This window comes from Ensifer sp. ENS08, from assembly GCF_014852195.1.
GTDB lineage: Bacteria > Pseudomonadota > Alphaproteobacteria > Rhizobiales > Rhizobiaceae > Ensifer > Ensifer adhaerens.
The window spans coordinates 1-56892 of record NZ_JACVBF010000015.1; the positions used below are offsets into that span (position 1 = coordinate 1).

Genomic DNA, 56892 nt, shown 5'->3' on the forward strand with positions numbered 1-56892 from the left:
TCCGAACACGGCCGTGAAACGCCCCAGCGCCGATGGTACTTCGTCTTAAGACGCGGGAGAGTAGGTCGCTGCCAGGTCTGCAAAGCGCAAGATAAAATCCGGAAAACAAAGATCACCTTCTCTTCATGCCTCGGCCCAGCCGAAACACGGGCCGCCACCAAGCGGCCCTTTTGTTTTGCTAGACCGAAGTCATCAGTGCGTCCCTTACACGAGACAAATCGCTTCGCAATTTGCTCGGCACAGACCATAAATCCCTTCGGGATTTACGTTACCGCGATAAATCCCATCGGGATTTACGCTTGGCGCGGGGTGGAGCAGCCCGGTAGCTCGTCAGGCTCATAACCTGAAGGCCGCAGGTTCAAATCCTGCCCCCGCAACCAAATCAAAAAAAGCCCGCATGGAGAAATCCAGCGGGCTTTTTGACGTTTGAACCGCAGGGAAAAGACCCAGACGGGCGCAAGCGGGCAGATCAGGCAACGTTCCTGAGACCTGATCGCGCCCCGCAAGTCCGAGAGCAAGACGCCGTAACGCAGTGAGCGAGCTTCGCCGGGCGCTTACGTAGTCGCCACCAAAGCCGCGACATGCCATCACATGATCGCAGCCACGCCCGTTTCGTGGTCAAGCCCGTCCCTCAACGCACTCTCGCCCGACGCCTGCCGTCGTCGGCCCACGTGGCTTTCCACGGGGTCGAGCCATCTCCTCGACTTCCGCTGCAATCTTCGCGCGGAAAGACCGAACCGAGTGATCCTTTTAGTTGCTAAATTTCTTTATTTGCTTTTTCAAATAGCCGCCCCTCGTCATGCTGGCGCCTGGGGCTTGGACCCGAATTCAGCACGACAGAGTTTGATGAAGCACATCACCATCCCCACCGACAGTTTCCTGGACGGCAACCGGTTTCGCGTCGTGACCCTGCGGCTGGCACTGATCTACGCGGCGGCCGAATTCCTGATCAGCAGTCCCATCTGGCTCACGATCGGGGACAATCCGCTGAAGCCCCTTCTCGGCAAGCTGGCGCTCGAAGCGGTCTTTGTCTTCGTCGCCATCCTCCTGGCGCAGCTTCTCAGCCGGATGCGGCGGCAGAGCTATGGCCGGCAAATCGCGGCGTGTCTGTTGCTGTCGCTGGTCAGCTCTCTCGGCATGTCGCTGCTGGACGCCTATCTCTATAGCCTGATCATGCTGCCCGTGGTCGTGCCGTTCAACATCATGGATTACGCCTATGCGGTCTGCTATCGCATGTCGATCTTCTTCGGCTGGTCGTTTCTCTTCGTCGCGTTGCTCAATCACATGGACGTGCGCGACCGCGACCTGAAGCTGATCGCCTCACGCGAAGAGGCGCTCGCGGCGCAAATGCGCGCCTTGCAGTACCAGATCAACCCGCATTTCCTTTTCAACACGCTTAATTCCATCACCGGCCTTGTCGAGGAGGGGGCCTCCGAGCGGGCCGAACGGATGATCATGTCGCTTTCGGCGTTCCTGCGCTCGACGCTGCAGCTCGACCCCATGCGTGAGCTCAGGCTTGCCGACGAGATGGCGCTGCAGAAGGAATATCTCGATATCGAAAAGGAGCGGTTTTCGGACCGGATGCGCGTTCGAATCGACATTCCCGGCGAACTCGAGGATGCGAAAGTTCCAAGTCTCATCCTGCAGCCTTTGGTCGAGAACGCGGTCAAACACGGCGTCGGTCGTTCCAGCAGCACAGTCGAAATCCTGATCCGCGCGGCAAGGCGCGGGGACAGGCTCAATCTGATCGTCGAAAACGATGTTGCCGCAGCGACTGCGGCGGGGATGACGCACGGGCTCGGCATCGGTCTTGCCAATGTGGCCCACCGCGTCAGCACCCATTTCCCGGAGGGAGCTTCGCTGACAGCGGGCCCGATCGAGCCGCGCAAATTCCGGGCCTCGCTCGATATGCCCTTGATACTTGTTTGAGGCAAAGGAAGAGGCTGGCGGACGGGCCGGCGAGGTTATTGTCTGACGCCGCCCGATTGGGCGGCGTTATCGTTCATGCCGATGGTAGCATCCCCGTCAATCGTCGACGACGGACCACTTTTCGTCGGGATCGAAGCGGTCGATGAAGGGCACAATTGCTTCCGTGCTCGGCCCGAGGTCGCGCTCGTAGACGATGCCCTGCTGGTTGACGAGGAAGGTCTTCACGCCCGTCTCCGCATAGGTGACCGGCCAGGCGATCAGCGCAAAGCCGCCGATCATGTTGCCGTTGATCACATAGTCGTAGCGACCGCCGGCAATGTTGTCGCCCTGCGAGGTCAGGATGCGGAAGCGGTAGCCGAAGTATCCTTCGCCAGCTTTTGCCTTTTCCAGGGCCGCTTCGCTGATCGAGTCTCCGACGGGGCTTTCGCCATCCCCCTGGTCGGCCGGCCAATAGAGACCGTCGGTCTGGCCGGGCGTGCTGATCAGCTTCTGGGCATATTCGAGCACGCCGTCGGAGTCGCGATCCTCAGAGGCGTATTCCTTCTGGGCATCGACATAGGCTTCGACCGTGTCGATCGCCTGCAACTCGTTCTCGCCGACGCGACGATTGACGATCTCTTCGAGTCCGACATAGGTATCGAAGGCCCATTTGCCGTCATCGCCCTTGGTGAGCGGGAAGGGCAAGGGCCAGAGCCGGTCGCCGATCTGCAGGATCTTGCGGCCCTCCAGATCGCGAACGACGACATTGCGGGCTGCCCCTTCGCGGATAAGAGCGAACGTATCCTTCACCCCTTCGCTGTCTTTCAGCTTCTCCGCATTCAGCCCCAAAAGTTTTGCCAGGCCGTCGAAATCATCGGCGGCCAGCCTGGCCTTGAATTCGCCGATGGCTTTGTCCGGATCGTCGAAGACCGGCGGGTCTTCTGCGGCGGCATAGGCATCCAGCCCACCCACCATCTGGTCCGCCGGCGGCTGATCGGCCGACGGTTGGTCTCCTGCAGGCTGATCGCCGGCAGCTTGATCGCCAGCAGGTTTATCGGCAGGCGGTTTGTCCTGCGAATAGGCGGAGCCGATCGGCGTCGCTACCAGAACCAGCGCCATCGCTGATCCCAGGAGAAGGGAATTGAAGAGCTTTGTCATGGTCGTTCTCCTGTGATCCGATCAACGTCTGCGGCCGCCGCCGCCGCGTCCGCCACCGCCACGGTGCATCGGCGGCCGGCCGCCACCACGGCTCATCTGTGGCCGCCCACCGCCGCGATGACCACCGCCAAGGCTTTGCCCGCCGCGGCGTGACGAAGCGACCTCACGCCGTCCGGAATTGACATTGCCAAGGCCCGATGGCTTCTTCGGCCGGTTCTGCGCCTTTGCCGCCATCTTCTTCTTGCCACCGCTGCGGTTGACCTGCGACGGCTTGTTGCCCGGGCGATTGATGCTCGGCTTTCCGTCCCCAGCGCGGGCCTTGGCGATCGCCTGACCGCCACCGCCGCCGCCGGGCCGAGCCGCCGGTCTCTGCTGCGCTTTCAGCCCGTCGAGCGTGCTCTTGCGCACATCCCTGATCTGGCCGCCGCCACCTCCGCCGGGCCGTGCGTTCGGCCGGTCGCGATTGATCTCGGCGGCGCGGTTGCGCAGGTTGTTGTTGCCGTTCGCCTTGATGTTGTTCTTGATGCTGTTTCGGTCGAAATGCTGAAGCTGGTCACGATTGAAGTTGATCTTGCTGCGGTCGACATTCTTCCAGTCGACGTCGTTCCACTTCACCTTGCCGTTGATGTTGTTGAAGCAGTTGTTGCAGTCGATGTCCATGTCGCCGCCGTTCCAGCGGCCACCCCAGACGCCCCAATCGTCCCAGTCGACGATCGCGGCGAAGGCCGCACCCGTGACCGCGCCGGCGAAGAAGGCCGCACCCGGATACCAGTAGGCGGGATAGGGCTCGTCGTAGTAGCCGATCGGCGCCGGCGCATAGTTCGGCTCGTAGAGCATCTCCGGCGGATACTGCGGCACGTAGATCGTTTCCGGGTTGGCCGCCTGGATGACGACGTTGTCGCCTTCCTGGACCACCTTTACCTTGTCGTCGGTCTTGATGATGTTCTTGGCGACCGCCTCGTCACGCAGTTGCTGGATGGCCATCAGCACGTCTTTCTGCTGATTGGCGATCGCATCGCCGAAAGACTGCGTCCACTCGAGATCCTCGCTCATCATCTTGACGATCTGGGGGTAGTTCAGCAGCGATATGATGCTGCCGTCCCAGTCGTCTTTCGGCTTCATGTCGGGTTTCTTCTCGCGAGCCTCAAGAAACCGTTCTGCCTCGACGATCTGCAAAGGATAGAGTGCGGCGGCGGAAATGAGCGCCACCAACTCGTCCGGGTAGAGCGCGATGCGCGCCACCAGCACCTCGAGCTCATCGTCGCTGAGCGGCTCGGGTGCTGTCTGCTGTTCCTGAGCAGCCGGTGCGGCTGCCGTCTGCTGTGCAAGAACCGCCGTGACGGGTGTTGTTATCAAAACCGCGATTGCGCTGCCGAGCGCGATGATCGTCTTTTTGATCATCTATCCAGCCTCCCTCGTGTATTGGGCAATGGCACGGGCGCTTGAACTGGCGCGCGGGACAGCCCCCTGTCGACGCTTCTTGTTCTGCAATTTCAAGCTGATCGCGCAGCAGTCTCTGACCACAGCCGTCATCAGTCAATGGAATCTCTAGAGGAGGCCGGCGGATCGGGAAGCCCGGCAGGCGTATTCTACTGTATGTTACTGCCTCACGGTTGCCGTGGGCGTGCCATCCACGTGACGGTAGAGCTTGCAAGGTGCCGGCGAGCATAGAGCTGCGGGTGTCGGCTGTTTCGCGTCAGGGGGAAGGGGCTAGCATGGACGAGGATCCTTCCCGATCGAATGTGGTCCGCAACGGAACGAACGGGTCGCCTTCCATCGAGGCGAAGATCACGGATATCGCCCGGATCGGCATCGTCGGGCTTCTGGCCTACTGGTCTCTGACGCTGATCGCACCCTTCGCGATCATTCTGATATGGGCGGCAATCCTCGCGGTGGCGCTCTTTCCAGCCTATGCCAGGCTGGGACGCCTGCTCGGTTCGCGGCGCCTTGCCTCATTCCTGATCACGCTGATATGCCTCGCCGTCATCGTCGCCCCGCTGACTGCGATCGCGGTCAGTTTTGCCGAGGGGTTGCAGGCGCTGCTTGCCAGGCTTGCCGACGGTTCTCTGAGCGTACCGGTCCCGCCGGAATATATCCGCACGTGGCCTGTCGTCGGCGAGCGCATACATGCGGTCTGGAGCATGGCGTCGGGCAATATCGAAGCACTGCTGAGCAAGATCGAACCGGCGCTGATGCAAGCCGGGACCAAGGTTCTCGGCAAGGTCGCGAGCGTCGGCGCCGAGGTCTTAAGTTTCGTGGTCTCGGTGTTGATCGCAGGTTTTCTCTTCGGTTCGGCGGAGCGGCTGGCGGAAATGGCACAGCGCTTTGCCGGCAGGATCGGCGGCCAGCGGGGCATCGGTTTCCTCAAGCTGGCGACGGCGACGATCCGCAACGTGGCGCGCGGCGTCATCGGCGTGGCGCTGCTACAGGCATTTCTGTGCGGACTGGTGCTCAGCCTGTTCGATGTTCCGGCGCCTGGCGCGATTGCCTTCGTCGTGCTGATCCTCTGCATTATCCAGATCGGCCCCGCGCTGATATTGTTGCCCGTCATGATCTGGGCCTGGTTCACCATGGATTTCGGTCCGGCGCTGTTGCTGACGATTCTGTTGATCCCGCTGTTCGTCATCGACAATGTGATGAAGCCGATCCTGGTGGCACGCGGGCTGTCGACGCCGACGCTGGTGATCCTGCTGGGGGTGCTTGGCGGCACGCTGTCCTACGGCCTGATCGGTCTTTTTCTCGGGCCGATCGTGCTGAGTGTCGCGCATGATCTGCTGATGGTCTGGGCGCGCTCTGATGCGGCGCCAGAGAAGGCGGCTGAACCGGCCGTCCGCGACGGCGAGCTTGAACCCGGCAATATCTGATCAGCGTATCGCGCTGGTGGTACCTGCCTGCTGATACTCCGCTTCGGGCACAGCAACGCCGGCGGCGCGCAGGCCGTCGAACAGGCGGTGCTGATCCTCGGGACGGTGAAACTGAAGGGCAATCGCTTGCCCGAGGTTACCGAAGAGAGCCGGGGCGTTGGTCTCGAACCACTTTCGCTCCTCACGCGCCTGGTCCGTCTTGCCGAGCTTTCCGAGAATCGCAAGCAGCAGGACCCGGTCGGCCGGGTTGGCGCCCGGATTGGCGAGGCGCGCCCACCGTTCGGCGGCGACGTAGTCGCCGGCGAAATAGGCGCAGCTTGCCAACCCCCTTTCGAAAACGCCAGTTTGGCCGAGGTTGCGTTCGATTGCGTCCGACAGGAGCTTGCAGCCCGCATCCCATTGGCCCGACTGCGCGAGCCGGAGGCCGTATGCGCCGGCAAGTTCGGTGTCGTTGGGATTGATGGCAAGCGCGCGGGCGCCGACGGCCAGGGCAGCATCGACTTCGCCGCGAGCGAAGAGGACGAGCATCTGTGCTTCGAGGGCGCGAACGTCGAAGGGGGCAAGATCGACGGCGTGCGCCGCCGCTTCGCCAGCCTGTTCCAGCAGCCCTGCTGAGGCCGAGGGATCGAGGCCATTGCTCAGCGCATCTATATAGCTCATCGACAGAAGCGCCCAGGCGGTGGCGTAGGTCGGGAATTGCCGGGTCGCGCGCTGCAGGCACTCCTCGGCGGAGCGACGGGATTGCGGATCGATGTCGCCGCGATGGTCGTAGTAGGTGAGGGAGCAGGCATAGGCCTGCCAGCCCTCGGGAACCGAACGCCTGAGTTCGGCTGCGCTTGCCTGGAAGATGGCGCCATAGGGTTCTGCCACCGCGCTCGAGACCGCGGCCGCCGTCCTTGCCTGCTGATCGATGACGTCGCCGGACTGCAGTCGTTCGTCGTAGGTGTTCGCCCAGACGACCGCCCCGTCGGATCGCTGGATGAGCCTCACGACCAGCCGCAGCCGCTCTGCCTCGAGCCTTACCCGTCCTTCAAGCGCATAGGTTTGATCGGCCGATGTCCGTAATGGATCGCTGACCGTGACCGGTACGATCTCCTTGAATTTGGCGAGGTTGCTCACGACTTCGTCCGTCAGCCCCTGCGCCATCATCGCCGATTGCCGCGTCCCCGAGATGTCCTCGAAAGGCGTGACGATCACCTTCGGAATATTTGGCCGACCGGCCGCCGTACTGTTGTCACCGGAAAGAAGCAGCAAGCCGGCCGACAGACCGGCGAGGCCACAGACAAGCGCCGCAGCGCCAAGCAGGATGCGGCGGAGATGACGCCAGCCGACCGGCGCGGCCTCGGACGGGGGCATTCCGCTTTCTCTAACGGCTGCTGGCTGCTTTTCGGCTCGTCTTTCGAAGGTCGGCACATAGGCGCCCTTCGGCATCCGGATCACGATCGGGTCGCTGCGTCCGGCGACGAGGTAATAGCGTTCGAGTGCCCGACGAATGCGGCCCGCCTCGATCCGAACGGCGGGATCCGTTTGCGGGTCGAAGGAGGAATCCCGGCCGAAAACCTCGGTGGCAATGGAATAGGCCTTGATGCGGTCCCCGCGCCCGGCCAGCGTTTCCTCGATGACATAGGCCAGGAATTTACGGTCGCGGTCTGGAGCATCGAATTCGGCGCTCAGGCGAATGCGCTCAAGCTGTGCCAGAACCTCCACGCTGCTGGGCGGAGATATGGTCGGTTCGACGCCGACGTCCTGCTGGTCCCCGATGGCCATCACGCGCCTCCATGGGCACAATGTGAGATTGTATCCGGCGGCAGTGTAGTCTCCCGTATCCTACGCACCGGTTCGGTCGGAGCGCAACATTTATTCGCGTCGGGCTTCACGTTCCCTGCCGAGGTTGCGTGGGCGTGCGCTGACGATGCCGAGGACGCGGCCGGGCGTTTCGCTCGCTGATGTCATTGATCAGCGCCGAACGGGAAGCGGCAGCGGCATTCCCGTCCGCCGATACCGGTTTGCCTTCCTTCGACCGCAAATCGTGGCAAATGAAGTCGACAAGGCTTCTAGGTACGGACGCCGTTTCGAAGCGGGAGGCGCGGCTTGTCGGTGGGCGTGCGGAACATGTCCGCTGGCGCCGGGCGTCCGACGTGGAAACCCTGGACATGGTCGATCCGAAAGCGCCGCATCAGGGCCAGTTGCTCGTCGGTTTCCACGCCCTCGATCAGGATCTTGTGGCCGCGGTTGCGCACGAGCCCGATGATGTCCTGCAGCATCGCGCGGCCCTTCGGCGTGGCGCAATCGTGCAGGAACGACCGGTCGATCTTCACCGTGTCGAAATCGATCAGGCGCAGCCAGGAGAGGCCGGCGAAGCCGGTTCCAAAATCGTCCAGCCAGATGCGGATGCCAAGGGTCTCCAGGTCGCTGATGCAGCGCAGGATGCCCGAGTGCATCTCCATCTCCAGCCCTTCGGTGATTTCGAAGGCGAGCCGGCTTCCGGCAACCCCGGTTTCTCCCAGGATCGCCGCGACCGAGGTCGCAAAGCCCGGCGTCTTCAGCTGGATCGGCGAGACATTGACGCTGACCAAGGGAACGTGATTGTCGACAAGCAGTTCGCGGCACACGGTCTTTATCGCCCAGCGGCCGAGATCGAGAATGGCGCCGGTCCGCTCGGCGACCGGGATGAAGAGGCTTGGCGGAACCGAGGTGCCGTCCAGCATCGTCAGGCGCATCAGCGCCTCGACGGCATCGACCTCGCCAGTCGTCACGTTCGTGATCGGCTGGTAGACGAGGGATACCAGGTTCTGGTCGACGGCGATCTTCAGGAGGGCCGCGATGTTCTCGCTCTCGTCGCTGCTCTGCGGATCGTTCGGATCGAACAGCTTCGAGCAGTTTCGCCCGCTCGCCTTGGCGGCGTAAAGCGCGCGGTCGGCCTCGTGGATGATTTTCTCGAGCTTGGCGCCGGTGTGATTGCGGGTGAAGGCGGCGCCGACGCTGACGGTGACGATGGACACGCCGTCGCGTCGCTGCTCGTGGATCAGCCCCATGCTTTCAACCGTGCGGCAGATGACCTCCGCAAGCTCGGCCGCCTGCTCGCGCGTATCCAGGCGAGCAAGGACGATGAACTCCTCGCCGCCGTAGCGGCCGATCGAGCCGTGATAGTTCCTGATCGCTTCGCCGAGCGCATTGGCCACGAGAATGAGGCAGCGGTCGCCCTCCTGGTGGCCGTAGCAGTCGTTGTATTTCTTGAAGAAATCGACATCGATCAGCATGGCGGTGAAGTTCTTGCCGAGCTTCTGCCAATCGTTCCAGTAGTCGCGCAGCTGCTGATCGATGGCGCGGCGGTTGTCGAGACCGGTCAGCGGATCGGTGTTGGACAGCCGCAGAAGCGCCATTCCCCGCTCGGAAGCTTCGTTCTGCTGGATCTTCGCCTCGAAGGCGTTGAGGAAAACCTTGTAGCGTTCGCGGTTGAGCTTCCAGTTCACATAGGAGGTGAAGACGAAGCAGGAGACGTAGAACGTTCCGAAGGCGATCAGGTAGGCCGGATCGTGCTCGGAGAAGAACGACAGCGCGATGAAAAACGTCACCAGCACGATGCTGGAGGCGACCACCGAGAGGCGGAACCGTAAGCTGAAAAAGAGATTGGCGCCCATCATGAAGATGGCGCCGAAGATCATGTAGTAGGACATGCTGCTCGTATCGGCCGTCATCATCGCCGGAACGAGCCAGCCTATGTAGCCGAAGACGAGGGCTGCGGCGCAGGTGCCGTCGAGCCATTTGGTCTGGGCCTTCAGCCGAAACAGGATCTCGAAGGTCAGAAGCGAGCCGATGCCGACAAAGAGGCGCGAGACGATCGTGTAGAAGGCGACGTCGGGGACGAGCAGGATGTCCGGGATGAAGAAGAGCAGGTAGACGACGACGGCAACCCACAGCCCCTGCCGGGTCGAGGCGCGCCGGCCAGCCTCGCCCTCCATGCGATAGAGGGTCTGAAGCTCAGCCAGGTGCGGCCTGTGCGGCTGCTTGTGTAGGTCGATGTCAACTACGTCGGCCAACGTGTGCTTCATGCACTGATCCATCGCGCTACGTCACGGTCAACGGAAATCTGTCGTCGCTTTTCCATCAATGGACGTTGTTTCGGACACTCCCTGCGTGTTCGCCGCAGCCCATCTGCAACAAGGGCGGGAAACGCTGCGAGGCATGATAGGAGGTGTCCATTAAGTTTTGTTAAATTAATGGGTCAGGGCATCTGCGAATCGGTATCACCCAAAGGGGTGAGCTCCGAGTATTTACCTTATTATATACAAAAACTTGCATTCCGAGCCGTAATGCGCGCATCTTCGCGACTATTGTTAACAAAGCTTTAACGGATGGTCTCGCGTGCGCCAATTTCAGACTGTTTTCGACGGTCAGAGCCTCATTACTCCCAAGGCAATGGCTGATGAGTTCGTTTCGCCCCGCGGCGAACGACATGACGAACAGCTCTCGACCGCCAAGGCCGAGCTCGCATTGATTCTCAGGGTCGCTCAGGAACAATTCATTCAAGGAACGGATGCGTCGAAAATTATCGACCGGCTCGCGGGCTCCCTCCACCAGACCCGTGCCAAATACCACCCGAGCGTGTGGCAGGAGTTAATCCCGATTGCCCAGGATCACCCGGTTTCGGAGTACTTCCTGCAGGATCCGTTCACCCGGTGGTCGTTCGACAAGCCCAGGGGATATTCGGGTGACGCGCAGTTGCTCGACTTCATCTACGGCCATGCGAGCGTTGCCGGCGAAATTGAGCAGGCGTCGCCGGTCGGGCGCGCCCTCTACGACTACACGAAGGACGCTTCGTCCTCGGTGGCGGTGCGCGAGCGCCGCGATATCCTCACGCGCCACGTCGACGAGATCGCGGCGAGCCGGGGTTCCGAGGCGGAGATCCTGACGATTGCCGCGGGTCATCTGCGGGAAGCCAACCGCTCGAAAGCACTCGAGGAACGCCGCATCAAGCGTTGGGTGGCGCTCGATCAGGATCCTCTCAGTGTCGGATCGATCAGCCGCGATTTCTCCGGCACGGCGATCGAAGCGGTCGACGGTTCCGTTCGCAGCCTGCTCGGCCGCGACCAGAAGCTCGGCACGTTCGACTTCATCTATGCGGCTGGTCTCTACGACTATCTCGCCGACAAGGTGGCCATCAAGCTGACGCATCGCTGCCTGCAGATGCTGAAGCCGAACGGCGTCTTCCTTTTTGCCAACTTCGCCCAGGACATCGGTGTCGACGGTTACATGGAGACCTTCATGAACTGGGCCTTGCTGCTGCGTTCCGAAGTGGACATGTGGAACATCATCCACAAGAGTGCCGGGAAGTCTGCAATCGACGCGCGCGTCTTCTTCGGTGCCAACCGCAACATCGTCTACGGCGTCATCCAGAAGCATTCCTGAGATTGCTTCGACGAACTGCCTCGGCTTCAAGCCGAGGCGGGCCGGCAACCGGAGACCGCAGGGTGCCGAAGGGCCGCTGCGGTTTCGTATTTCTCACGCTCAGTCTTGCGTGCGCAGAAAGCGGCTCAACAGGCGGTGTAGCAGCACGCCTTCCTCCTTCGGCTTGAAGCCGGGATCGACCGCGACCCTGCTGAAGATGCCGTCGATGATCGCGGCGATCCAGCGGGCAGCACCTTGCGCGTCGAGGGTCCTGTCGATCTGGTTTCGGCTGGCGGCGTTGCGCAGGAGTGCCACGAGCGCCGACTGGAGTTCCGCGTCGTTCGTCGCCGCGAGCGTCCCGATGCGCTCGTCACGCATCGCTTCGGCGGCGATTTCGAGCGCGAGGCTCGAATAGGCAGGATCGCCCGCGAGTTCGAGAACGCTATCCATAAAGCCCAGCAAGGCGGCGAACAGATCCTCCTCTTCGCCCAGCTTTCGGAAAATCTCCGCCGTTTCTTGACGTTCCTCTTCCACGATCGCCGCGATGATGGTGTGCTTGGTCGGAAAATAATGGAAAAGATTTCCCGGGCTCATGCCTGCCTCGGCGCAGATCTCGGCCGTCGACGTGCCGTGAAAACCCTTGCGCGAAAAGCAGGCGATTGCCGCATCGAGAATCAGCCGACGCCTGGCCGCATGTTTTTCGGGGTCGATCTTGCGCATCGCCGGTTCTCCTTGCATGCCGTTCAATTATTAGATCAATCACTCTGATTTCGGTGGGCAGACGATCGGTGTCAAGGCCGCCGGCCGTTTGCATGATCTCCGCCATCTTCCCGCAATGCTCGTGTGTGATCTGCCTTACAATTGTCGCGTTTGATGAATTCTATTGTTAGATTGAATGATCTAATAAATTATCGACGCCCTTTGCCCGACCCGGGATCCGGTATCGCAGGCGCATCACGCCGCCGGCCCCGCCAATGGAAAGCCAATGAAATGAGACGTACAATTGAGTTGAACGTCGCTCTTGCAGCGTTGCTTGTGATTGCGGCGGCTGCTGGTCCGGCGCGCGCCTCGGGGGAGGCCGCCGCCTCCGTTCCCGCCCCGTCTGCCACCCGCACGGTAACGACGCTCGTTGCCGACAGCCGCCCACAGCAATGGACACGCTCCTTTGCCGGCATCTTCGTTGCCCGCGAGGAGATTGCCGTCGGCACCACCTTGACTGACCAGCGTATCGCCAGTGTCGAGGTCGAGATCGGCGATCGGGTAGCCGCGGGGCAGGTGCTCGCCCGGCTGGAAACCGACATGCTGGAGAACCTTCTGCGCGAGGCCAAGGGCCGCGTCGCGCGCGCCAGTGCAGCGATGGCGCGGGAGGAAGAGACGGTCACGCAGGAACAGCGAAAACTCGCGCGCGCCCGCCAGTTGAGCCACCTTCAGGCCGCGACCATTCTCGAGGAACGCGTCTCCGCGCTCGCCCTTGCCGAACAGGCTGTCGAGGTCGCGCGGGCCGATTACGACCAGGCGGAAGCGCTTGAGGCCGAGGCGCGCCGGAGGCTCGATCGTGCCGTGATCGTGGCACCTGCCGACGGGATCGTTTCGGAACGGCTGGCGCGCGCCGGTGCGCTTGCGGGCTCGGACCCGCTGCTCAAGCTCATTCGCGGTGGCGAAATCGAGTTTGCGGCCGACGTGCCGGAAACCGAACTGCCGTTGCTCGCGGTTGGCCAGACCGTGAAGGTCAAGCTTTCGGGCCGAGCCGACTGGCTCCAGGGGCACGTGCGGGTAATCAACCCGAAGATCGACCGCGAGACCCGCCTTGGCACCGCGCAAGTCACGCTGTCCACCGGGCGCCCGCCTTTCGCGGGCACGTTCGGCCGGGCGGAGATCGTGGTGGGCGAGCGCAAGGCGATCATGGTCGACGATTCCGCCCTGCTTTTCGGTGCGCCGGATGGCGCCGTCTCGGTCTTCGTCGTCGATGGGGGCCAGGTCGTGCGCAAGTCGGTCAAGCCGGGCATGCGCCAGGGCGGCAAGGTGGAGATTACCTCGGGCCTTTCGACCGGCGAACGGGTCGTCCTTAAATCCGGGGCGTCGCTGCGCGAAGGCGAAGCGGTCGCAACGAAAGACGTCCAGCCGACGCAGACGGGCGACCAGCAATGACGAGCAACATCTCCGCCTGGGCGATCCGCAAGCCGGTTCCGACGATCGTTCTCTTCGTCGTGCTGACGCTGATGGGGATCGCCTCGTTTCTGAGGCTGCCGGTCAACGCCAATCCGAGCGTATCCTTCCCGATCGTCACGGTGACGATCACGCAACCGAGCGCGCAGCCGGGCGAAATGGAAACGCAGGTGACGCGCCGCGTCGAAGGGGTCGCCTCCGGCCTTGTCGGGGTCAGTCACATCCGCTCGACCATTACCGACGGCGTCTCCACGACCACGGTCGAATTCAAGATCGGCACGGATCCGGACCGGGCGGCAAACGACGTGCGCGAGGCCGTGGCGCAGATCCGCGCCGACCTGCCGCAATCCATTCAGGAGCCGATCGTCTCGCGCCTCGACGTCGACGGTAGCGCCATCGTCTACTACGCCGTGCGGGCGCCCCACATGTCGGAAGTGGAGCTGTCCTGGTTCGTCGATGACACGATCACCAGCGAACTGCTGACACTGCCCGGCGTGCAGAAGGTGCAACGCCTCGGCGGCGTCAGCCGCGAAGTGCGCGTTTCGCTCGATCCCGAACGGCTGCTGGCGCTTGGCGTAACGGCCGACCAGGTGAACACGGCGCTCAGGGAAATCAACATCAACATCCCGAGCGGTCGCGGCGAAATCGGCGGGCGCGAGCAGTCGATCCGCACCGTCGGCAGTGCCGGCTCGGTGGACGAGCTCCGGCAGCTTTCGATCCCGCTTGCAGGCGGCCGCTGGCTGCAGCTCTCCGACATCGCGACGATCGAGGACACTTCGTCCGAGCCGCGCAGCTTTGCCCATTTCGATGGCGAACCGATCGTGAGCTTCTCGGTTTCGCGCAGCAAGGGAGCGAGCGACACGGTCGTTGCCGAGCGCGTCATCGAGCGGCTGAAGGAAATCCAGGCGCGCACTCCCGGCGTCGAGATGACCGAGCTGATCTCTCTCGTCGAGTATACGCAGGAGAGCTACGATGCGGCCGTCACGGCCCTGATCGAAGGCGCACTTTTGACCATCGTCGTCGTCTTCGCCTTCCTGCGAAACTGGCGGGCGACGCTGATCTCGGCGCTTGCCATGCCGCTTTCCATCCTGCCGACCTTCGCGGTGATGGACCTGCTCGGCTTCACGCTCAACGGCATCAGCCTTCTGGCCCTGACGCTGGTCATCGGCATTCTTGTCGACGATGCGATCGTCGAAATCGAGAATATCGAGCGGCATGTCGACATGGGCAAGCGGCCGTTCATCGCGGCAATCGATGCGGCCGATGCGATCGGCCTTGCGATCGTCGCAACGACGCTGACGATCGTCGCCGTCTTTGCGCCGGTGAGCTTCATCGGTGGTGCGGTCGGGCAATATTTCAAGCAGTTCGGCCTGACCGTCGCGATCGCCGTTCTGTTCTCGTTGCTGGTGGCACGCCTGCTGACGCCGCTGATGGCGGCCTATCTGTTGCGGCCGAAACCTGGTCACGGCCATGCCGTCAAGCCGTCGCGCATCAGCGACGCCTATCGCAGCATGCTCGGCTGGACCCTCGATCACCGCAAGACCGCGCTTTCGATGGTCGCGCTGATCTTCGTCGGCTCGATCGCGCTTTTGAGCATGCTGCCGACGGGTTTCATGCCGACGAGCGACAGCAACGTCTCGCAGCTCAAGATCACGCTGCCGCCCGGCACGAGGCTCCAGGAAACCGCGCGCATTTCCGACGATCTGGTGGCCAAGCTCAAGGAACGCAAGGAAGTCGAGAACGTTCTGGCGACGACCGACAGTCTCAACGAGGTATCGCTGCGCATCAAGCTCAAGCCGCGCAAGGAGCGTGAACTCGACCGCAAGTCCTTCGAACTTTCGTTGCGGCCCCTGCTGGCGGAGACCCCCGACATCCAGGCAACCTTCTCCTCGACCGAAGGCGCGAAGGACCTCTCCATCTACCTGACGGGCGATGACCCGGAAACGTTGATGGCTTCGGTGCGGCGTCTGGAAAACGAGATGCGTGCACTCCCCGGGCTGGTCAGCGTTCGGTCGACCGAGCCGCTGCTTTCGCCCGAGCTTCTGGTCAAGCCGCGCTTCGACGAGGCGGCAAGGCTCGGCGTGTCGGTGACCTCGATCGGCACCGTCGCCCGTATCGCGACGATGGGCGACAGCGAGAGCAACTCCGCGCGGTTCAACCTCGGTAACCGCCAGGTGCCGATCCGGGTGATGCTCGACCGGTCGGCCCGCGGCGATTTCGACACCTTGCGCAATCTGCGGGTGGGCACGAATGCGGGTGCCCTGGTGCCGTTGACGTCCGTCGCCGACGTCTCCTTCGGTGCCGAGGAAAGCAGCGTCGAGCGTCTCGATCGCAAGCGACTGATCGCCGTCGAGGCAAACCTCAACGGCATGACGCTCGGCACGGCCTTCGAGGCGATTTCGGCATTGCCGGCCATGAAGGAACTGCCCGCGGGCGTGACGCAGGCCAACTATGGCGACGCGGAATACATGTCGGAGATGTTCCGCAACTTCGCCCTGGCGCTGCTTGCCGGCATCCTGATGGTCGTGGCGGTTCTGATCCTGCTGTTCAAGGATTTCCTGCAGCCGGTGACCATCCTCGTTGCCCTGCCGTTGTCGATCGGCGGCGCGGCGCTGGCTTTGATCCTGTTCGGTGCGGCACTCGACCTTTCGTCGATGATCGGGATCCTGATGCTGATGGGGATCGTCTGCAAGAACTCGATCCTGCTGGTCGACTATGCGATCGAGTGCCGCAACGACGGTGCCGACCGGCGCACGGCGCTGCTGACGGCGGGCGTCACCCGCGCGCGGCCGATCATCATGACGACGATCGCCATGGTGGCGGGCATGGTCCCGGCAGTCATCGGCGTCGGCGCCGGTGCCGCCTTCCGCGCGCCGATGGCGGTTGCGGTGATCGGCGGCCTGATCACCTCGACGATGCTGAGCCTTGTCTTCGTGCCGGTGATGTTCACCGTGATGGACGACATCAACACGAAGATGGGCCGCTGGCTGAAGCGCTTCTCCTCCGTGACGGACGAGGACCACGCGGCGGATGCGGCCCGGATCGGCAAGGAGGGCGCACCCGGCGCGGCCGGATAGCGTCCGCGCTGTTCCCGGCATGATCATTGTCGAAGCGCGCTGCATGGGTGTCCGTGCAGCGCGCTTCGCGCATTCGGGCCAAGGCGTATGTCTGCGTTCTAGTCGAAATAGTTGACGAGGCGCGTGTCGCCGACGGCATGGACGCGGCAGTCGACATCGAAGATCGCCTGCAACCGCGACGGCACGATCATGTCTTGCGGCGGTCCCTCGAAGGCGAGGCGGCCGCCCTGCATGGCGACGATGCGGTCGGAATAGGCGGAGGCGAAGTTGATGTCGTGCAGCACGACGACCACCGTCTTGGCGAAATCGTCGGCCAGCCGGCGCAGGAGCTTCATCGTCTCGACCGCATGCTTGATGTCGAGATTGTTGAGCGGCTCGTCGAACAGCATGTAGTCGGTGTCCTGGCACAGCACCATGGCGATGAAGGCGCGCTGGCGCTGGCCGCCGGAGAGTTCGTCGAGAAAGCGGTTCTGGTAGGGTTCGAGCCCGAGATAGGCGATCGATCGGTCGATATGCTCCGCATCGGCCGCGGTCACCCGTCCCTTGGAATAGGGATAGCGGCCGAAGGCGACGAGGTCGCGCACGCTCAAGCGCGCGCTGATGTGGTTGTCCTGGCGCATGATCGACAGTCGCCGGGCTAGCACGTCGCCGGCGGCGCGGCTGACGTCGAGGCCGTCGACCAGCACCTTGCCCGTATCCATCGGCATCAGCCGGCTGACGATCGACAAAAGCGTCGACTTGCCGGCACCATTTGGGCCGATGATCGAGGTCAGGCCGCCTGCGGGTAGCGTCAGCGACACCCGGTCGACGACCGCGGTGCCGCCATAGGATTTCGTTACCTCTTGGATCTCGATCATCGCGCGGAGCCTCGGACGAGCAGGAAGATGAAGACTAGGCCACCGAAGAATTCGATGACGATGCTGAGCGCCGTGTTGAAGGAAAACAGCCGCTCGAGGATGACCTGGCCGCCGACGAGCGTCGCGACCGCGATAAAGACTGCGACCGGCAGGACGAAGCGGTGGCTGGCGGTGGGTGACAGCTGCCAGGCGAGACTTGCAACGAGCAGACCGAAGAAGGTGACCGGCCCGACGAGCGCGGTGGAGACCGAGACCAGCACGGCGATCAGCACCAGGAGAAGCGTCACCACGCGCTGATGGTCGACGCCAAGCCCGATCGCCGCCTCGCGCCCGAGCGAGAGCACGTCGAATGTGGGCGACAACCGCCACAGGACGAAGGTCACGGCGAGGGTGGCTGCGGCGGCAATGCCGAGCAGGTTGGCATCGATACTGTTGAAGCTTGCAAACAGCCTGTCCTGCAGGACGATGAAGTCGTTGGGGTCGAGAATGCGCTGCAGGAACGAGGAGAGGCTGCGGAACAGGCCCCCGAGAATGACGCCGACCAGCATCAGGAGATGCAGGCTACGGCTGCCGCCGGAAAAGAGGGCGCGGAACAGGAGCAGCGACAGGCCGACCATCACGGTCGTTTCGAGCGTGAACTGCATCTGCGGGTTTATGCTTGCCGCGCCGGCGGCGCCGAGGAAGAACACCATGACCGTCTGCAGCAGCGTGTACATGGCGTCGAAACCGATGATCGACGGCGTCAGGACGCGGTTACCGGAAATTGTCTGGAACAGCACCGTCGAGACGGCGATCGCGTAGGCGACCAGCACCATGCCGAGAAGCTTTGTGCCGCGGAAAGAGAGGATGAAGCTCCAGCTTCCCTTCGCGCCGATGGTCATGAAGGCGATCATCGACAGTAGCGCCAGCGCAGCGGACGCAAGAAGGACGGTCGACGGAGAGATCCGCTTGGCATCAGCCTGCATGGGACCGCCTCGAAAGCAGGAGATAAAGGAAGACGAGGCTGCCGATCACGCCCATGACCGTGCCCACCGGCACCTCGTAGGGCGCAATCACCATCCGCCCAACGATGTCGCAGGCGAGAACCAGCCCAGCGCCGGAGATGGCGACCACTGGCAATGTGCGCCTGAGATTGTCGCCAAGGGTCAGGCTGACGATATTGGGAACGACGAGGCCGAGGAACGGGATCATACCGACGGTCGCAACCACCGTCGCCGTGACCATGGAGACGATGGCAAGTCCGAGGGTGACCACCTTGTCGTAGTCGAGCCCGACATTGCGGGCGATCGCCTCGCCCATGCCAATGACGGTGAAGCGCGCGGCGGTCGCGTAAGCGACCAGCGTCAGCGCTAAACCGATCCATAGCAGCTCGTAGCGTCCGCGAAGGACGACCGAGAAATCGCCGGACATCCAGGCGCCCATCGACTGCATCAGGTCGTAGCGATAGGCGATGAAGGTGGTAACGGCGTTGACCACGCCGCCGAGCATGAGGCCGATCAGCGGCACCATCAGCGCCGAGCGCAGCGGAACGCGGCGCAGGATCTGCAGGAACAGGGCGGTTCCGGCAAGCGCGGTCAGGGTGGCGAAGGCCATCTTGCCTGCCACCGGCAGGCCCGGCGCGATCAGCATGGCCAGAAGCATTCCGAGGGCGGCGGACTCGGCGGTGCCGGCGGTCGACGGCTCGACGAAGCGGTTGCGCGCCAGCATCTGCATGATCGTGCCGGACACGGCGAGGCCGGCGCCTGCGAGCATCAGCGCCAGTGTGCGTGGCAGGCGGCTTTCGACGACCAGAAGCCAGCCGCGGCCGTCGTCGCTGGCCGCAAGACTGCCGACACCGGTAAAGACGCTGACGGCGGCAAGCAACAGGACGACCGGGATGGCGAACAGGACCGGCCTCATGGTTGCGTCACGCTCCAGCTGCTTTTCGTTCTGATCACCGCTCTCGTATCCGTGGCTGCATTTTTCCATCGACCGCCGCAACGAAACCCCTGAGGCTTGCGGCCGTGAGGAGGTGCTCGATCGAAGGCTCGCCTTAGTCATATATATGATCGGCTTCGTCAAGTTTTGTGAGGCGGGAATGACGCGGAATGCGCGCATTGCTCTCCCGGGAAAATCGCGCTAGGGAGGAGGAGAAAACATGAGGTAAATAGTCATGAATATATCTCCCTTCTCTAATGGTTTGCGCGGACTGCTCGTCGCGGCCGTGATGACGGTTGGCGGCGCATCGGTGGCGATGGCCGAAACACTGAAGATCGAACACAGCAGCGGCGTCACCGAGGTGGAGAAAAACCCGAAGACCGTGCTGGTCTATGATTTCGGCATGTTGGAAACGCTGGATATGCTCGGCGTCGCCGTCGCCGGCGTCCCCGGATCGGCCGTCCCGCCGTCGCTCGAAAAGTACAAGGCCGACACCTATGCGAAGATCGGCACGCTGTTTGAACCCGACTTCGAGGCGATCAATGCGGCGGAGCCCAACCTCGTCATCGTCGGCGGGCGGTCGCAGGCGAAATATGCTGAAGTCGCCAAACTGGCACCGACGATCGACCTGACCTCGGACGACAAGGATCTGATCGGCAGCGTCAAGAAGAATGCAGAGATCCTCGGCGAGATCTTCGGCAAAGAAGCCGAGATCAAGGCAAGCATCGCCAAGCTCGATTCCTCGATCGAGGCGCTGCGTGGCCTTGCTGCGGAACGTGGAACGGGTCTCATCCTGCTGACGACCGGCGGAAAGATCAGCGCCTATGGCAAGGGATCGCGCTTCGGCGCGTTGCATGACGTCTTCGGGATCAAGCCGGCCGATCCCGAGCTGCAGGTCGCGACCCACGGCCAGGCGGTTTCCTACGAATACATTCTCGAAACCAACCCCGATTGGATCTTCGTCGTCGATCGCGATGCAGCCATCGGCCAGCAGGCACAGCCGGCAGCGGCCCTGCTCGACAACGAACTCGTGCGGCAGACCAAGGCCTGGAAGGACGGTCACGTCGTTTATCTCGACTCCGCCAAGCTTTACCTCACGGCATCGGGCCTGAAGTCGCAACAGGACATTGTCGATCAGCTGGCGCAGGCGCTGAGCAAGAAGTGATCGCAGCGGCGAGCCGCCTTGCGGTGTCGCCGCGTGGTGCCCGATTGCATCATTGAGTGACAGGCAGCGCGCCGCTTTCCAGGCGCGCTGATCATGGCTGCCTCTTTCGGCGTTGCCTGACGTCGCCGGGCGCGGTTTTTGTTGCTGGAGCGGATTTCGGAAAAAGGGGAGGCCAACACCAAATACCCTTAACTCTTACGGTATTTTTCCGGTGTTGGCTCCGTTTGGAAGAACGATAATATCTTGATTTAGAGATTTTCGCTTTTTTGCTAAATTTATTTAGTTTTTACTTTTTTATATAATTTATGCCCGGATTTAGGTCCGGTCTTTATGTTGACTTGCTTTACGCTTACTCGGTGGAACGCTGACGCTACTCTCCGGAGGTCGAGGCTTCTCACGGCTGGAAGCGCTTGGTGGCGCTCAGCCGGTCCCTTTTGATCTTCCGGAACGAACGCTCAATTTGACACCAAATGGCGTGGCGCGGAAGATACCAATTCTAGTTAGTGGTTTGTAATTACTGACACTTTCTCGCCTAGCCATCGACCGCAAGCCATTGGCGCAGCGAGGAAATCCCCTGCTTTTTCAGGGGCATCTGCCGACCGGTACCTCCGCGCTTTCCACGCTTTGCGCTTGGCTTCGGGCTATCGTTCGACAGCAGCGGACGGGCCTCCTAGTACCAACTAAGTATTCCTGCGTATATCGGAGCGGAAGAGGGGGGTTAAGCGCGGCTGCACGAGGCCGCTTAACTAATCCATTTATCGCGTGCCGTCGGGTCCGTCTTGGCAGAAATGCATAGGACGCTCGCTCTGCTGGGGGTATCCTAGAGGCTTGTTTTTGAGAGCGTTCCGCGTCTTGGTAAACAGAACGTTAGCAATATAACCCAAAGATGGTTCGATTTATAACGATTTAAGTGCCCTTCCGGCGCTTCTCTAATCCTTTTGGGCTGTTTCGTTGCGGAGATCTTTACGTTACATTAGCTATCGCGAATTTTATCGCACAGGAATAATCGTGACGCATAAGTGGTTCCGAATAAATTTTTTGAAAGTGGGGCGTGCCCACGGCCAGACCGGGGCACCCATAAAAATAAATGGAAAAATCCTAGGAGGGCGTAATGTATCCTGGAAGCTCCAAAGTGGGTGATTTTGAAGATAACAACAAGGCTTTGTCACAAAAGAAAAAAATCGTAATGCTCGCCAAGATCGACCTGTTCGCCGAATGCCTGATGCAGGCCGTCGGGTCCAGGTTTCAAGGGCACGATATCGTCAGCTTCTCCGATCCCGACAATCTGCTTGACGGTAGTCTCGTCGATGTCACGCTGATCATGCTGTACCGGATGCCTCCCAAGTCCTTTCCGGCTATCTTGCGGACCATTCACGAGTTCCACCCGCGGGCATCGATTGGCCTGGTGGTGGAGAATGCCGAGGAACTCGATCCGTCGATTGCCGGCTTCGTCGAAGAGCGCCTCATCCATGGCGTCCTGCCGTTGAACCTCAATCTGGATGTCTGCCTTGCTGCCATCGACTTACTGATGAAGGGCGGCGAACATTTCCCGGCGGCTCTGCTGCGGCGGCTTTCTCCCGAGCCTTTCGCGGCGAACAGCCTTTATGGCCGGCGCGGGGAGGCCCCGGGCCAGACGACCGTTTCGGGAACAGGACGGCGCAAGCGCGATGCTGGCCCCGATGGCCTGACGACACGCGAGGTCCAGATCCTCGATCTGATCTGCAAGGGCACGCAGAACAAGATCATCGCGGACCGGCTCGGGCTGTCGGAAAATACCGTCAAGGTTCACGTCCGCAACATCTATAAGAAGATGAACGTTCGCAACCGTACGGAAGCGGCGTCTCGATACTTCACCAACGATGCGGCGACGGAGCGCAACGGCGACGTTCTCCTGTCGCGTTGGAAGAACTAGACGCGACGTAAGGCAGACATTTGTCTGCTTGAGGGCTTGGCCGTCGTCGAAGGCGTGCCAAGTTCAACTCGGCCCCAGGTGCGTTCTCCTGGGGCTGATTCCCGAAATCAAATGCTACTTTGAACCTGCCCCGGCGAATGGCCGGGCGGTCCCGCTGTGGCATGTCTCCTCGACAGGTGCGTGAAAGCTCGAAAGATCACACCGAAAATTACCCTAGAATATACTGGTAAATATTTCGTTACTTTTGGCCTGGATTGGCTGAAATGTAATCACTTATGATTATGTCAATAGTAATTTGTTGTAATTTCGGATTATTTACTGGAAATAAATTCCATACATATTGACTGGACGGTTCGTATTTGATAATTAGCTAATATTGAAATTGAGAATCTAAAAAATATTGATTGAAATTGAATAGTTTATTTTTTGTCGGGTTGTGCGTGTCGTTGTAATAAAGAGAATATTTTTATTATCTATTGCGCTCGCATCCCGTCTCCAAATCACCAACGAAAATGGTGAGTTTAATAATTGGAGGTGCGCATGCGAAAGGTCGTCACGGGACCGCTGTCCGTGGTCGGACAGCGGGAGTTTCTTAAGAAGATCGCAGGAATACCGAAGAGAATACTAATAACGGGTGGAAGTGGTTTTCTCGGATCTCATATTTGCGAAAGACTTATTTCCCTGGGTCATACGGTCATCTGTCTTGACAACTTTTCGACCGGCCGGCGCGAAAATCTCTCTCATCTGGCGCAGGACCCCCATCTCCACATCATCGATCACGACGTTCGAAAGCCCTACCTGATCGATGCCGATGTCATCTTCAACTTTGCCTCCCCCGCGTCACCACCGGACTATCAGGCGGACCCGGTCGGGACATTGATGACGAACGTTCTCGGCGCGCTGCATGCGCTCGAAAACGCCAAGGCCACTGGCGCCACCGTCATCCAGTCCTCGACTTCGGAAGTCTATGGCGATCCGCTGACCAGTCCGCAGCGGGAAACCTATTTCGGCAACGTCAACACGATCGGGCCGCGAGCCTGCTATGACGAAGGCAAACGGTCGGCCGAGACGCTGTTCTTCGACTACCACCGGACTTACGGCGTGAAGATCAAGGTCGCGCGTATCTTCAACACCTACGGTCCGCGCATGCGTCCCGACGACGGGCGGGTGATATCCAACTTCGTCGTCCAGGCCCTGCAGGGCAAGGACCTGACGATCTATGGTGACGGGCACCAGACCCGTTCCTTCTGCTATGTCGACGACCTGATCGACGGTTTCCTCCGCCTTTTGGTCTCGGCCGACCCGTGCACCGGGCCGATCAATCTCGGCAATCCCGGAGAGTTCACGGTTCTCGAGCTCGCGCGAATGGTGCTTTCGATGACGGGCTCGCGCTCGCGCATCGTGCATCTGGCGGCGGCCACCGACGATCCTCGCCAGCGGCGACCCGATATCACCCAGGCGCGTGGTGAGCTCGCATGGGAGCCGAAGGTGATGCTGCGCGAAGGCCTCGAGCGCACGATCGCCCATTTCGACGAGCGCCTCAGTGCGGCCGGTCGCGCAGTGGCCGGAGAGGCGGTATGACATGTCTCGCGTCGCACTGGTCACCGGCGGAGCCGGCTTCATAGGCAGCCACACCTGCAAGCGTCTGGCTGAGCAGGGCATCGTTCCCGTCGTCTACGACAATCTCTCGACGGGGCATCGAGCCAACGTGAAATGGGGCCCCCTCGTGGAGGGGGCGATCGAGGACAAGGAACGACTGGCGGCGGCAATCCGGACCCATTCGCCCGAATGCCTCATCCACTTTGCCGCATCCGCCTATGTCGGGGAATCGGTCGAGGATCCGGGAAAATACTACACAAACAATGTCGCCGGCAGCATCGCGCTTTTGGAAGCCTGCCGGGCGACCGGACTTGGACGCATCGTCTTTTCCAGCTCGTGCGCCACCTACGGTATCCCGCCGCAGCTGCCGATTACCGAGGACATGGTTCAGCTGCCGATCAATCCCTATGGCCGCACCAAGCTGATGATCGAACTGATGCTTGGCGACTATGCCCGTGCCTACGGCATCCGCTCAGTGGCGCTGCGCTACTTCAATGCGGCCGGCGCCGATCCGGAAGGGCAGCTGACCGAAAAACACGATCCGGAAACGCATCTCATTCCCCGTGCGCTGATGGCGGCGGCCGGGTGGATCGACAGGCTCGATGTCTTCGGCGACGACTATGCGACACCGGATGGCACCTGCATCCGCGACTACATCCACGTGACCGATCTTGCCGACGCGCATGTGGCGGCGGTGAACTATCTGCGCGACGGCGGCGAGGTGCTGCACGCCAATCTCGGTTCTGGCCATGGGACGTCGGTCCGGCAGGTGCTGTCGGCCATCGACCGGGTCACCGGTCGGCCGGTTCCGGTGCAGATGCTGCCGCGCCGGCCCGGCGACCCGCCGGTTCTCTATGCCGACACGAACTGGGCGTGCCAGAGGCTGGGTTTCCGTCCGCAGCTTTCGGACATCGACACGATCATCGCGACGGCCGCGCCGAGCTTCGGCCTGGAGGTGCGCTCATGAACTGGTCGCTGGAAACCGCGAAACCGGATGAGACGATCGCCTTCGGGCAGAGCCGGAAGGCCGCTTCGGCGCCCGCCGCCCTGTTCTCGGGCCGGCTGCGACGGCTCCATGTCCTCGGCATTGCCGCATGGTTTGGCGCTCTCCTGTATTTCTGGCAGTGGTGGCTTGATCCCGCCCACGTCGTCGACTGGCCGTCCTATGTGCTGATCACGGTGGTCGTCGGATGGATCACCCTGCTGCCGGTCTATTTCATCGTGATCTTTTCCGGCGCGAAGGTTATGGCGGCAAGCGCCGGCCGGGTACCGCAGGGGCGGGTCGCGATGGTGGTAACCAAGGCGCCTTCGGAACCCTTTTCGGTGGTGCGCAAGACGCTGTTCGCCATGCTCGACCAGACCGGCTGCGAATTCGACGTGTGGCTCGCCGACGAAGATCCGTCGCCGGACACGATTGCCTGGTGCGCGGCGCGCGGGGTGATGATCTCCACGCGAAAGGGCGTCGCAGACTACCATCGCTCTTCCTGGCCGCGCCGGACCCGGTGCAAGGAGGGAAACCTCGCCTATTTCTACGATCACTATGGCTACGAGCGCTACGATTTCGTCGCCCAGTTCGATGCCGATCATGTGCCGGAAACCACCTATCTCGTCGAGGTGCTGCGCCCGTTCAACGACCCGTCGGTCGGTTATGTCTCGGCGCCGAGCATCTGCGATGCCAACGCCGCCACCAGCTGGGCAGCGCGCGGGAGGCTCCACGCGGAAGCCAGCATGCACGGCTCGCTGCAGGCCGGCTACAACAACGGCTGGGCGCCGCTGTGCATCGGTTCGCACTATGCCGTTCGGACCAAGGCCCTGAAGCAGATTGGCGGGCTTGGGCCCGAACTTGCCGAAGACCATTCGACAACGCTGATCATGAATGCTCATGGCTGGCGCGGCGTGCATGCGCTGAACGCGATCGCCCATGGCGACGGACCGGCCAATTTCGCCGATCTCGTGGTTCAGGAGTTCCAATGGTCGCGAAGCCTCGTCACGATCCTGTTGAAATACTCGCCGGTCTACGTGCCGAAGCTGTCGCCGCGGCTGAAGTTCCAGTTCCTGTTCTCGCAGCTCTGGTATCCGCTGTTTTCGTCGTTCATGGCGCTGATGTTCCTGATGCCGATCGTGGCGCTCGTCTCCGGTCGGACCTTCGTCGCCGTCACCTATCCGGAATTTCTGCTGCATTTCGCGCCGCTCTCGTTGGTGCTGATCGCGCTTGCCTATTTCTGGCGCTCGACGGGCACGTTCCGGCCCTATGACGCACGCGTCCTGAGCTGGGAAGGCACGCTGTTCCTGTTTGCACGCTGGCCCTGGTCGCTGCTCGGTTGCCTTGCGGCGGTGCGCGATCATCTGACGGGCTCCTTCGTCGACTTCCGCATCACGCCGAAGGGCGGCGGTGCTGCCGCGCCTTTGCCGCTGCGGGTGCTGATGCCCTATCTGGTGCTCGCCTTGGCATCGGCTCTGGTCGCCTGGGGTATCTCCGATGCCGGCACGGCGCGGGGGTTTTATGTCTTCGCCGGTATCAACGCGCTCATCTATGCGGGGCTGGTGGCGGTGATCCTCATTTGCCACGCACGCGAAAATCGGTTGGCCCTGATCCCGCGGTCGACGATGACGGCGGCGACGGCCGGGTGCCTGGTGCTGGTCTCGGTGCTCTCGGCTCAATCGGCCGTGCGCCATGGGGCCGAGGCAACCCAGGCGCTGTCGCACGGCCTGCAGTTCGTGAGTTTCACCGAAACGAGATACACGGTCGCCGGTGCCGGCAGCGGCACCAATCTCAAAACCGTTCGCTTCCGCCTGAAATGGAGAGGGTTTTCACAGCCATCCGACGGGCAGGCGGGCGGCGAAATCAGTGCATCGAATATCAGCCAACAAAGTAACAGGGAAACGATAACGACCAGGAAGGTCGGTCGGTTTCATGTGCCGTCATGACGACGGCAAGCAGTCGAGTGTGTGTGGTCTCCAATGCGAGGAGAAATGCAATGAAAGGGTCGTTGAAAGTCATAGCTCTCCCGCTGCTGGTGCCTTTGGCAGCGGCCGCGGTCTATTTCGGCGCCGAGCCGGTCAAGGCGAAGATGGAAGTCAAGCCAAAGCCGCTTAGCGCCTATGAGGTCTACTCGCTCTACCGCAACAAGACCTGGGAGTGGTCGACAGGCGGTGCCCGGTTCGAAGCCCACGGGCGCAAGCTCGTGGCGTTCGTCGACAAGGGCAAGGGAGATCGTTCCTTTGCCGAAGGCAACTGGTACGTCAGCGACCTCGGCATGATGTGCATGCAGGCCACCTGGACGACCTCGGCCAATGCCGGCAACGCCCGAAGCTGCTTCGGTCACGCCCGGATCGGCGACACGGTCTATCAACGCAAGGTGCCCAACGGGAAGTGGTACGTCTTCAGCCATGCCAAGCCCCGCGCCGGTGACGAGTACAAACGTTTCGTCGCCCACGACAACATCACGGCCAAGGCACTCCGGCTGAAGGAACAGTTCCTGGCCAAGAAATAGACGTTCTGCTGCAGGAGGATGAAATGAAACGCAAATTGGCATTCGCGCTATGCACGGCTCTGGCTCTCCAGCTGGATCTCAGTGCAAGCTTGGTATCCGCGTTGGCGCAGGAGAAAGCCAATCCTGCGACCAGTGCAGAACAGACGATGAGCGATAAACGTCCGGTCATTCACCCGGGCGGAACGAAGTTCGGTGCCTATGATCCGCATGGCGATTTCGGCGCCCAGAGCGATGTCTCGACCGAGGCCCTGTTCCTGCCTTGGGAAGACGTGGACCTTGCCTCCCTGCAGGTCGCCGACGAGTACGCGCTCCAGCGCAATCGCAACCTGCTGATCACCATCGAGCCCTGGTCCTGGTCGCTGGACTGGAAACTGACGCCGACGCAGCTTCGCGACCGCATGCTCAGAGGTGAGTATGACGCCAACATGGAAGCAATCGCCAACACGATTGCCGGGCTGAAGAGCCCGGTCATCGTGCGTTGGGGCCAGGAAATGGAAGATACGTCCGGGCGGTTCTCCTGGGCCGGCTGGGAGCCCCAGGACTGGATCAAGGCCTACCGGCACGCGATGGACATCGTGCGGGCGAAAGCGCCAAAAGCGCAGATCATGTGGTCGCCCAAGGGGCTGCCAAACCTGGTCGACTACTATCCGGGCGATGACTACGTCGATCTCGTCGGCCTCTCGGTCTTCGGGCTCGAACCGTTTGACAAGATCGAATACGGCGCGCCGAAGACCTTCACCGAGGCACTGAAACCCGGCTACGATCTGGTCGCGAAATACAACAAGCCGATCTGGGTGGCCGAGCTCGGATGGGAAGGCAGCCAGGCCTATGTGCAGCCCTGGATGAACGCCGCGACGCAAGCGGATTCGCAGTTCCCCAATCTCGCCGAGGTCGTCTACTTCAACGACCGCGACGTCATCGATTGGCCGCACGACCTTGGTCGGCCAAACTGGCGGGTGGTCAACGACGCCACGAACTGAGGCTCTCGCCGATGCGTGCCCCTCTTGGGGTACGTTGGGGGGTACACTGGGCCCGGCTGGCTTGCAGGTGGCTCAGGTCTCCAAAGTAAAAAGCCCCTCGCTTGAGGCGAGAGGCTGATTTGATTGGGCGGTGCGGTCCGGCCGATGCCGGATCTGACTTACTCGGCCGCCTGCGGACCCAGTTCGCCGCGACGGATCTGGTCGGCTTCGATCGATTCGAACAGAGCGCGGAAGTTGCCCTCGCCGAAACCCTCGTCGCCCTTGCGCTGGATGAACTCGAAGAAGATAGGGCCGATTACGGTTTTCGAGAAGATCTGCAAGAGGATCTTTGTCATGCCACCGTTCACGACACCTTCGCCGTCGATGAGGATGCCGTGCTTCTTCATCCTGTCGATCGGCTCATCATGGCCGTGCACACGGTCGTGAGACATGTCGTAGTAGGTCTCCGGCGGCCCCGGCATGAACTTCAGGCCATTGTCCGACAGCTTGTCGGTGGCATCGTAGATGCCTTCGGTGCCGACGGCGATGTGCTGGATGCCTTCGCCCTTGTACTTGCGCAGATACTCCTCGATCTGGCTCGTATCGTCCTTGGACTCGTTCAAGGGGATACGGATCTTGCCGCAGGGCGAGGTGATCGCGCGGCTGACGAGGCCGGTGATGCGGCCGTCGATGTCGAAGAAGTGGATCTGCGTGAAGTTGAACAGTTCGCGGTAGAAGGCCCACCACTTGTCCATATTGCCGCGATAGACGTTGTGGGTCAGGTGGTCGAGATAATAGAAGCCGACGCCCTCGGGCTTCGGATTGCGCTCCCCGGTCCACTCGAATTCGGCCTCGTAGGCCGAGCCCTTGGCACCGTAAGTCTCGACGAAATAGAGCAGCGAACCGCCGATGCCGACGATCGCCGGGACATCGAGACACTTGTCCTTGCCTTCGTAAGGGATGGCGCCCTTCGAGACTGCATGCTCGAAGGCGTGCTTGGCATCGACGACGCGCCAGGCCATCGACGGGGCGCAGGGGCCGTGTTCGTCGACGAAGCGCATGGCGTGCGAGCCAGGCTCGGCGTTCAGGATGTAATTGATGTCGCCCTGGCGCCAGACGGTGATGTTCTTGCTTCTGTGTTTGGCGACCGGGCTGTAGCCCATGCGAGTAAAGAGCTCGGCCAGCTTTTCCGGTTCCGGATGGGCGAATTCGACGAACTCGAAGCCGTCGGTGCCGGCGGGATTGTCAGCGGTAATCGTTGCCGGCGGGGCGTCATGCGGGAAGGGGCCCATCGGAAGTCTCCTCTTATTCTTCCAAACTTTGCTGGAGTATGACGCAATTCCCATGCATGATGCTTGTATTCTTGCGCGGTTTAGACAGAATGGCGCACGAAACATGCAAAATTGCGTATTAGGATGCACGAATGGAGCAGCTTGACGGGTTCGATCTCAAGATCCTCAGCGAATTGCAGCGTGACGGGCATCTGACCAACAACGAACTGTCGGAACGCATCGCGCTTTCGCCGTCGCAATGTTCGCGCCGGCGCACCCGGCTTGAAGCGGAAGGCTACATCACCGGCTACCAGGCACAGATCGACCGGCAGAAGCTCGGCCTCGATCTGATGGTGGTGATCTCGGTCACGCTCGCCACCCACAATCGCGACAATGCCAAGCGCTTCGGCAAGCTCATTTCCGGCCTGCCGGAGGTGCTGGAGGCCTATGCGCTCACCGGCGAGATGGACTACCACATGCGGGTGGTGACGCCGGATCTTGCGGGGCTATCGCGCTTCGTCAACGACGTGCTTCTGCCGCACGACAGCGTGCAGCATGTGAAGACGTCGATCGTGCTTGAAACCTTGAAGAGCTTCGAGGGCGTGCCGATCCCCGAGCGGATGAAGGGCTGAAGCCTCAGGCAGAGGGCGGAGGGTCGAACCTGCCGATAGCGCGTTCCACTGCTTCCAGCCCGACGGCGAGCGCCTGTATCCCGGCCGGCCCCATCAGCGTGTCGAGTTCCGCCTGATAGCGGACGGCGAGCTCCGTCAATTCGCCATAGGCCCGGATGCCGGTCTTCGTCAGTTCCAGATGTTCGATGCGGCGGTCGTTTTCGTCTTCGCGCCGCGTCAGCCAGCGGCGTTTTTCGAGCAAGGCGACGGCGCGGCTGACCTTGGTCTTGTGCATGGCCGAGTGCGCGCCGACTTCGGTGGCCGTCATCGGGCGGCTTGTGCTGCCGAGGGCGGCCAGAGTGCGCCATTCCGGGCGCGTGAGCTGGTAGCGCGCCTTGTACTGGGCGGCAAAGCGCAGCGCGACGAATTCCGCGGCGCGGTTCAGCCGATAGGGCAGGAAGGCATTGAGTTCGAAGCCATCGGCGGCCATCGGGCATCCTTGATAGTTACAAAATCGATAGTTACGATTGCAACTAATATGCCGAAGGCGACGCCTGCGTCCACCCTGGGAAAAGGCCGTCGCCGCGGTATTTGGAATTGCGCCGGACCTGTGAACAGGTCGCTTCGCGAAGCCGAAGCAGGGCGCCATGAGGAGGAGGATCGACGATGCTGGACAAGGCAGGAAAACAGGCCGGGACACAGGCTAAGGCCAACGAAGCGCTTGGCTACATGCCCGGCTTCGGCAATGATTTCGAGACCGAGAGCCTGCCGGGCGCCCTGCCGCAAGGGCAGAACAGCCCGCAGAAATGTGCCTATGGCCTCTATGCCGAGCAGCTTTCGGGCTCCCCCTTTACCGCGCCGCGCGGCACCAACGAGCGGTCCTGGCTCTATCGCATCCGCCCGAGCGTTCGCCACACCGGACGTTTCAACAAAATCGACTATCCGCACTGGAAGACGGCGCCGCATGTCGCCGAGCATTCCCTGGCGCTTGGCCAGTTGCGCTGGAATCCGCTGCCGGAGCCGACGGAAAAGCTGAACTTCCTGCAGGGCATCCGCACGATGACGACGGCGGGCGATGCGCCGACGCATTCGGGCATGGCAGCGCATGCCTATGCCTTGAACGCCGACATGGTGGACGACTATTTCTTCAATGCCGACGGCGAGCTGCTGATTGTTCCGGAAATGGGCGCGATCCAGGTGTTCACCGAGCTCGGCAAGATGGACGTCGAACCCTCCGAGATCTGCATCGTGCCACGCGGCACCATGTTCAAGGTGACGCGGCTTGGCGACGAGAAGGTCTGGCGCGGCTATATTTGCGAAAACTACGGCGCCAAGTTCACGCTGCCGGATCGCGGTCCGATCGGCGCAAACTGCCTGGCCAATCCGCGCGATTTCAAGACGCCGGTCGCCGCCTTCGAGGAGAAGGAGACGCCCTGCCGCGTGCATGTGAAGTGGTGCGGCGGTTTCCACGTAACCGAGATCGGCCATTCGCCGCTCGACGTCATCGCCTGGCATGGCAACTACGCGCCCTACAAATACGACCTCAAGACCTATTCGCCTGTTGGCGCGATCCTCTTTGACCATCCGGATCCGTCGATCTTCACGGTGCTGACGGCGCCCTCGGGCGAAGAGGGCACGGCGAATATCGATTTCGTTATCTTCCCGCCGCGCTGGTTGGTGGCTGAACACACTTTCCGTCCGCCCTGGTACCACCGCAACATCATGAGCGAATTCATGGGGCTGATCTACGGTCGTTACGACGCAAAGGAAGAGGGCTTCGTTCCTGGCGGCATGAGCCTGCACAACATGATGCTGGCGCATGGGCCCGATGCGTCGGGCTACGACAAAGCGACGAATAGCGAGTTGAAACCGGTGAAGCTCGACCATACGATGGCCTTCATGTTCGAGACCCGCTTCCCGCAGCAACTGACCCGCTACGCCGCCGAACTGGAGACGTTGCAGGACAATTACATCGACTGCTGGACGGATCTCAAGAAGCGGTTCAACGGGACGCCGGAAGGCGATTGGTCTTGAGTTCACGCCTGGTTTTGCTCGGTAGCAAGGGCGGTCCGGCGATCCGGCCGGGCGGCCCGTGGCCGACGTCGTCTCTGCTTCAAATCGGCGGCCGGACTGTTGTCGTCGATTGCGGCCTTGGCGTCACGCGCGGACTGACCGATGCCGGTGTGGCGCTGAAGACGCTGGACGTGATCGTCATTACCCATCTGCATTCGGATCATGTGCTGGAACTCGGGCCGCTCATTCACACGGCCTGGACCGCGGGGTTGTCGCAGCCGGTACGCGTCTACGGGCCCACAGGCACTCGCGTCTATTGGCAGGGTTTCCTGCAATCGATGGCCTTGGACATCGAGATCCGTATCGTCGATGAGGGCCGGCCCGACCTGCGGATGCTGGTCGAGGTCATCGAGTTTTCGGAAGGCGAGATCTTCTCCGAGAACGGCCTGACGCTCTCGGCGCTGCGCGTCGACCATCCGCCGGTGACCGATTGCTTTGCGCTTCGGTTCGACGATGCGGAAGGCTCGGTCGTGTTCTCGTCCGATACAGCCTATTTCCCGCTGCTTGCTGATTTCGCCAAAGGAGCTGACATCCTCGTGCATGAGGCGATGCTCGCCGAAGGCGTCGACCGGCTGGTGGCGCGCACCGGCAATGGCGCGCGGCTGAAGGAGCATCTGCTGGCGAGCCACAGTTTCGCCGAACAGGCGGCGGCGATCGCGGCGGCCGCCGGCGTCGGACGGCTGGTGCTGCATCACCTCATCCCCGCCGACGACCCCGAGATATCTGAGGCCCACTGGATTGCGGCGGCTCGCAAAAACTGGGCGGGCGCCTTGACGATCGCCATCGACGGCCTTGTTGTGAAGATTGCGGACGATTCGTCCGCGTAAAGAAATTCCGCGACGGCCGCGAAGCGGTCTTCGGTCTGGAACAATGAGAAGTTTGAGAGGGAGGACTGCATGAAACTGGCGACACTCAAGGACAGTACGCGCGACGGAAAGCTCGTGGTCGTCTCCCGCGATCTTACCCGCTGCTCGGAGGTCGGGCACATCGCCCGCACGCTGCAGGCAGCGCTCGACGACTGGGCGCATGCGGGCCCTCGGCTTGCGCGCGTTGCCGAAGGGATCGAGACCGGTTCGCAGCCGACGATCCGCTTCCATGAACATGATGCGCTGTCGCCGTTGCCGCGCGCTTACCAATGGGCCGACGGCTCGGCCTACGTCAATCACGTCGAGCTGGTGCGCAAGGCCCGCAATGCCGAGATGCCTTCAAGCTTCTGGACCGATCCCTTGATGTACCAGGGCGGCTCCGACAGCTTCATTGCGCCGCGCGATCCGATCCCGCTTGCCGACGAGACCTTTGGCGTCGACATGGAGGGCGAGGTCGCCGTCATCGTCGACGACGTGCCGATGGGTGCGACCATCGACGAGGCACGGGCGGCGATCCAGCTCGTCATGCTCGTCAACGACGTGTCGCTGCGCGGGTTGATCCCGGCCGAGCTTGCCAAGGGTTTTGGTTTCTTCCAGTCAAAGCCGTCGTCGGCCTTTTCGCCGGTTGCCGTTTCGCCGGATGAACTGGGCGACGCCTGGGACGGCGGCAAGCTGCACCTGCCGCTCCAAGTCGACCTCAACGGCAAACCCTTCGGCCGCGCCAATGCCGGCATCGACATGACCTTCGATTTTGCGCAGCTGGTCGCGCATGCGGCCAAGACCCGGCCGCTTTCCGCCGGCACGATCATCGGTTCGGGCACCGTTTCCAACAAGCTCGACGGCGGACCGGGCAAGCCCGTTGCGGAAGGCGGTGCCGGCTATTCCTGCATCGCTGAACTCCGGATGATCGAGACGATCGCCGGCGGTGCGCCGAAAACCCAGTTCCTGAGGGTCGGCGACGTCGTGCGCATCGAGATGAAGGACAAAACCGGTCATTCCATCTTCGGAGCTATCGAGCAGACCGTCGAAGCTTACAACACAGTCGGAAACGGCTGACTGACACGAACGGGCAAGGCATGAGCGAGACCGTCCTTTACGACTACTGGCGTTCGTCGGCGAGCTATCGGGTGCGCATCGCGCTCAACAGCCTCGGTGAAAGCTATCGTTCTGTGCCGGTCGACCTGCTTGCCAAGGCACACAAGGCGCCGGACCATCTGGTCCGCAACCCGCAAGGGCTCGTGCCTGTCCTTGAGATCGATGGCGAGCGCTTCACGCAATCGCTCGCCATCATCGAGTACCTCGCCGAGACCCGGGCAACCTCCGGCTTCCTGCCGGATGACGCCATCGGTCGTCAGCGGGTGCGCAGCCTGTCCTATGCGATCGCCATGGACATCCACCCCGTCTGCAATCTCAGCGTCGTGTCCCACATCATGGCCAATGCCGAGGACAGCGAGGCGGCGCGGCGCAACTGGATGCGCAAATTCATCGGCGAGGGGCTTGCCGCCTTCGAACGGTTGCTCGACCATTTCGCGACCGGGCGCTTCTGCCATGGCGACATGCCGACCATGGCGGATTTCTGCCTTGTGCCGCAGGTCTACAATGCCCGCCGATGGGACGTCGATCTTTCGGCCTGTCCGCGGCTGGTCGCGATCGACCAGAACTGCGCGAAGATCGAGGCTTTCGCCCGCGCGCACCCGGACCGCACGCCGCGCTGAGGGGCCACGCGGCTTCTCGCTTGATCCCTTCTCCTTGCACCTTCGGGCGCGCCCGCATCCTGCGGGCCGCCTTCTCTGGCCGGTTCCGTCAAGCGAATGTCGCGAATGGATCGACGGCGGCGAAAAGGCCGCGCTAGTTTTTGTATGACTGGCCGTATAAGGGGGGCCGGAAAAACCTCTGGAGCGAGAGACATACCGATGAAAAGCTATGTGCTGAACGTCAGCTGCAAGACCACCCGTGGCATCGTCGCCGCGATCACCGGCTATCTCGCCGAAAAGGGCTGTTATATCTCCGACAGTTCGCAGTTCGACGACCTCGAAACCGGCCTGTTCTTCATGCGTCTCAGCTTTATCAGCCAGGAAGGCGCAAAACTCGACGAGTTGAAGGCAGGTTTCGAAGCGGTGGTGAAGCGCTTCGACATGAACGCCGAGATCCGCGACAGCGAGGAGCGCATGAAGGTGCTGCTCATGGTGTCGCGTTTCGGCCATTGCCTCAACGACCTGCTCTATCGCTGGAAGATCGGCGCACTGCCGATCGATATCGTCGGTGTCGTCTCCAACCACTTCGACTACCAGAAGGTGGTGGTCAACCACGATATCCCGTTCCACTGCATCAAGGTGACGAAGGAGAACAAGCCGAAGGCGGAAGCCCAGCTGCTGGAACTGGTCGACCAGACCGGCGCCGAACTGATCGTGCTTGCCCGCTACATGCAGGTCCTGTCCGACGCGCTCTGCAAGAAGATGTCGGGCCGCATCATCAACATCCATCACTCCTTCCTGCCGTCGTTCAAGGGCGCCAACCCCTACAAGCAGGCCTATGAGCGCGGCGTGAAGCTGATCGGCGCGACGGCGCACTACGTCACCGCCGACCTCGACGAAGGCCCGATCATCGAGCAGGACATCGCCCGCATCACCCACGCCCAGAGCGCCGAAGACTATGTCTCGATCGGCCGCGACGTGGAAAGCCAGGTGCTGGCGCGCGCGGTGCACGCCCATATCCACAACCGTTGCTTCATCAACGGCAACCGTGTCGTCGTCTTCCCGCCGAGCCCGGGCTCCTATGCTTCCGAGCGTATGGGGTGAGGCGTCAGGCAAATCGCATGCTGAAAACGAGAAACGCCGCCGGTTCGACCGGCGGCGTTTCTCGTAGGTTGGAGCGCGAGGCGACCGGAACGCGCTACGCTATTGCAACAGCTCTAGCCCGACCGCCGTCGCCTCGCCGCCGCCGATGCAGAGCGAGGCGATGCCGCGCTTGACGCCTTTGGCGCGCATGGCGTGAAGCAATGTCACGATGATGCGGGCGCCGGATGCTCCGATCGGATGGCCGAGCGCGCAGGCGCCGCCGTTGATGTTGACGATCTCGTCCGACAGGCCGAGGTCTCGGATCGCCGCCATCGCCACCACGGCGAAGGCCTCGTTGATTTCGTAGAGGCCGACGCTGCCCTTCTCCCAGGCGAGCTTTGCCAGCAGCTTGTCGATTGCGCCAATCGGGGCGGTCGTGAACCAGGCCGGCTCCTGGGCGTGGCCCGCATGGCCCGCGACGATAGCAAGCGGGGTCAGCCCACGTTTTTCCGCTTCGCTGGCGCGCATCAGGATCAGCGCCGCTGCCCCGTCTGATATCGACGACGAATTGGCGGCCGTCACGCTGCCGCCGTCGCGGAAGGCGGGTTTCAGCTTCGGGATCTTTGACGGATCCGATTTGGTCGGCTGTTCGTCGCGGTCGAGATTGGCGGTCTGGCGCTTGCCGGCGCCAGCGACTGCCACGACTTCCGCGGCAAAGGAACCATCCTCAGCTGCGCGGATTGCGCGCTCCAGAGATCGCAGCGCAAAGCCGTCCTGATCGGCGCGCGAGAACTGATAGTGCTCGGCCGTGTCCTCGGCATAGGTGCCCATCAGCCGGCCGGAATAGGCGTCTTCGAGGCCGTCGAGGAACATGTGGTCCTTGACTTCGCCATGACCCAGGCGGAAGCCGCCGCGCGCTTTCGGCAGCAGATAGGGCGCGTTGGTCATCGACTCCATGCCGCCGACCGCAAGCACCGACGCGCTACCGGACAGCAGAGCATCGTGGCCAAGCATCAGCGCCTTCATTCCAGAGCCGCACACCTTGGAGATGGTCGTCGATGGCGTTTCCTTGCCGAGGCCGGCGCCAAGGGCTGCCTGGCGCGCCGGGTTCTGGCCAATGCCGGCCGGCAGCACATTGCCCATCAACACCTCGTCGACAGCATCAAGGCCGGCACGATCGAGTGCGGCTTTGAGCGCTATGGCGCCGATTTCCGGTGCGGTCAAATCCTTGAGGCTGCCCTGAAAGGCGCCCATTGGCGTGCGGGCCGCCGAAACGATGACGATCGGGTCAGTTCTGCTCATGTCTTTCTCCCATACGGCAAAAGGCAATAGTTGGCGCGAGTGCGTGCCCCGCGTGTGTCCTTCTCCCCGCGTGGCGGGGAGAAGGTGGCCGGAAGGCCGGATGAGGGGCACTTTTGCCCCAACCGCCCCTCGACGTCAGATATGCAGCGCGTGCCCCAGCGCCTTCAACGCAGACTCTTGGAAAGCTTCCGATTGCGTCGGATGCGCATGGATCGTACCGGCGATGTCTTCGAGGCGCGCGCCCATTTCGATCGCCAGGCTGAAGCTTGCCGAGAGTTCCGAGACGCCGTGGCCGACGGCCTGGATGCCGAGCACCAGGTGGTTGTCGGCGCGAGCGACGATGCGAACGAAACCGTCTTCGGCAAGCGTCGTCATGGCGCGGCCATTCGCCTGGAAGGGGAACTGGCCGATCTTGATCTCGATGCCGCTCGCACGCGCCTCGTCGGGCGACAGCCCTGCGGTGACGATCTCCGGATCGGTGAAGCAGACGGCCGGGATGCAGCGCTTGTCCCAGCTGCGCTTGTGACCGGCGACGATCTCCGCCACCATTTCCCCTTGCGCCATGGCGCGGTGCGCCAGCATCGGCTCGCCGGTGACGTCGCCGATCGCATAGATGCCGCGCATGGACGTCCGGCACTGGTCGTCGATGCGGATGAAGCGGCCAGTGCGGTCGAGGTCGATTTCCTCAAGGCCGAAGCCCTCGGTCACGGGTTTGCGGCCGACGGTGACCAGCACCTTTTCGGCGGCGACATCGATTGCGCGACCGTTGTGTTCGGCTTGCAGGCTGCCGGTTTCGGCGGAGTAGCTCTTGGCGACCGTCTGGGTGAAGACCTCGATGCCGAGTTCGCCGAGACGCTTGGCGATCGGTTTCGTCAGATCGGCGTCATAGAGCGGCAGAATGCGCGGCTGCGCTTCGAGTACGGTCACGTGGCTGCCGAGCTTGGCGAAAGCGGTGCCAAGTTCGAGACCGATGTAACCGCCGCCGATGACGGCGATGCTCTTCGGCACACTTTTCAGCGACAGGGCCTCGGTCGAGGAAATGATCGACCCGCCGAAAGGCAGGTCGGGCAGCTCGACCGGCGCCGAGCCGGTGGCAATGACGATCGTCTCGGCGCGGATGCGCTGCAGTCCGATCTCGGTCTCGACATCGACGGTCTTGCCGTCGACGAAACGGGCGGTGCCGATCACCGCCTTGACACCCGCCTTCTTCAAAAGGCCGATGACGCCGCCGTTCAGCCGTCCGACGATGCCGTCTTTCCAGGCGATGGTGCGGGCGAGGTCGATTGTCGGATTGGCGAGCGACAGACCGAGCGGGCTGCGGCCGGAAGCGGCCGAGCGCAGCTTATGAAACTCTTCCGCCGCGTGGATGAGGGCCTTGGAGGGAATACAGCCGACATTGAGGCAGGTGCCGCCGGCTTTCGCCTTTTCGACGATGACCGTGTCGATGCCGAGCTGGCCGGCGCGGATTGCGCAGATGTAGCCGCCGGGGCCGGCGCCGATGACGAGCAGCTTGCAGGAAATTTCCTTCATGATCGCCTCAGGCCTCCACGAAAATAAGCGCCGGCGTTTCGAGCAGGGTCTTCAGCCGCTGCACGAAGACCGCCGCATCCCACCCGTCGATGACGCGGTGATCGAAGCTCGAGGAAAGGTTCATGATCTTGCGCGGCACGAACTGCGTGCCATCCCAGACCGGGCGGACAGCGAGCTTGTTGACGCCGATGATCGCGACTTCCGGATGGTTGATGACCGGCGTGGAGACGATGCCGCCGAGCGCGCCGAGCGAAGAGATGGTGATGGTCGATCCGGTGAGCTCGTCGCGGGTGGCCGTGCCGGTGCGGGCAGCGTCCGCCAGGCGATTGAGCTCGTTGGCACAATCCCAGATGCCGCGGGCTTCGGCATGGCGCACGACCGGAACGGTGAGGCCGGCCGGGGTCTGCGTCGCGATGCCGATATGCACGCCGTGATGGCGGCTGATGATGCCGGCGCCGTCGTCGAAAGTGGCATTGACGGCGGGTTGATCGGCAATGGTGCGCACGAGCGCGCGCATCAGATAGGGCAGGACGGTTAGCTTCGGCTGGTCGGGTTTGCGGTCGCGGTTCATCGTCGTCCGCAGGTCCTCGAGCGCCGTCATGTCGACCTCTTCCACATAGGTGATGTGGGGAATGCGCGAGGTCGAAAGCGACATCTTCTCGGCGATGCGACGGCGAAGGCCGGTTACCTTGATCTCGTCGACGGCGGTCTTGCGCTGCAGGCCGGCCGGCGCAAGCGCCGGCTGAGCGCCACGGGCGATGAACTGGTCGAGGTCATCATGGGTGATGCGGCCGGCCGGACCGGTGCCAGTCACCTGGCGCAGATCGACGCCGCTTTCCTTGGCGCGCAGGCGCACCGCCGGCGAGGCAAGGGCCTTCTCCAATCGTTCGCCGGCGGCATGTGCGCCGTTGGCGTGGACACCGTTCGTGGTCGGTGCCTTGACCTCGACCTTGGCGGGCCGGGCCGGCTTGGAGACCGGCGCGGGCGCCTCAGTCTTCACTGCGGGTTTTTCTTCCACCTTCGCGACAGGCTTCTCTTCCACGGGAGCAGCCGTTTCACCTTCGCCTGATATTTCGATGCGCACGAGCGGCGCCTTCACCGCAACGGTGTCGCCCACCTCGGCGCCGAGCCAGAGCACGGTGCCGGTGACGGGCGAGGGGATTTCGACGGTCGCCTTGTCGGTCATCACGGCGGCGAGCACCATGTCCTCGCGCACGGGGTCACCGGGCTTCACATGCCATTCGACGAGTTCAGCCTCGGCCACGCCTTCGCCGACATCGGGCATCTTGATTACGAATTCGCCCATGTCAGGCCTCCATCACTTCGACGAGCGCGCGTCCGACGCGCGCGGGGCCGGGGAAATAGTCCCATTCCTGCGCGTGCGGGTAGGGCGTGTCCCAGCCGGCGACGCGCACGACGGGCGCTTCGAGATGGTAGAAGCAGTGCTCCTGCACGAGGGCGGCCACTTCGCCGCCGAAGCCCGACGTCAGCGTCGCTTCGTGCACGACGACGCAGCGCCCGGTCTTTTCCACCGACTTGACGATCGTATCGAGGTCGAGCGGCAAGAGGCTGCGCAGGTCGATTACCTCGGCGTCGATGCCGGTTTCCTCGGCAGCCGCGAGCGCCACATGCACCATGGTGCCATAGGCGACGACGGTGACGGCGGAGCCCTCTCGGCGGACCTCCGCCTTGCCGATCGGAACGGTGTAATGGCCTTCCGGCACCTCGCCGAGATCGTGTTTCGACCAGGGAATGACTGGCCGGTCATGGTGGCCGTCGAAGGGACCGTTGTACAGCCGCTTCGGTTCCAGGAACATCACCGGATCGGGGTCCTCGATCGAGGCGATCAGCAGCCCCTTCGCGTCGTAGGGATTGGAGGGCACGACGACTTTCAGGCCGCAGACATGGGTGAAGAGCGCTTCGGGGCTCTGGCTGTGCGTCTGGCCTCCGAAGATGCCGCCGCCGGTCGGCATGCGCAGGACGATCGGGCAGGTGAAATCACCGTTGGAGCGGTAACGAATACGGGCCGCTTCCTGGGTGATCTGATCGTAGGCCGGATACATGTAGTCGGCGAACTGGATCTCGACGCAGGGCTTCAGCCCGTAGGCGGCCATGCCGATCGCCGTGCCGACGATGCCGCTTTCGCTGATCGGCGCGTCGAAACAGCGGGTCTTGCCGTATTTCGCCTGGAGCCCCTGCGTGCAGCGGAAGACGCCGCCGAAATAGCCGACGTCCTCGCCGAAGACGACGACATTGTCGTCGCGTTCCATGGAGACATCCATGGCGCTGCGCACGGCTTCGATCATTGTCATTCTGGCCATATCAGTATCCTGCCTTCTGCCGCTGGCGGCGAATGTGCGGCGGCATCTCGGCATAGACGCCCTCGAAGATATCGCGCACCGACGGCTTGCCGCCGGCATGCAGCGTGCCGTGGCCCTCGGCCTGTTTCTGGGCCTGGATCACTTCGTCGGTGATCTCGGCTTCCGCCTGCGCATGACGCTCTTCCGACCAGGCGCCGCGCAGAATCAGGTGCTTCTTCAATCTCAGGACCGGGTCGCCGAGCGGCCAGGCCTCGGATTCCGTCTTCGGGCGATAGGCGCTCGGATCGTCGGAGGTCGAATGGGCGCCGACGCGGTAGGTGACGTATTCGATCAGGGTCGGGCCGAGATTGCGCCTTGCACGCTCGGCCGCCCATTTGGCGACGGCGTAGACGGCGAGATAGTCGTTGCCGTCGACGCGCAGGGCCGGAATGCCGAAGCCGAGGCCGCGGGCGGCAAAGGTGCCGGAGCCGCCGCGGGCGATGCCCTGGAAGGTCGAGATCGCCCACTGATTGTTGACGATGTTGAGGATAACGGGCGCCTTGTAGGTGGAGGCAAAGACGAGCGCCGAGTGGAAGTCCGATTCCGCCGTCGAGCCGTCACCGATCCAGGCGGCTGCGATCTTGGTGTCGCGCTTGATGGCCGACGCCATCGCCCAGCCGACCGCCTGCACATATTGGGTGGCGAGGTTGCCGGAGATGGTGAAGAAGCCATGCTCCTTGGAGGAATACATGATCGGCAGCTGCCGGCCGCGCAGAGGGTCGCTCTCGTTCGAGAAGATCTGGTTCATCATCTCGACCATGGGATAGCCGTCGGCGATCAGAAGACCGGCCTGTCGATAGGTCGGGAAGTTCATGTCGCCCTTCACCAACGCCTTGCGGAAGGCGCAACTGACGGCCTCTTCGCCCAGATGCTGCATGTAGAAGGAGGTCTTGCCCTGGCGCTGGGCCATGACCATGCGCGCATCGAAGGCGCGCAGCAGCATCATGTGCCTGAGGCCGGAGAGCAACTCGTCATCCGAAAGCAGCCCGGCCCAGGGGCCGACCGCTTCGCCGTCGCGGTTCAAGACGCGGATGATCGAATAGGCGAGGTCGCGCATCTCTTCCGGCGCGACGTCCACCTCCGGGCGCGGCACGGAGCCGGCCTTCGGGATCTTGACGTTGGAGAAATCCGGCTGGCCGCCGGGCCGAACGGCGGGTTCGGGGACATGCAGGCTAAGTCGATCGAGATCGCTCATGCGGTTTCCGGCCTCCTCCGGAGTGCGCAGTGCACCAAATCAAGATCGGTTCGAGTCGAACCGCTCTTCATTTCTGTTCTCACGCATTTCCGGACGCAAAGGCGCTAGGACCCTCGCTGGAAATGCTCTGGGACGGGATAACGATGGGCCTGAGGTGTACGAGGACGTGCAATGTGACCGGCAAGGCTCCTCCGCCCAAGGTCTGCACAGACTCCTCCTAAAAGCCCCCGCTCTCCCGACGGGAATGCTCACAGACTGCCACGAGTTCCGGGGCTTATGAAGGTCTTTCCGTGTTGCGGGGCAGGGGCAGGCGAAGAAAGATAGAATCCTGCCGGGAGTGCGCCCACGCGTTGTGTCGTTCACCTTCCTGCCGGTCGTTGCCGGTAATTTTCTTTCGCGGCGATCCGTCGGCGGTAGCGTTCAGACCGGCGGGGCGATGGTGATCGGCGTTCCATCGAGGAAGCGCGAGAGCCGGAATGGCGTCGGATCGACGATCGGTTTCTCGCCCGTTACGAGGTCGGCGACGAGGTGTCCGGCGCCAGGCCCGATGCCAAAACCGTGGCCGGAAAAACCCGTCGCGACAATGAGGCCCGGAACGGTTTCGGCGGGTGAGATGACGGGGACGGCATCGGGCATCACATCGATCAGTCCTCCCCATATCTGTTGCACCTTGGTTTTGCGCAGGAATGGCAAGGCCCTGCCGGCGGCGTCGAGGGCCCGCAGGGCGCGCCGCGAATCCGGATTGGGATCGAGCACGCGGTGGCGCTCGAAGGCGCCGGGCCGGTCGAGCGGGACGGTGCCGATCTCGAACAATTCGTTCCAGCTCTGGGCGTTGATGCCCACCTGCACGGCATCGCCCTCCGCCTTTCGCGCCGGCTGGAAATCGCGGAAGAATGCGAAGCTGTCGGGCACGACCGCGTGCAGGTTGGCGGCACCGTCGGCAATCGTGTAACCGCCATCGAGGCGCTTGCGATAGGCATAGGTCGCGGTTGCGCCGGCCCCTTCCGGACCGCCGGAGACCGGCCCGGTTCTCAACACCGTATTCCGCACCTTCAGCTGCGGCAGCCGGATGCCGAGGCTTTTGAGAAAGAGCCTGGACCAGGCGCCGCCGGCGACGATGACGGTCGACGTCTCGATGCGGCCTCTCTCGGTGACGACGGCGGAGATCCGGCCCGCTGCCTTTTCGACCCCGCGCACGGCGCAGCCCGTCAGGATACGGGCACCGGCGCGGCGTGCACCGGCGACAATCGCGGGCACCGCCTTCTGCGGTTCTGCCCGGCCGTCGCTCGGCGTGAAGAGCCCGCCTTGGTAGCGGATGGCGGCGCCCGGCATCATCGCCTCTGTCGTGTCGGAACTGAGTTGCACGCTGTCGACGCCGTAGGGTCGGGCCATGGCAAGCCAGGCGTCGCGATTGGCGATGTCGCGCTCATTCTCGGAGACATAGAGGATGCCGCTGCGGCGAAAGCCGGTCTCGCCATTGATGCGCGCGTCGAGCGTGTCCCAGATCTTCAGCGCCTCGATCGCCAGCGGGATTTCGCGCTCGTCACGGCCCATCACCCGAACCCAGCCCCAGTTGCGGCTCGATTGCTCGGCGCCGGGCGTACCCTTCTCGCAGAGCACGACGTCGATACCGCGTTCGGCAAGGAAGAGGGCGGTGCTGACGCCGATGATGCCGCCGCCGACGATGACGACGTCAGCCCTGGCGGGCAGGGTGGTGTCTGTGGCGATGGGATCGAGCGTGGGACCGGGCATGGGGAGGGCACTTTCGGGCAGGAGGTGTCGCGGTCATCGGTGCATGCCGCCGCCGCGAGATCAAGACCTGCAATCTGGCCGTCGTCGGCCGGCGCTCGGTTGTTGGCAATCTTTTATCGCCAACCCGTCCGGTTCGCCGCGAGACGGTCTTTCGGAATTTTGCGCGTGCTTCTATGCTCGCGCGCATGAGTGAGAGCCGCCCCGATCTTCGCCCCGTCCTGCGCATCGATTTTCCGCCCGCCGACCGGCTCGGCCGCGGCAAGATCCTCTTGCTCGAACTGATCCGCGAGACCGGCTCCATCTCCGCCGCCGGCCGGGCGATGGACATGTCGTACCGCCGCGCCTGGCTGCTGGTCGATGCCCTGAACCGGATGTTCAGCGAGCCTTCGGTAGAATCACAGCGCGGCGGCAAGCAGGGTGGCGGAGCCCTGGTGACGCCGTTCGGCGAAGAGCTTATCCGGCGCTACCGCGAGATGGAGGAGAAGGCACGCCTTGCGATCGGCGAGGATTTGGCCTGGCTCGAATCCGTTCGGAGCAGCGATACACCAGCGTTCGATACGGCCGAGGCTGTTTCCAAAAAGGCCTAATGCATGTCGCGCAAAAGTGTGCAGCGGTATCGCGGCAACGACATGCATAAAAACAAGAGCTTAGAGCCTGGCGCGCGAATGCGTTTTCATGCGACAGGCTTTAGTGATCGATCGCGACCGACTTGATGACGGCATAGACGGTCTTGCCGGGAACAAGCTGCAGCGCGTCGCAGGAAAAGCGGGTGATGCGGGCGGCAATCGTCGCATCGCCGCAAGTCACCCGGACATCGACGCTGCCATCCTCCTCCGATGTCAGCGTCAGAATGCGCCCTTCGAGCACATTGAGCGCACTGATTTCCACTGGCCTTGAGGTCGCCAGCATGACGTCGCGGGCGGCTATGTGCAGGCGAAGCCTGACGCCGGCCGTCGCGCTGACACCGGCGATGCGCAGCCGTTCCCGTCCGACCCGGACGGTCGTCAGTTCGTGCACCGGATCGGTTCCCTCGACTTCGCCCTCCAGCAGGACACCGGCCTCGCGCCTGCCGGTGGCAAGCGTTGCGGCGGGCGCGCTCAACACCTCGGCGGCCGCGCCCGATGCGGTGACCCGACCGCTTTCGAGCACGACCACGCGCCGGGCCAACCGGGCGACTTCGCTGACGGAATGGCTGACATAGACGATCGGGATGCGCGCATCGTCGCGCAGCCGTTCGAGATAGGGCAGGATCTCCGCCTTGCGCGCCTCGTCGAGGGCGGCGAGCGGTTCGTCCATCAGCAGCAGCCGCGGTGCCGCGAGCAACGCCCGTCCGATCGCGACGCGCTGGCGCTCGCCGCCGGATAAAGCCGACGGGCTCCGATCGAGCAGATGGCCGATGCCGAGCATGTCGACGATGCGGATAAACTCATTGCCGGTGCCGCTCTTGCCGGCGAACCAGCGGCCATAGGCGAGGTTGCGGCGTACACTCAAATGCGGAAACAGCCGCGCCTCCTGGAAGACATAGCCGAAGCGCCGGCGATGCACCGGCGTGAAGATTCTCCTCTCGCTGTCGGCGATAACGTCGCCATCGAGCAGGACACGTCCGCTTTCGGGCTTCAGAAGCCCGGCGATGATGTTGATGAGCGAGGTCTTGCCGGAGCCGGAGCGGCCGAACAGTGCGGTCACGCCTCCATCCGAGGTGAAGGCGGCGTCGAGCGCAAAATTTCCGAGTTGATGATGAGCTTCGACGGTAAGGCTCATTGGGCTGCCACCCGGCGCGCGGCAAATGTCGCCAGCAGTTCCGAGAGGATCAGCGCGGCCATGGAAATGATGACGGAAATGATTGTCAGCCGCATGGCGCCGGCATCGCCACCGGGCACCTGGGTGAAGGTGTAGATGGCGGCCGAAAGCGTCTGCGTCTCGCCGGGAATGTTGGAGACGAAGGTGATCGTGGCGCCGAACTCGCCCATCGCCTTGGCAAAGGCGATGATCATGCCGGCGATGATGCCGGGAATGATCAGCGGCAGCGTGACGGTGGCAAAGACCCAGAGGGGGCTCGCGCCGAGCGTGGTCGCTGCGTCCTCGAGCTTGCGGTCGACCGCCTCGATCGACAGGCGGATGCTGCGCACCATCAACGGGAAGGCCATGACGGCGCAGGCCAGGGCAGCACCGGTCCAGCGGAAGGAAAAGACGAGGCCAAAATAATCGGCGAAGAAGGCGCCGAGCGGGCCGCGGCGGCCGAAAAGCAGGAGCAGCAGGAAGCCGGTGACGACAGGCGGCAGGATCAGCGGCAGATGAACGAGGCCGTTCAGCAGTGTCTTGCCCCAGAAGCGCCCGCGGGCAAGCAGCATGGCGACCACGAGTGCGAAGGGCAGGCTGCAGATCATTGCGACGGTTGCGACACGCAGGCTCAACAGGATCGCCGTCCATTCCGCATCGCTCACTGCAAGCCAGTCCAATGGATATCGCTCCCCAATACGAGGCTTGTGGGACGCGGCTGTCTGCCCCCTATGCCTCTGACAAATGTTCGCGTCGCCCGCGTTTGGGCGCGGGCGTCGCGAACATGACGTTAGATGCTTCGCCTGCCTCTGGACAGACGGCACTAGCGCCTATTTCAGCCGGCTACTTCAGGACTGTGAAGCCCTGCTTTTCAAAGAGTTCAGCAGCCTTTGCCGACTTGACGAAGTCGATGTAGGCCGCCGCATCAGGGCTCTTGCTCTCGGCCGTGATCGCGATCGGGTAGATGATCGGCGGATGGCTGTCTTCCGGGAAGGTGCCGACGACCTTGACGCCCGGGTCTGCCGCGGCATCGGTCTGGTAGACGATGCCGTACGGCGCTTCGCCGCGCGAAACGAGCAGGAGGGCGGCACGAACGCTTTCAGCGCCGGCGACCTTGGCCTCCACGGCCTTCCAGGCGTCGAGCTTTTCGAGCGCAGCCTTGCCGTACTTGCCGGCCGGAACGGAATCGACGGCACCCATGGCAAGGCGACCGTCACCGAGAATGCCAGCGAGATCGAAGCCCTGCTTGATTTCGACCGGGGCAGCGTCCTGCTTGCCGGAGACGAGCACGATGCGGTTGCCGAGCAGGTTTGCGCGGGTGTCGTCCTTGATCAGCTTCTTTTCGGCGAGGTAGTCCATCCAGGCGAGGTCGGCAGAGATGAAGACGTCGGCGGGCGCGCCCTGTTCCACCTGCTTGGCCAGTGCCGAGCTGGCCGCGTAGGAAACGGTCGTTTCCTTGCCACTTTCCTTCTGCCACTCGGCATTGATCGCATCGAGCGCGTTCTTCAGGCTCGCAGCCGCAAAGACCGTCACCTTTTCTTCCGCCTGTGCGGACGCCGGCAGAACACTTGCGCCGGCCCAGGCGAGGCCGAGCGCCAGCACCAGTCCCTTCAGCCAGTTTCTTCTCTTGATCATCGATTTCCCTCCAACGATGCGTGATATCTCTTAGGATACAACGATATCGCCTCCTGATTACCGTTGTATCTGTTGAAATACAATGCTCCTCAAAAGGGCTAGCGTAATACCCGTGTGGTTGTGGCCGCCCGGCAAAACCGGTGCAGCATTCCTGCGGCGGGCGCGATTGGGCTTGCGATGATGTCAGGGCGGCCTAAATTGCGGCCTCGATCCCCTGACATGGAGCGGACGTGCAATGGAAACGGCAGTGAAGCTTGAAGAAAGCTGGAAGGAAGCGTTGGCACCGGAATTCGCCAGCGTCTACATGGCTGACCTCAAGCAGTTCCTCGTGGCCCAGAAGAACGAGGGCCGGCAGATTTTCCCTCGCGGGCCTGAATATTTTCGCGCGCTCGACCTGACGCCGCTCGACAAGGTGCGCGTGGTCATTCTCGGCCAGGATCCCTATCACGGTGACGGCCAGGCGCATGGGCTCTGCTTCAGCGTTCGCCCCGGTGTCCGGACGCCGCCCTCGCTCGTCAACATCTACAAGGAACTGAATACCGATCTCGGCATTCCGCCGGCGCGACATGGCTTTCTCGAAAGCTGGGCGAAGCAAGGTGTGCTGCTCCTCAACAGCGTGCTGACGGTAGAGCGCGGCAACGCGGCATCACACCAGGGTCACGGTTGGGAAAAGTTCACGGATGCGATCATCCGTGCGGTCAACGAGGCCGAGCATCCCGTCGTCTTCATGCTTTGGGGCTCCTATGCGCAGAAGAAGGCGGCCTTCGTCGACCGCTCGCGCCATCTTGTCCTGAGGGCACCACATCCGTCGCCGCTCTCAGCCCATTCCGGCTTTCTCGGCTGCCGGCATTTTTCCCAGGCCAATGCCTTCCTCGAAAGCAAAGGCTTCGATCCGATCGACTGGCGGCTGCCGGAAAATCCGGCTGCGGACATCAACTGAAGGCTTGGCGCGAATGACGGCTTTGTCGTCGCCCTGAGGTCTTGCCTTGGCGGCGGCGATCCGCCTAAGACGCCCGAACGAAATGGCGGAGGCGGGCATGCGCAAAATTCTGATCATCGGCATCGGTTCGGGCAATCCCGAACACATGACCGTGCAGGCGATCAACGCGCTGAACTGCGCCGACGTGCTCTTTATCCCGACCAAGGGAGCGAAGAAGACCGAGCTTGCCGAAGTGCGCCGCGACATCTGCGCCCGCTACGTCACGCGCAAGGACAGCCGCACCGTCGAGTTCGCGGTGCCCGTGCGGCGCACCGAAGGCGTCAGCTATGACGGCAGCGTCGATGACTGGCACGCCCAGATCGCTGGGATTTACGAAGCGCTTCTGTCGAAGGAGTTGGGCGAAGAGGGAACTGGCGCGTTTCTCGTCTGGGGCGACCCGATGCTCTATGACAGCACCATTCGCATCGTCGAGCGGGTCAAGGCACGCGGTGAGGTCGCCTTCGCCTACGACGTCATTCCCGGGATCACCAGTCTGCAGGCGCTTTGCGCCAGCCACCGCATTCCGCTGAACCTCGTCGGCAAGCCGGTGGAGATCACCACGGGGCGTCGGCTGCACGAAAGCTTTCCCGAGAAGAGCCAGACCTCGGTCGTCATGCTCGATGGCGAACAGGCGTTTCAGCGGGTCGAGGACCCGGAGGCGGAGATCTATTGGGGCGCCTATCTCGGCACGCCGGATGAGATCGTCATTTCCGGCCGCGTGGCTGAGGTGAAGGACCGGATCCTTGCAACGCGGGCGGCGGCGCGCGCGAAGATGGGATGGATCATGGACATCTATCTCCTGCGCAAGGGCGCCGACTTCGACGAGTGACGGGGAGGGCCGATCTGCGTCGTGTTTGATCTCACTCAAGGTTTGCGGCTGTGTTATAGCGTCTTAAGAGGCTTCTTCAGGGAGGAGAGCCTCAAGTGATGACGGATTTGATGACCAGCTGCGCCCTTCCATTGACCGGAGATGCCGGCACCGTCGCTTCGATGCGCCGCGGCGCCTGCCCGTCCTTGGCAGAGCCGATGCAGACCGGCGACGGCCTGCTCGTGAGGGTGAGGCCAACGGATGACAGCCTGACGCTGCCGAAGGTCATTGCCCTTGCCACGGCTGCCGAGCGCTTCGGCAATGGCATCATCGAGATTACCGCGCGCGGAAACCTGCAGCTTCGCGGCCTGAGCGCGGCTTCGGTGCCAATGCTGGCGCAGGCGATCGGCGATGCGGAGATCGCCATTGCCGAGGGGCTCGCGATCGAGGTGCCGCCCCTGGCCGGCATCGACCCGGACGAGATCGCCGATCCGCGGCCGATTGCCACTGAGCTTCGTGAAGCGTTGGATGTGCGCCAGGTGCCGTTGAAGCTTGCACCCAAATTATCCGTCGTCATCGATAGCGGTGGCCGGTTTGGTCTCGGCGCTGTCGTCGCCGACATTCGCCTTCAGGCGGTTTCGACTGTCGCGGGGGTGGCCTGGGTGCTGTCGCTTGGCGGCACGTCAACGAAGGCATCGATCGTCGGGACGTTGGCCGGCAACGCGGTCGTGCCGGCCCTGATCACCATTCTCGAGAAACTGGCGAGCCTGGGCACGACGATGCGCGGGCGCGATCTGGACCCGTCGGAAATCCGCGCGCTCTGTCGCTGTGAGACATCGTCCGAACGCCCGGCCGCTCCGCGTTCGGCCGCAATACCCGGCATTCATGCGCTGGGTAACGCCGACACCGTTCTCGGCCTCGGTCTGGCCTTTGCTCAGGTGGAGGCCGCCGCGCTGGCATCCTACCTGCATCAGGTCCAGGCGCTTGGCGCCAATGCGATCCGGCTTGCGCCCGGGCACGCCTTCTTCGTCCTCGGCCTTTGCCCCGAGACCGCGGCTGTGGCGCAGAGCCTGGCAGCGTCACACGGTTTTCGCATTGCCGAGCAGGATCCGCGCAATGCGATCGCCACCTGCGCCGGCAGCAAGGGTTGCGCCTCGGCGTGGATGGAAACCAAGGGCATGGCCGAGCGCCTCGTCGAGACGGCGCCGGAATTGCTCGACGGGTCGCTCACCGTGCATCTCTCCGGCTGCGCCAAGGGCTGCGCCCGGCCGAAGCCGTCCGAACTGACGCTTGTCGGTGCGCCATCAGGATACGGGCTTGTCGTAAATGGGGCTGCCAATGGCTTGCCAAGCGCCTACACCGATGAGAATGGAATGGGATCCGCCCTTGCCCGGCTCGGCCGGCTGGTGCGGCAAAACAAAGACGCTGGCGAATCGGCGCAGTCCTGTCTTACACGGCTCGGAGCTGCGCGCGTCTCGGCAGCGTTCGAACAGGGATAGACATGCCTGAGTATGATTACATTCGCGATGGCAACGCCATCTACGAGCGTTCCTTCGCCATCATCCGCGCCGAGGCCGATCTGTCGCGCTTCTCCGAAGAGGAAGCGGATCTGGCTGTGCGCATGGTGCACGCCTGCGGTTCCGTCGAGGCGACCAGGCAGTTCGTGTTTTCTCCCGATTTCGTAAGCTCGGCCCGTGCGGCGCTGAAAGCCGGTGCGCCGATCCTCTGCGATGCCGAGATGGTTGCGCACGGTGTCACCCGCGCCCGTCTGCCGGCCGGCAACGAGGTGATCTGCACGCTGCGCGATCCTCGCACGCCCGCACTTGCGGCCGAGATCGGCAACACCCGCTCCGCCGCAGCCCTGAAGCTCTGGAGCGAGCGGCTGGCCGGTTCGGTGGTCGCGATCGGCAACGCGCCGACGGCGCTGTTCTTCCTCTTGGAAATGCTGCGCGACGGCGCGCCGAAGCCGGCGGCAATCCTCGGCATGCCCGTCGGTTTCGTCGGTGCGGCGGAATCGAAGGATGCGCTGGCCGAGAACTCCTATGGCGTTCCCTTCGCCATCGTGCGCGGCCGCCTCGGCGGGAGTGCCATGACGGCGGCAGCGCTTAACTCGCTCGCGAGGCCGGGCCTGTGAGCGGCGTCGGCGTGGGGCGCCTGATCGGTGTTGGGACCGGCCCCGGTGATCCGGAACTTTTGACGGTCAAGGCGGTGAAGGCGCTCGGGCAAGCCGATGTGCTTGCCTATTTCGCCAAGGCCGGGCGAAGCGGTAACGGCCGCGCGGTGGTCGAGGGTCTGCTGAAGCCCGATCTTGTCGAGCTGCCGCTATACTATCCGGTGACGACCGAAATCGACAAGGACGATGGCGCCTACAAGACCCAGATCACCGACTTCTACAATGCGTCGGCCGAAGCGGTAGCGGCGCATCTTGCCGCCGGGCGCACGGTCGCCGTGCTCAGTGAAGGCGACCCGCTGTTCTATGGTTCCTACATGCATCTGCATGTGCGGCTCGCCAATCGTTTCCCGGTCGAGGTGATCCCCGGCATTACCGCCATGTCCGGCTGTTGGTCGCTTGCCGGCCTGCCGCTGGTGCAGGGCGACGACGTGCTCTCGGTGCTTCCGGGCACCATGGCCGAGGCCGAGCTCGGCCGCAGGCTTGCGGATACCGAAGCCGCCGTGATCATGAAGGTCGGGCGCAATTTGCCGAAGATCCGTCGGGCGCTCGCTGCCTCCGGCCGTCTCGACCAGGCCGTCTATGTCGAACGCGGCACGATGAAGAACGCGGCGATGACGGCTCTTGCGGAAAAGGCCGACGACGAGGCGCCCTATTTCTCGCTGGTGCTCGTTCCCGGCTGGAAGGACCGACCATGACCGGTACGCTCTATGTCGTCGGTACCGGACCGGGCAGCGCCAAGCAGATGACGCCGGAAACGGCGGAAGCCGTTGCGGCCGCTCAGGAGTTTTACGGCTACTTTCCCTATCTCGACCGGCTGAACCTCAGACCGGATCAGATCCGTGTCGCCTCGGACAACCGCGAGGAGCTCGATCGGGCACAGGTCGCGCTGACGCGGGCTGCGGCAGGCGTGAAGGTCTGCATGGTCTCCGGTGGCGATCCCGGTGTCTTTGCCATGGCGGCCGCCGTCTGCGAGGCGATCGACAAGGGACCGGCGGAATGGAAGTCGGTTGAACTGGTGATCACGCCCGGCGTGACCGCGATGCTCGCCGTTGCCGCCCGCATCGGCGCGCCGCTCGGTCATGATTTCTGTGCGATCTCGCTTTCCGACAATCTGAAGCCCTGGGAAGTCATCACCCGGCGTCTCAGGCTGGCGGCGGAAGCGGGCTTCGTCATTGCCCTCTACAATCCGATCAGCAAGGCGCGGCCCTGGCAGCTCGGTGAGGCCTTCGAGCTTCTGCGCAGCGTTCTGCCGGCAACGGTTCCGGTCATCTTCGGCCGTGCGGCCGGGCGGCCGGACGAACGGATCGCGGTGATGCCGCTCGGCGAGGCCGATGCCAACCGCGCCGACATGGCGACCTGCGTCATCATCGGCTCGCCGGAGACGCGCATCGTCGAGCGCGACGGCCAACCCGATCTCGTCTACACACCGCGCTTCTATGCAGGGGCGAGCCAGTGAGCGATGCGGTTGAGTGCCTCGTCGCAACTGCCGACCGTCGGCACGTCCGCGGGCTTGCGCCGCTCGACCATGATCACCTCGATGCCGAGCCGGCGCGCTGCGGCAATCTTGCCGTAGGTGGCGCTGCCACCGCTGTTCTTGGCGACGATCACATCGATCTGCCGACTCCTGAGCAACGCGGCTTCGTCGGCTTCCGCAAAGGGACCGGTCGCCAGGATCGCCTCCTGGTCGGGCAGATTAAGCGGCGGCGTCACCGGATCGACGCTGCGGATGACGTAGCTGTGCTGCGGCGCGACCTCGAAGTGGAAAGCTTCCTGTCGACCTATCGCCAGGAAGACGCGGCGTCGCCGATCACCGAGCGCGCTGACGGCCTCGACAACGCTATCGACAGCAGTCCAGCGGTCGCCAGGCAGGGGCACCCATTCCGGTCGGCGGAGGGCGATAAGCGCAACGCCGGTTCTTTGCGCTGCGTCCGCGGCGTTGTGCGAAATGCGTGCGGCAAAGGGGTGCGTCGCATCGACCAGCAGCGCGATGTTTTCGTCATGCAGGAAATGCGCCAGCCCATCGGCGCCGCCAAAGCCGCCGATGCGCGTCTTGACCGGCTGCGGCCGCGGGTCCGCGGTGCGGCCGGCCAGCGAGATGGCGGTGTCGTAGCGGACATCTTCGGCCAAGCGGCGCGCGAGTTCGCGTGCCTCGGTGGTGCCACCCAGAATCAGAATACGAGGTTTTTCCATGGCTGACGTGTCGAACAGCGAACCCGCCATAGTCTCCCCCTGGCTGACCGTCATCGGTATCGGTGAGGATGGTGTAGCGGGTCTCGGCGACGAGGCCAAGCGGCTGATCGCCGAAGCGCCGGTCGTCTACGGCGGCCATCGTCATCTGGAGCTCGCCGCCTCCCTCATCACCGGCGAAGCGCACAATTGGCTAAGCCCCCTCGAACGCTCGGTCGTCGAGATCGTCGCGCGTCGCGGCAGCCCGGTGGTGGTGCTTGCCTCGGGCGACCCGTTCTTCTTCGGCGTCGGCGTGACGCTGGCGCGCCGCATCGCCTCGGCCGAAATACGCACGCTTCCGGCGCCGTCGTCGATCAGTCTTGCCGCCTCGCGCCTCGGCTGGGCGCTGCAGGATGCGACGCTCGTCTCCGTACATGGGCGGCCGCTGGATCTGGTGCGACCGCATTTGCATCCGGGGGCGCGTGTGCTTACGCTCACGTCGGACGGTGCGGGTCCGCGAGACCTTGCCGAGCTTCTGGTTTCAAGCGGCTTCGGTCAGTCGCGACTGATCGTGCTCGAAGCGCTGGGCGGCGCCGGCGAACGGGTGACGACGCAGATCGCCGCGCGCTTCATGCTCGGCCTCGTGCATCCTTTGAACGTCTGCGCCATTGAGGTGGCGGCCGACGAGGGCGCGCGCATCCTGCCGCTTGCCGCCGGCCGCGACGATGCGCTGTTCGAACATGACGGGCAGATCACCAAGCGCGAGGTGCGGGCGCTGACGCTGTCGGCACTCGCACCGCGCAAGGGCGAACTGCTATGGGACATCGGCGGCGGCTCCGGCTCGATCGGCATCGAATGGATGCTCGCCGATCCGACCATGCAGGCGATCACCATCGAGGTGGAGCCGGAGCGGGCAGCGCGCATCGGCCGCAACGCGACGATGTTCGGCGTGCCCGGGCTGACGGTTGTCGAAGGCGAGGCGCCGGCGGCGCTTGCCGGCCTGCCACAACCGGACGCGATCTTCATCGGCGGCGGCGGCAGCGAAGACGGCGTCATGGAAGCAGCGATCGAGGCGCTCAAGTCAGGCGGACGGCTGGTTGCCAACGCGGTGACGACGGACATGGAAGCGGTGCTGCTCGATCATCACGCGCGGCTCGGCGGTTCGCTGATCCGCATCGATATCGCGCGTGCAGGACCCATCGGCGGCATGACCGGCTGGAAGCCGGCCATGCCGGTCACCCAATGGTCGTGGACGAAGGGCTAAAGCAGTTCCAGCGAAAGTGTGACGCGGTTTTGCGTCCGGAACTGCGCAAGAAAAAGAAAGAGTAACCTATGACGGTACATTTCATCGGCGCCGGCCCGGGAGCCGCAGACCTGATCACGGTGCGTGGTCGCGACCTGATCGGGCGCTGCCCGGTCTGCCTTTACGCCGGCTCGATCGTCTCGCCGGAGCTGCTGCGATATTGCCCGCCGGGCGCCCGCATTGTCGATACGGCGCCGATGTCCCTCGACGAGATCGAGGCGGAGTATGTGAAGGCCGAAGCCGAAGGGCTCGACGTGGCGCGGCTTCATTCGGGCGACCTTTCGGTCTGGAGTGCTGTGGCCGAACAGATCCGCCGGCTCGAGAAGCATGGCATCGCCTATACGATGACGCCGGGCGTTCCTTCCTTTGCGGCGGCGGCTTCAGCGCTCGGTCGCGAATTGACCATTCCGGCCGTGGCCCAGAGCCTGGTGCTGACCCGCGTTTCGGGCCGCGCCTCGCCGATGCCGAACTCAGAAACGCTTTCCGCTTTCGGCGCTACGGGATCGACGCTGGCAATCCACCTTGCGATCCATGCGCTTCAGCAGGTGGTCGAGGAACTGACGCCGCTCTACGGTGCCGACTGCCCGGTCGCCATCGTCGTCAAGGCCTCCTGGCCGGACGAACGCGTGGTGCGCGGCACGCTCGGTGACATCGCCGCCAAGGTGGCGGAAGAGCCGATCGAGCGCACGGCGCTGATCTTCGTCGGTCCGGGGCTCGAAGCCTCCGATTTCCGTGAAAGCTCGCTCTACGATCCCGCCTATCAGCGGCGCTTCAGAGGGCGCGGCGAATAGGCCGCACTCCCTCGGGGGTCGGCCTAAGTTTCCCGCTGAGAGGGTTTTGAAACCTATTCTGCCGGTTCTTCGCGCGGCGGCCGCTGCTTGAGCGGGACGCCGCGCTTTTCCTCGACGCGGTCGCGGTAGAGCGCTGCCTGTCCAAGCAGCATCAGCGTCACCGGCGTGGTGGCGACGACGAAGACGATGATCAGGATTTCGTGGAATACCCAGCGGCTCTGCAGCACGGCAAAGCAGATGATAGAGGCGGCGCAGATCATCAGTACGCCGCCGCTGGTCGCCAGCGTCGGTGCGTGCAGGCGCTCGTAGAAGCTGGTGAACCGGAGCAAGCCGACGGAGCCGATCAGCGCCACTGCGGCGCCGAGGACGGTGAGCCCGCAGACGAGAACGGCTGCCCAGACGGGAAGGTCGGTGAGGTGGCTCATTCGATGATCTCCCCGCGCATCAGGAACTTGCCGAAGGCGATCGACGAGACGAAGCCGATCAAAGCCACGATCAGGGCGGACTCGAAATAGAGCGAGTTGGCCGTGCGGATGCCGAAGGTCAAGAGCATCAGCATGGCGTTGATATAGAGCGTGTCGAGGCCGAGGATACGGTCCTGGGCGCGCGGTCCCCTCACCATGCGATAGAAGGCAAAAGCCATCGCCAGGCCGAGCATGATCTGGGCAATCAGGATCGACCAGATGATTGAAAGTTCCATCATCCGAATATCTCCTTCAGGGCGGTCTCATAGCGCTTGACCGTATCGAGCCAGATGTCCTCGTTCTCCATGTCGAGCACGTGGAAGAGCAGGGACTTGCGGCCGCGATCGTATTCGAGCCAGGCCGTTCCCGGCGTCGCTGTCATGACACAGGCAAGCAGCGCCAGGGCGTTTTCGTCTTCCAGATCGAGATCGATGGTCAGGAAGCCCGAGTTCGGCGGTCGGCGCTGGCCACGCAGGATGACGGCGATGACGGCGATGTTCGAGCGGATCACGTCGACGGCGACGGCAAAGCCGAAGCGCACGATCAACAGAACCCGGCGCGGGTGCGAGCGCACGAGGCCGAGCTTCAGCGTC

General features: G+C 63.0%; 50 protein-coding genes and 1 tRNA gene (1 of these 51 only partly in view). 28 read left to right on the plus strand and 23 right to left on the minus strand.

All coding sequences use genetic code 11. From position 1 onward, the window contains the following. The first annotated feature begins 303 nt into the window (after positions 1-303). Positions 304-380 (plus strand) — tRNA-Met (locus tag IB272_RS25485). Between the two features lie 466 nt (positions 381-846). Further along, positions 847-1929, plus strand: coding sequence for a histidine kinase (locus IB272_RS25490; RefSeq protein ID WP_060581223.1), 1083 nt, complete (start codon positions 847-849; stop codon positions 1927-1929). 96 nt (positions 1930-2025) lie between these two features. Here the strand turns inward: IB272_RS25490 and IB272_RS25495 are convergent, their stop codons facing one another. Both IB272_RS25495 and IB272_RS25500 read right to left on the minus strand, forming a co-directional pair. Beyond that, entirely contained in the window at positions 2026-3066 is a 1041-nt protein-coding gene (locus IB272_RS25495; protein WP_060581224.1) for a DUF2950 domain-containing protein, read from the minus strand. Positions 3067-3087: 21 nt separating this feature from the next. Next, on the minus strand, positions 3088-4467 hold the full coding sequence (locus IB272_RS25500; protein WP_034787232.1) for a DUF3300 domain-containing protein: 1380 nt from the start codon (positions 4465-4467) through the stop codon (positions 3088-3090). 314 nt (positions 4468-4781) lie between these two features. On the opposite strand from IB272_RS25500, the gene IB272_RS25505 reads away from it, so the two are divergent. Then, positions 4782-5930, plus strand: coding sequence for an AI-2E family transporter (locus IB272_RS25505; RefSeq protein WP_060581226.1), 1149 nt, complete (start codon positions 4782-4784; stop codon positions 5928-5930). Here the strand turns inward: IB272_RS25505 and IB272_RS25510 are convergent, their stop codons facing one another. Both IB272_RS25510 and IB272_RS25515 read right to left on the minus strand, forming a co-directional pair. Further along, positions 5931-7697, minus strand: a complete 1767-nt coding sequence (locus IB272_RS25510) for a hypothetical protein (RefSeq protein ID WP_113135904.1) — start codon at positions 7695-7697, stop codon at positions 5931-5933. It lies immediately after the preceding gene. A 287-nt stretch (positions 7698-7984) separates the two neighbouring features. Beyond that, positions 7985-9982, minus strand: coding sequence for an EAL domain-containing protein (locus IB272_RS25515; protein ID WP_060517443.1), 1998 nt, complete (start codon positions 9980-9982; stop codon positions 7985-7987). A gap of 313 nt (positions 9983-10295) precedes the next feature. Here IB272_RS25515 and IB272_RS25520 point away from each other — a divergent pair, with 313 nt between their 5' ends. Continuing rightward, positions 10296-11339 (plus strand): class I SAM-dependent methyltransferase, encoded by a 1044-nt coding sequence (locus IB272_RS25520; protein ID WP_060581228.1) that lies wholly within the window; start codon positions 10296-10298, stop codon positions 11337-11339. Between the two features lie 99 nt (positions 11340-11438). Here the strand turns inward: IB272_RS25520 and IB272_RS25525 are convergent, their stop codons facing one another. Next, a complete protein-coding gene (locus tag IB272_RS25525; protein ID WP_060581229.1) occupies positions 11439-12038 on the minus strand; it encodes a TetR/AcrR family transcriptional regulator in 600 nt (199 codons plus the stop codon). Between the two features lie 270 nt (positions 12039-12308). Here IB272_RS25525 and IB272_RS25530 point away from each other — a divergent pair, with 270 nt between their 5' ends. Continuing rightward, a complete protein-coding gene (locus tag IB272_RS25530) occupies positions 12309-13466 on the plus strand; it encodes an efflux RND transporter periplasmic adaptor subunit (protein ID WP_162733044.1) in 1158 nt (385 codons plus the stop codon). Continuing rightward, positions 13463-16561 (plus strand): efflux RND transporter permease subunit, encoded by a 3099-nt coding sequence (locus IB272_RS25535; RefSeq protein ID WP_060581231.1) that lies wholly within the window; start codon positions 13463-13465, stop codon positions 16559-16561. The genes IB272_RS25530 and IB272_RS25535 overlap by 4 nt, the downstream gene beginning before the upstream one ends. A gap of 98 nt (positions 16562-16659) precedes the next feature. On the opposite strand, the gene IB272_RS25540 is transcribed toward IB272_RS25535, so the two are convergent. Genes IB272_RS25540 through IB272_RS25550 form a run of 3 tightly spaced genes read right to left on the minus strand, consistent with a single transcriptional unit; the run spans position 16660 to position 19317 of the window. Then, positions 16660-17418, minus strand: a complete 759-nt coding sequence (locus IB272_RS25540) for an ATP-binding cassette domain-containing protein (protein ID WP_060517449.1) — start codon at positions 17416-17418, stop codon at positions 16660-16662. Continuing rightward, a complete protein-coding gene (locus IB272_RS25545) occupies positions 17415-18383 on the minus strand; it encodes an iron chelate uptake ABC transporter family permease subunit (RefSeq protein ID WP_060581232.1) in 969 nt (322 codons plus the stop codon). Before IB272_RS25545 ends, IB272_RS25540 begins: the two co-directional genes overlap by 4 nt. Further along, positions 18373-19317: an ABC transporter permease gene (locus IB272_RS25550; RefSeq protein WP_113135923.1), complete on the minus strand. Its 945-nt coding sequence runs from the start codon at positions 19315-19317 to the stop codon at positions 18373-18375. Before IB272_RS25550 ends, IB272_RS25545 begins: the two co-directional genes overlap by 11 nt. Before the next feature lie 253 nt (positions 19318-19570). On the opposite strand from IB272_RS25550, the gene IB272_RS25555 reads away from it, so the two are divergent. The 7 genes from IB272_RS25555 to IB272_RS25585 all read left to right on the plus strand — a co-directional run bounded on the left by IB272_RS25555 (position 19571) and on the right by IB272_RS25585 (position 28485). Then, on the plus strand, positions 19571-20500 hold the full coding sequence (locus IB272_RS25555; protein WP_034787212.1) for a siderophore ABC transporter substrate-binding protein: 930 nt from the start codon (positions 19571-19573) through the stop codon (positions 20498-20500). Between the two features lie 1111 nt (positions 20501-21611). Next, complete coding sequence (locus IB272_RS25560) at positions 21612-22412, plus strand: response regulator transcription factor (protein WP_060517453.1); 801 nt, start codon at positions 21612-21614, stop codon at positions 22410-22412. Between the two features lie 540 nt (positions 22413-22952). Continuing rightward, positions 22953-23993 (plus strand): UDP-glucuronic acid decarboxylase family protein, encoded by a 1041-nt coding sequence (locus tag IB272_RS25565; RefSeq protein ID WP_083523640.1) that lies wholly within the window; start codon positions 22953-22955, stop codon positions 23991-23993. A gap of 1 nt (position 23994) precedes the next feature. Then, complete coding sequence (gene galE, locus IB272_RS25570; RefSeq protein ID WP_192445412.1) at positions 23995-24978, plus strand: UDP-glucose 4-epimerase GalE; 984 nt, start codon at positions 23995-23997, stop codon at positions 24976-24978. Beyond that, positions 24975-26939 carry a glycosyltransferase family 2 protein gene (locus IB272_RS25575; RefSeq protein WP_113135906.1) on the plus strand — a complete coding sequence of 655 codons (1965 nt, stop codon included), beginning with the start codon at positions 24975-24977 and terminating at the stop codon, positions 26937-26939. Before galE ends, IB272_RS25575 begins: the two co-directional genes overlap by 4 nt. Before the next feature lie 50 nt (positions 26940-26989). Next, positions 26990-27505, plus strand: coding sequence for a DUF995 domain-containing protein (locus IB272_RS25580; protein WP_034787207.1), 516 nt, complete (start codon positions 26990-26992; stop codon positions 27503-27505). A gap of 23 nt (positions 27506-27528) precedes the next feature. Continuing rightward, positions 27529-28485, plus strand: a complete 957-nt coding sequence (locus IB272_RS25585) for a glycosyl hydrolase (RefSeq protein WP_060581234.1) — start codon at positions 27529-27531, stop codon at positions 28483-28485. Between the two features lie 158 nt (positions 28486-28643). On the opposite strand, the gene hppD is transcribed toward IB272_RS25585, so the two are convergent. Next, a complete protein-coding gene (gene hppD / locus IB272_RS25590; RefSeq protein WP_060517457.1) occupies positions 28644-29756 on the minus strand; it encodes a 4-hydroxyphenylpyruvate dioxygenase in 1113 nt (370 codons plus the stop codon). Between the two features lie 131 nt (positions 29757-29887). Here hppD and IB272_RS25595 point away from each other — a divergent pair, with 131 nt between their 5' ends. Next, positions 29888-30367, plus strand: a complete 480-nt coding sequence (locus IB272_RS25595; protein ID WP_034787199.1) for an Lrp/AsnC family transcriptional regulator — start codon at positions 29888-29890, stop codon at positions 30365-30367. 4 nt (positions 30368-30371) lie between these two features. On the opposite strand, the gene IB272_RS25600 is transcribed toward IB272_RS25595, so the two are convergent. Next, entirely contained in the window at positions 30372-30836 is a 465-nt protein-coding gene (locus IB272_RS25600) for a MarR family transcriptional regulator (RefSeq protein WP_060581235.1), read from the minus strand. A gap of 176 nt (positions 30837-31012) precedes the next feature. On the opposite strand from IB272_RS25600, the gene hmgA reads away from it, so the two are divergent. From hmgA to purU, 5 genes are all read left to right on the plus strand, one after another. Beyond that, positions 31013-32380 (plus strand): homogentisate 1,2-dioxygenase, encoded by a 1368-nt coding sequence (hmgA, locus tag IB272_RS25605; RefSeq protein WP_060581236.1) that lies wholly within the window; start codon positions 31013-31015, stop codon positions 32378-32380. Continuing rightward, positions 32377-33246, plus strand: coding sequence for an MBL fold metallo-hydrolase (locus tag IB272_RS25610; RefSeq protein ID WP_060581237.1), 870 nt, complete (start codon positions 32377-32379; stop codon positions 33244-33246). Before hmgA ends, IB272_RS25610 begins: the two co-directional genes overlap by 4 nt. Before the next feature lie 69 nt (positions 33247-33315). Beyond that, positions 33316-34341 carry a fumarylacetoacetate hydrolase family protein gene (locus IB272_RS25615; RefSeq protein WP_060581238.1) on the plus strand — a complete coding sequence of 342 codons (1026 nt, stop codon included), beginning with the start codon at positions 33316-33318 and terminating at the stop codon, positions 34339-34341. 20 nt (positions 34342-34361) lie between these two features. After that, positions 34362-35000 carry a maleylacetoacetate isomerase gene (gene maiA, locus IB272_RS25620; protein WP_060581239.1) on the plus strand — a complete coding sequence of 213 codons (639 nt, stop codon included), beginning with the start codon at positions 34362-34364 and terminating at the stop codon, positions 34998-35000. Positions 35001-35198: 198 nt separating this feature from the next. Then, on the plus strand, positions 35199-36083 hold the full coding sequence (gene purU / locus IB272_RS25625) for a formyltetrahydrofolate deformylase (RefSeq protein ID WP_034787183.1): 885 nt from the start codon (positions 35199-35201) through the stop codon (positions 36081-36083). A 99-nt stretch (positions 36084-36182) separates the two neighbouring features. On the opposite strand, the gene IB272_RS25630 is transcribed toward purU, so the two are convergent. The 6 genes from IB272_RS25630 to IB272_RS25655 all read right to left on the minus strand — a co-directional run bounded on the left by IB272_RS25630 (position 36183) and on the right by IB272_RS25655 (position 44201). Continuing rightward, on the minus strand, positions 36183-37364 hold the full coding sequence (locus IB272_RS25630) for an acetyl-CoA C-acyltransferase (protein ID WP_060581240.1): 1182 nt from the start codon (positions 37362-37364) through the stop codon (positions 36183-36185). Positions 37365-37499: 135 nt separating this feature from the next. Continuing rightward, the gene (lpdA, locus tag IB272_RS25635) at positions 37500-38894 is read right to left on the minus strand and encodes a dihydrolipoyl dehydrogenase (RefSeq protein WP_060517473.1); all 1395 of its coding nucleotides are present in this window, start codon (positions 38892-38894) and stop codon (positions 37500-37502) included. A 7-nt stretch (positions 38895-38901) separates the two neighbouring features. Next, positions 38902-40200: a dihydrolipoamide acetyltransferase family protein gene (locus tag IB272_RS25640; protein ID WP_060581241.1), complete on the minus strand. Its 1299-nt coding sequence runs from the start codon at positions 40198-40200 to the stop codon at positions 38902-38904. A 1-nt stretch (position 40201) separates the two neighbouring features. After that, on the minus strand, positions 40202-41215 hold the full coding sequence (locus IB272_RS25645; RefSeq protein ID WP_034787163.1) for an alpha-ketoacid dehydrogenase subunit beta: 1014 nt from the start codon (positions 41213-41215) through the stop codon (positions 40202-40204). Between the two features lies 1 nt (position 41216). Further along, entirely contained in the window at positions 41217-42449 is a 1233-nt protein-coding gene (locus IB272_RS25650) for a 3-methyl-2-oxobutanoate dehydrogenase (2-methylpropanoyl-transferring) subunit alpha (protein WP_034787158.1), read from the minus strand. Positions 42450-42869: 420 nt separating this feature from the next. Continuing rightward, on the minus strand, positions 42870-44201 hold the full coding sequence (locus tag IB272_RS25655) for an FAD-binding oxidoreductase (RefSeq protein WP_060581242.1): 1332 nt from the start codon (positions 44199-44201) through the stop codon (positions 42870-42872). 185 nt (positions 44202-44386) lie between these two features. On the opposite strand from IB272_RS25655, the gene IB272_RS25660 reads away from it, so the two are divergent. Then, positions 44387-44788 (plus strand): winged helix-turn-helix domain-containing protein, encoded by a 402-nt coding sequence (locus IB272_RS25660; protein WP_060517635.1) that lies wholly within the window; start codon positions 44387-44389, stop codon positions 44786-44788. 100 nt (positions 44789-44888) lie between these two features. On the opposite strand, the gene modC is transcribed toward IB272_RS25660, so the two are convergent. From modC to modA, 3 genes are all read right to left on the minus strand, one after another. Next, complete coding sequence (modC, locus tag IB272_RS25665; protein ID WP_060581243.1) at positions 44889-45962, minus strand: molybdenum ABC transporter ATP-binding protein; 1074 nt, start codon at positions 45960-45962, stop codon at positions 44889-44891. Beyond that, positions 45959-46660, minus strand: a complete 702-nt coding sequence (gene modB / locus IB272_RS25670; RefSeq protein ID WP_034787131.1) for a molybdate ABC transporter permease subunit — start codon at positions 46658-46660, stop codon at positions 45959-45961. The genes modC and modB overlap by 4 nt, the downstream gene beginning before the upstream one ends. Before the next feature lie 163 nt (positions 46661-46823). Then, complete coding sequence (gene modA / locus IB272_RS25675; RefSeq protein ID WP_060581244.1) at positions 46824-47615, minus strand: molybdate ABC transporter substrate-binding protein; 792 nt, start codon at positions 47613-47615, stop codon at positions 46824-46826. Between the two features lie 235 nt (positions 47616-47850). Here modA and ung point away from each other — a divergent pair, with 235 nt between their 5' ends. The 6 genes from ung (at position 47851) to IB272_RS25705 (ending at position 53031) form a co-directional block, all read left to right on the plus strand. Then, on the plus strand, positions 47851-48555 hold the full coding sequence (gene ung, locus IB272_RS25680) for a uracil-DNA glycosylase (protein ID WP_060581245.1): 705 nt from the start codon (positions 47851-47853) through the stop codon (positions 48553-48555). 97 nt (positions 48556-48652) lie between these two features. After that, positions 48653-49423 (plus strand): precorrin-6A synthase (deacetylating), encoded by a 771-nt coding sequence (gene cobF / locus IB272_RS25685; protein ID WP_060581246.1) that lies wholly within the window; start codon positions 48653-48655, stop codon positions 49421-49423. Between the two features lie 110 nt (positions 49424-49533). Then, the gene (gene cobG, locus IB272_RS25690; protein WP_060581310.1) at positions 49534-50901 is read left to right on the plus strand and encodes a precorrin-3B synthase; all 1368 of its coding nucleotides are present in this window, start codon (positions 49534-49536) and stop codon (positions 50899-50901) included. A gap of 2 nt (positions 50902-50903) precedes the next feature. Next, on the plus strand, positions 50904-51536 hold the full coding sequence (locus IB272_RS25695; RefSeq protein ID WP_060581247.1) for a precorrin-8X methylmutase: 633 nt from the start codon (positions 50904-50906) through the stop codon (positions 51534-51536). Then, positions 51533-52270, plus strand: a complete 738-nt coding sequence (locus IB272_RS25700) for a precorrin-2 C(20)-methyltransferase (protein WP_034787112.1) — start codon at positions 51533-51535, stop codon at positions 52268-52270. The genes IB272_RS25695 and IB272_RS25700 overlap by 4 nt, the downstream gene beginning before the upstream one ends. Continuing rightward, positions 52267-53031, plus strand: coding sequence for a precorrin-3B C(17)-methyltransferase (locus tag IB272_RS25705; RefSeq protein WP_060517485.1), 765 nt, complete (start codon positions 52267-52269; stop codon positions 53029-53031). The genes IB272_RS25700 and IB272_RS25705 overlap by 4 nt, the downstream gene beginning before the upstream one ends. Here IB272_RS25705 and IB272_RS25710 read toward each other — a convergent pair. Beyond that, positions 53010-53795, minus strand: coding sequence for a cobalt-precorrin-6A reductase (locus IB272_RS25710; RefSeq protein WP_082566283.1), 786 nt, complete (start codon positions 53793-53795; stop codon positions 53010-53012). The genes IB272_RS25705 and IB272_RS25710 overlap by 22 nt on opposite strands. Between IB272_RS25710 and IB272_RS25715 the strand changes: the two genes are divergently transcribed. Then, positions 53764-55005: a bifunctional cobalt-precorrin-7 (C(5))-methyltransferase/cobalt-precorrin-6B (C(15))-methyltransferase gene (locus IB272_RS25715; RefSeq protein WP_060581248.1), complete on the plus strand. Its 1242-nt coding sequence runs from the start codon at positions 53764-53766 to the stop codon at positions 55003-55005. The two genes, IB272_RS25710 and IB272_RS25715, sit on opposite strands and share 32 nt — an antisense overlap. A 68-nt stretch (positions 55006-55073) precedes the next feature. Beyond that, positions 55074-55835 (plus strand): precorrin-4 C(11)-methyltransferase, encoded by a 762-nt coding sequence (gene cobM, locus IB272_RS25720; protein ID WP_060581249.1) that lies wholly within the window; start codon positions 55074-55076, stop codon positions 55833-55835. A 53-nt stretch (positions 55836-55888) separates the two neighbouring features. Here the strand turns inward: cobM and mnhG are convergent, their stop codons facing one another. The 3 genes in view from mnhG to IB272_RS25735 are tightly spaced (each overlapping or abutting the next) and all read right to left on the minus strand, a layout consistent with a single transcriptional unit that may run on beyond the window. Then, positions 55889-56260, minus strand: a complete 372-nt coding sequence (gene mnhG / locus IB272_RS25725; RefSeq protein WP_060581250.1) for a monovalent cation/H(+) antiporter subunit G — start codon at positions 56258-56260, stop codon at positions 55889-55891. Then, positions 56257-56538, minus strand: a complete 282-nt coding sequence (locus IB272_RS25730; protein WP_034787089.1) for a K+/H+ antiporter subunit F — start codon at positions 56536-56538, stop codon at positions 56257-56259. Before IB272_RS25730 ends, mnhG begins: the two co-directional genes overlap by 4 nt. Further along, on the minus strand, positions 56535-56892 hold the 3' portion of the coding sequence (locus tag IB272_RS25735; RefSeq protein WP_034787086.1) for a Na+/H+ antiporter subunit E. 128 nt of this gene lie beyond the right edge of the window; 358 of the gene's 486 nt are visible here — the last part of the coding sequence; the start codon falls outside the window, past its right edge; the stop codon is at positions 56535-56537. Before IB272_RS25735 ends, IB272_RS25730 begins: the two co-directional genes overlap by 4 nt.

Bases quoted from the DNA above. Each gene is read 5' to 3' on its own strand.
- IB272_RS25490 (WP_060581223.1), top strand. From the start codon at position 847: ATGAAGCACATCACCATCCCCACCGACAGTTTCCTGGACGGCAACCGG.
- IB272_RS25495 (WP_060581224.1), bottom strand. From the start codon at position 3,066: ATGACAAAGCTCTTCAATTCCCTTCTCCTGGGATCAGCGATGGCGCTG.
- IB272_RS25500 (WP_034787232.1), bottom strand. From the start codon at position 4,467: ATGATCAAAAAGACGATCATCGCGCTCGGCAGCGCAATCGCGGTTTTG.
- IB272_RS25505 (WP_060581226.1), top strand. From the start codon at position 4,782: ATGGACGAGGATCCTTCCCGATCGAATGTGGTCCGCAACGGAACGAAC.
- IB272_RS25510 (WP_113135904.1), bottom strand. From the start codon at position 7,697: ATGGCCATCGGGGACCAGCAGGACGTCGGCGTCGAACCGACCATATCT.
- IB272_RS25515 (WP_060517443.1), bottom strand. From the start codon at position 9,982: ATGAAGCACACGTTGGCCGACGTAGTTGACATCGACCTACACAAGCAG.
- IB272_RS25525 (WP_060581229.1), bottom strand. From the start codon at position 12,038: ATGCGCAAGATCGACCCCGAAAAACATGCGGCCAGGCGTCGGCTGATT.
- IB272_RS25530 (WP_162733044.1), top strand. From the start codon at position 12,309: ATGAGACGTACAATTGAGTTGAACGTCGCTCTTGCAGCGTTGCTTGTG.
- IB272_RS25535 (WP_060581231.1), top strand. From the start codon at position 13,463: ATGACGAGCAACATCTCCGCCTGGGCGATCCGCAAGCCGGTTCCGACG.
- IB272_RS25540 (WP_060517449.1), bottom strand. From the start codon at position 17,418: ATGATCGAGATCCAAGAGGTAACGAAATCCTATGGCGGCACCGCGGTC.
- IB272_RS25545 (WP_060581232.1), bottom strand. From the start codon at position 18,383: ATGCAGGCTGATGCCAAGCGGATCTCTCCGTCGACCGTCCTTCTTGCG.
- IB272_RS25550 (WP_113135923.1), bottom strand. From the start codon at position 19,317: ATGAGGCCGGTCCTGTTCGCCATCCCGGTCGTCCTGTTGCTTGCCGCC.
- IB272_RS25555 (WP_034787212.1), top strand. From the start codon at position 19,571: ATGAATATATCTCCCTTCTCTAATGGTTTGCGCGGACTGCTCGTCGCG.
- IB272_RS25560 (WP_060517453.1), top strand. From the start codon at position 21,612: ATGTATCCTGGAAGCTCCAAAGTGGGTGATTTTGAAGATAACAACAAG.
- IB272_RS25565 (WP_083523640.1), top strand. From the start codon at position 22,953: ATGCGAAAGGTCGTCACGGGACCGCTGTCCGTGGTCGGACAGCGGGAG.
- galE (WP_192445412.1), top strand. From the start codon at position 23,995: ATGTCTCGCGTCGCACTGGTCACCGGCGGAGCCGGCTTCATAGGCAGC.
- IB272_RS25575 (WP_113135906.1), top strand. From the start codon at position 24,975: ATGAACTGGTCGCTGGAAACCGCGAAACCGGATGAGACGATCGCCTTC.
- IB272_RS25580 (WP_034787207.1), top strand. From the start codon at position 26,990: ATGAAAGGGTCGTTGAAAGTCATAGCTCTCCCGCTGCTGGTGCCTTTG.
- IB272_RS25585 (WP_060581234.1), top strand. From the start codon at position 27,529: ATGAAACGCAAATTGGCATTCGCGCTATGCACGGCTCTGGCTCTCCAG.
- hppD (WP_060517457.1), bottom strand. From the start codon at position 29,756: ATGGGCCCCTTCCCGCATGACGCCCCGCCGGCAACGATTACCGCTGAC.
- IB272_RS25595 (WP_034787199.1), top strand. From the start codon at position 29,888: ATGGAGCAGCTTGACGGGTTCGATCTCAAGATCCTCAGCGAATTGCAG.
- IB272_RS25600 (WP_060581235.1), bottom strand. From the start codon at position 30,836: ATGGCCGCCGATGGCTTCGAACTCAATGCCTTCCTGCCCTATCGGCTG.
- hmgA (WP_060581236.1), top strand. From the start codon at position 31,013: ATGCTGGACAAGGCAGGAAAACAGGCCGGGACACAGGCTAAGGCCAAC.
- IB272_RS25615 (WP_060581238.1), top strand. From the start codon at position 33,316: ATGAAACTGGCGACACTCAAGGACAGTACGCGCGACGGAAAGCTCGTG.
- maiA (WP_060581239.1), top strand. From the start codon at position 34,362: ATGAGCGAGACCGTCCTTTACGACTACTGGCGTTCGTCGGCGAGCTAT.
- purU (WP_034787183.1), top strand. From the start codon at position 35,199: ATGAAAAGCTATGTGCTGAACGTCAGCTGCAAGACCACCCGTGGCATC.
- IB272_RS25630 (WP_060581240.1), bottom strand. From the start codon at position 37,364: ATGAGCAGAACTGACCCGATCGTCATCGTTTCGGCGGCCCGCACGCCA.
- lpdA (WP_060517473.1), bottom strand. From the start codon at position 38,894: ATGAAGGAAATTTCCTGCAAGCTGCTCGTCATCGGCGCCGGCCCCGGC.
- IB272_RS25640 (WP_060581241.1), bottom strand. From the start codon at position 40,200: ATGGGCGAATTCGTAATCAAGATGCCCGATGTCGGCGAAGGCGTGGCC.
- IB272_RS25645 (WP_034787163.1), bottom strand. From the start codon at position 41,215: ATGGCCAGAATGACAATGATCGAAGCCGTGCGCAGCGCCATGGATGTC.
- IB272_RS25650 (WP_034787158.1), bottom strand. From the start codon at position 42,449: ATGAGCGATCTCGATCGACTTAGCCTGCATGTCCCCGAACCCGCCGTT.
- IB272_RS25655 (WP_060581242.1), bottom strand. From the start codon at position 44,201: ATGCCCGGTCCCACGCTCGATCCCATCGCCACAGACACCACCCTGCCC.
- IB272_RS25660 (WP_060517635.1), top strand. From the start codon at position 44,387: ATGAGTGAGAGCCGCCCCGATCTTCGCCCCGTCCTGCGCATCGATTTT.
- modC (WP_060581243.1), bottom strand. From the start codon at position 45,962: ATGAGCCTTACCGTCGAAGCTCATCATCAACTCGGAAATTTTGCGCTC.
- modA (WP_060581244.1), bottom strand. From the start codon at position 47,615: ATGATCAAGAGAAGAAACTGGCTGAAGGGACTGGTGCTGGCGCTCGGC.
- ung (WP_060581245.1), top strand. From the start codon at position 47,851: ATGGAAACGGCAGTGAAGCTTGAAGAAAGCTGGAAGGAAGCGTTGGCA.
- cobF (WP_060581246.1), top strand. From the start codon at position 48,653: ATGCGCAAAATTCTGATCATCGGCATCGGTTCGGGCAATCCCGAACAC.
- cobG (WP_060581310.1), top strand. From the start codon at position 49,534: ATGACCAGCTGCGCCCTTCCATTGACCGGAGATGCCGGCACCGTCGCT.
- IB272_RS25695 (WP_060581247.1), top strand. From the start codon at position 50,904: ATGCCTGAGTATGATTACATTCGCGATGGCAACGCCATCTACGAGCGT.
- IB272_RS25705 (WP_060517485.1), top strand. From the start codon at position 52,267: ATGACCGGTACGCTCTATGTCGTCGGTACCGGACCGGGCAGCGCCAAG.
- IB272_RS25715 (WP_060581248.1), top strand. From the start codon at position 53,764: ATGGCTGACGTGTCGAACAGCGAACCCGCCATAGTCTCCCCCTGGCTG.
- IB272_RS25710 (WP_082566283.1), bottom strand. From the start codon at position 53,795: ATGGCGGGTTCGCTGTTCGACACGTCAGCCATGGAAAAACCTCGTATT.
- cobM (WP_060581249.1), top strand. From the start codon at position 55,074: ATGACGGTACATTTCATCGGCGCCGGCCCGGGAGCCGCAGACCTGATC.
- mnhG (WP_060581250.1), bottom strand. From the start codon at position 56,260: ATGAGCCACCTCACCGACCTTCCCGTCTGGGCAGCCGTTCTCGTCTGC.
- IB272_RS25730 (WP_034787089.1), bottom strand. From the start codon at position 56,538: ATGATGGAACTTTCAATCATCTGGTCGATCCTGATTGCCCAGATCATG.